Annotated in this window: 57 protein-coding genes (2 of these 57 only partly in view); 20 read left to right on the plus strand and 37 right to left on the minus strand. The window is 62.3% G+C overall.

From position 1 onward, the window contains the following. The 20 genes from METLI_RS07370 to METLI_RS07465 all read right to left on the minus strand — a co-directional run. Positions 1–919, minus strand: partial view of a DUF3344 domain-containing protein gene (locus METLI_RS07370; RefSeq protein WP_048103701.1) — the 5' end (the start) only. 1727 nt of this gene lie to the left of the window's left edge; 919 of the gene's 2646 nt are visible here — the first part of the coding sequence; it begins with the start codon at positions 917–919; the stop codon falls past the left edge of the window. A gap of 237 nt (positions 920–1156) precedes the next feature. Then, entirely contained in the window at positions 1157–4756 is a 3600-nt protein-coding gene (locus METLI_RS12440) for a DUF3344 domain-containing protein (protein WP_004039206.1), read from the minus strand. Positions 4757–4762: 6 nt separating this feature from the next. After that, the gene (locus tag METLI_RS07380; protein WP_004039207.1) at positions 4763–5977 is read right to left on the minus strand and encodes an ABC transporter permease; all 1215 of its coding nucleotides are present in this window, start codon (positions 5975–5977) and stop codon (positions 4763–4765) included. Further along, a complete protein-coding gene (locus METLI_RS07385; RefSeq protein WP_004039208.1) occupies positions 5974–6639 on the minus strand; it encodes an ABC transporter ATP-binding protein in 666 nt (221 codons plus the stop codon). Before METLI_RS07385 ends, METLI_RS07380 begins: the two co-directional genes overlap by 4 nt. Continuing rightward, positions 6636–7592, minus strand: coding sequence for a DUF3344 domain-containing protein (locus METLI_RS07390; protein ID WP_004039209.1), 957 nt, complete (start codon positions 7590–7592; stop codon positions 6636–6638). Before METLI_RS07390 ends, METLI_RS07385 begins: the two co-directional genes overlap by 4 nt. After that, on the minus strand, positions 7579–9327 hold the full coding sequence (locus tag METLI_RS07395; protein WP_004039210.1) for a DUF3344 domain-containing protein: 1749 nt from the start codon (positions 9325–9327) through the stop codon (positions 7579–7581). Before METLI_RS07395 ends, METLI_RS07390 begins: the two co-directional genes overlap by 14 nt. A gap of 149 nt (positions 9328–9476) precedes the next feature. Further along, positions 9477–10013: a hypothetical protein gene (locus METLI_RS07400; RefSeq protein ID WP_048103702.1), complete on the minus strand. Its 537-nt coding sequence runs from the start codon at positions 10011–10013 to the stop codon at positions 9477–9479. A gap of 105 nt (positions 10014–10118) precedes the next feature. Then, positions 10119–12158 (minus strand): magnesium chelatase subunit D family protein, encoded by a 2040-nt coding sequence (locus tag METLI_RS07405; protein WP_004039212.1) that lies wholly within the window; start codon positions 12156–12158, stop codon positions 10119–10121. Next, the gene (gene cobN / locus METLI_RS07410) at positions 12145–15828 is read right to left on the minus strand and encodes a cobaltochelatase subunit CobN (RefSeq protein WP_048103703.1); all 3684 of its coding nucleotides are present in this window, start codon (positions 15826–15828) and stop codon (positions 12145–12147) included. Before cobN ends, METLI_RS07405 begins: the two co-directional genes overlap by 14 nt. A 204-nt stretch (positions 15829–16032) precedes the next feature. Then, entirely contained in the window at positions 16033–17478 is a 1446-nt protein-coding gene (locus METLI_RS07415) for a PEGA domain-containing protein (protein ID WP_004039214.1), read from the minus strand. Between the two features lie 155 nt (positions 17479–17633). Next, positions 17634–18584 (minus strand): nucleoside recognition domain-containing protein, encoded by a 951-nt coding sequence (locus tag METLI_RS07420; RefSeq protein ID WP_004039215.1) that lies wholly within the window; start codon positions 18582–18584, stop codon positions 17634–17636. Between the two features lies 1 nt (position 18585). Continuing rightward, a complete protein-coding gene (locus METLI_RS07425; protein WP_004039216.1) occupies positions 18586–19908 on the minus strand; it encodes a cobyrinate a,c-diamide synthase in 1323 nt (440 codons plus the stop codon). 860 nt (positions 19909–20768) lie between these two features. Then, on the minus strand, positions 20769–21341 hold the full coding sequence (locus METLI_RS07430) for a cobalt-precorrin-7 (C(5))-methyltransferase (protein ID WP_004039218.1): 573 nt from the start codon (positions 21339–21341) through the stop codon (positions 20769–20771). After that, positions 21338–22357, minus strand: a complete 1020-nt coding sequence (locus tag METLI_RS07435; protein ID WP_004039219.1) for a cobalt-precorrin-5B (C(1))-methyltransferase — start codon at positions 22355–22357, stop codon at positions 21338–21340. The genes METLI_RS07430 and METLI_RS07435 overlap by 4 nt, the downstream gene beginning before the upstream one ends. After that, positions 22347–22973: a precorrin-8X methylmutase gene (locus METLI_RS07440; protein WP_004039220.1), complete on the minus strand. Its 627-nt coding sequence runs from the start codon at positions 22971–22973 to the stop codon at positions 22347–22349. Before METLI_RS07440 ends, METLI_RS07435 begins: the two co-directional genes overlap by 11 nt. Then, complete coding sequence (cobJ, locus tag METLI_RS07445; protein ID WP_245529343.1) at positions 22963–23739, minus strand: precorrin-3B C(17)-methyltransferase; 777 nt, start codon at positions 23737–23739, stop codon at positions 22963–22965. Before cobJ ends, METLI_RS07440 begins: the two co-directional genes overlap by 11 nt. Then, a complete protein-coding gene (gene cbiG, locus METLI_RS07450; protein WP_004039222.1) occupies positions 23714–24586 on the minus strand; it encodes a cobalt-precorrin 5A hydrolase in 873 nt (290 codons plus the stop codon). The genes cobJ and cbiG overlap by 26 nt, the downstream gene beginning before the upstream one ends. Then, entirely contained in the window at positions 24583–25299 is a 717-nt protein-coding gene (locus METLI_RS07455; RefSeq protein WP_004039223.1) for a cobalt-precorrin-4/precorrin-4 C(11)-methyltransferase, read from the minus strand. Before METLI_RS07455 ends, cbiG begins: the two co-directional genes overlap by 4 nt. Further along, positions 25296–25910 (minus strand): cobalt-factor II C(20)-methyltransferase, encoded by a 615-nt coding sequence (locus tag METLI_RS07460; RefSeq protein ID WP_004039224.1) that lies wholly within the window; start codon positions 25908–25910, stop codon positions 25296–25298. The genes METLI_RS07455 and METLI_RS07460 overlap by 4 nt, the downstream gene beginning before the upstream one ends. Beyond that, complete coding sequence (locus tag METLI_RS07465) at positions 25911–26441, minus strand: methyltransferase domain-containing protein (RefSeq protein ID WP_004039225.1); 531 nt, start codon at positions 26439–26441, stop codon at positions 25911–25913. A 92-nt stretch (positions 26442–26533) separates the two neighbouring features. Between METLI_RS07465 and METLI_RS12445 the strand changes: the two genes are divergently transcribed. Further along, a complete protein-coding gene (locus tag METLI_RS12445; protein ID WP_004039226.1) occupies positions 26534–27361 on the plus strand; it encodes a helix-turn-helix transcriptional regulator in 828 nt (275 codons plus the stop codon). Between the two features lie 27 nt (positions 27362–27388). Here METLI_RS12445 and METLI_RS07475 read toward each other — a convergent pair whose 3' ends face one another. The 5 genes from METLI_RS07475 to cobT all read right to left on the minus strand — a co-directional run bounded on the left by METLI_RS07475 (position 27389) and on the right by cobT (position 31355). After that, positions 27389–27907 carry a nitroreductase family protein gene (locus METLI_RS07475; RefSeq protein WP_004039227.1) on the minus strand — a complete coding sequence of 173 codons (519 nt, stop codon included), beginning with the start codon at positions 27905–27907 and terminating at the stop codon, positions 27389–27391. A 121-nt stretch (positions 27908–28028) separates the two neighbouring features. Then, positions 28029–29231, minus strand: coding sequence for a TraB/GumN family protein (locus tag METLI_RS07480; RefSeq protein WP_004039228.1), 1203 nt, complete (start codon positions 29229–29231; stop codon positions 28029–28031). Then, entirely contained in the window at positions 29224–29733 is a 510-nt protein-coding gene (locus METLI_RS07485; RefSeq protein ID WP_245529344.1) for a YkgJ family cysteine cluster protein, read from the minus strand. The genes METLI_RS07480 and METLI_RS07485 overlap by 8 nt, the downstream gene beginning before the upstream one ends. A gap of 20 nt (positions 29734–29753) precedes the next feature. Beyond that, positions 29754–30308, minus strand: a complete 555-nt coding sequence (locus METLI_RS07490) for a GMP synthase subunit A (RefSeq protein ID WP_004039230.1) — start codon at positions 30306–30308, stop codon at positions 29754–29756. A gap of 36 nt (positions 30309–30344) precedes the next feature. Continuing rightward, positions 30345–31355, minus strand: coding sequence for a nicotinate mononucleotide-dependent phosphoribosyltransferase CobT (cobT, locus tag METLI_RS07495; protein ID WP_004039231.1), 1011 nt, complete (start codon positions 31353–31355; stop codon positions 30345–30347). 38 nt (positions 31356–31393) lie between these two features. Between cobT and METLI_RS07500 the strand changes: the two genes are divergently transcribed. The 3 genes from METLI_RS07500 to METLI_RS07510 are packed head-to-tail and all read left to right on the plus strand — an operon-like array spanning position 31394 to position 33439. Beyond that, the gene (locus METLI_RS07500) at positions 31394–31837 is read left to right on the plus strand and encodes a phosphatidylglycerophosphatase A (RefSeq protein ID WP_004039232.1); all 444 of its coding nucleotides are present in this window, start codon (positions 31394–31396) and stop codon (positions 31835–31837) included. Next, complete coding sequence (gene cobS / locus METLI_RS07505) at positions 31819–32532, plus strand: adenosylcobinamide-GDP ribazoletransferase (protein ID WP_004039233.1); 714 nt, start codon at positions 31819–31821, stop codon at positions 32530–32532. The genes METLI_RS07500 and cobS overlap by 19 nt, the downstream gene beginning before the upstream one ends. Positions 32533–32572: 40 nt before the next feature. Further along, complete coding sequence (locus METLI_RS07510) at positions 32573–33439, plus strand: 4Fe-4S binding protein (protein ID WP_048104162.1); 867 nt, start codon at positions 32573–32575, stop codon at positions 33437–33439. Here the strand turns inward: METLI_RS07510 and METLI_RS07515 are convergent. Then, positions 33423–33725: a hypothetical protein gene (locus METLI_RS07515; protein WP_004039235.1), complete on the minus strand. Its 303-nt coding sequence runs from the start codon at positions 33723–33725 to the stop codon at positions 33423–33425. The genes METLI_RS07510 and METLI_RS07515 overlap by 17 nt on opposite strands. A gap of 176 nt (positions 33726–33901) precedes the next feature. Between METLI_RS07515 and tuf the strand changes: the two genes are divergently transcribed. The 3 genes from tuf to METLI_RS07530 are packed head-to-tail and all read left to right on the plus strand — an operon-like array spanning position 33902 to position 37111. Further along, on the plus strand, positions 33902–35179 hold the full coding sequence (gene tuf, locus METLI_RS07520; protein ID WP_004039236.1) for a translation elongation factor EF-1 subunit alpha: 1278 nt from the start codon (positions 33902–33904) through the stop codon (positions 35177–35179). A gap of 23 nt (positions 35180–35202) precedes the next feature. Further along, positions 35203–35511, plus strand: coding sequence for a 30S ribosomal protein S10 (gene rpsJ, locus METLI_RS07525; RefSeq protein WP_004039237.1), 309 nt, complete (start codon positions 35203–35205; stop codon positions 35509–35511). Positions 35512–35515: 4 nt separating this feature from the next. Beyond that, complete coding sequence (locus METLI_RS07530; RefSeq protein WP_004039238.1) at positions 35516–37111, plus strand: flippase activity-associated protein Agl23; 1596 nt, start codon at positions 35516–35518, stop codon at positions 37109–37111. 631 nt (positions 37112–37742) lie between these two features. Here METLI_RS07530 and METLI_RS07535 read toward each other — a convergent pair. Next, positions 37743–38864 carry a hypothetical protein gene (locus tag METLI_RS07535; RefSeq protein WP_004039239.1) on the minus strand — a complete coding sequence of 374 codons (1122 nt, stop codon included), beginning with the start codon at positions 38862–38864 and terminating at the stop codon, positions 37743–37745. A gap of 6 nt (positions 38865–38870) precedes the next feature. Beyond that, positions 38871–40049 (minus strand): tubulin/FtsZ family protein, encoded by a 1179-nt coding sequence (locus METLI_RS07540; RefSeq protein ID WP_004039240.1) that lies wholly within the window; start codon positions 40047–40049, stop codon positions 38871–38873. Positions 40050–40180: 131 nt separating this feature from the next. Here METLI_RS07540 and METLI_RS07545 point away from each other — a divergent pair, with 131 nt between their 5' ends. From METLI_RS07545 to METLI_RS07605, 13 genes are all read left to right on the plus strand, one after another. Beyond that, positions 40181–41413 (plus strand): NAD(P)/FAD-dependent oxidoreductase, encoded by a 1233-nt coding sequence (locus METLI_RS07545; RefSeq protein WP_004039241.1) that lies wholly within the window; start codon positions 40181–40183, stop codon positions 41411–41413. Next, positions 41410–42120, plus strand: a complete 711-nt coding sequence (locus tag METLI_RS07550) for a dolichyl-phosphate beta-glucosyltransferase (RefSeq protein WP_004039242.1) — start codon at positions 41410–41412, stop codon at positions 42118–42120. The genes METLI_RS07545 and METLI_RS07550 overlap by 4 nt, the downstream gene beginning before the upstream one ends. After that, the gene (locus METLI_RS07555) at positions 42104–43075 is read left to right on the plus strand and encodes a lysylphosphatidylglycerol synthase transmembrane domain-containing protein (protein WP_004039243.1); all 972 of its coding nucleotides are present in this window, start codon (positions 42104–42106) and stop codon (positions 43073–43075) included. Before METLI_RS07550 ends, METLI_RS07555 begins: the two co-directional genes overlap by 17 nt. After that, positions 43065–45041, plus strand: a complete 1977-nt coding sequence (locus tag METLI_RS07560) for a DUF2298 domain-containing protein (protein WP_004039244.1) — start codon at positions 43065–43067, stop codon at positions 45039–45041. The genes METLI_RS07555 and METLI_RS07560 overlap by 11 nt, the downstream gene beginning before the upstream one ends. A 96-nt stretch (positions 45042–45137) precedes the next feature. Then, the gene (rpl7ae, locus tag METLI_RS07565; RefSeq protein WP_004039245.1) at positions 45138–45506 is read left to right on the plus strand and encodes a 50S ribosomal protein L7Ae; all 369 of its coding nucleotides are present in this window, start codon (positions 45138–45140) and stop codon (positions 45504–45506) included. 13 nt (positions 45507–45519) lie between these two features. Then, complete coding sequence (locus tag METLI_RS07570) at positions 45520–45726, plus strand: 30S ribosomal protein S28e (protein WP_004039246.1); 207 nt, start codon at positions 45520–45522, stop codon at positions 45724–45726. A 5-nt stretch (positions 45727–45731) separates the two neighbouring features. Further along, positions 45732–45923 (plus strand): 50S ribosomal protein L24e, encoded by a 192-nt coding sequence (locus METLI_RS07575; RefSeq protein WP_004039247.1) that lies wholly within the window; start codon positions 45732–45734, stop codon positions 45921–45923. A gap of 5 nt (positions 45924–45928) precedes the next feature. Then, positions 45929–46378, plus strand: a complete 450-nt coding sequence (ndk, locus tag METLI_RS07580) for a nucleoside-diphosphate kinase (RefSeq protein ID WP_004039248.1) — start codon at positions 45929–45931, stop codon at positions 46376–46378. Between the two features lie 75 nt (positions 46379–46453). Further along, positions 46454–47110, plus strand: coding sequence for a MarC family protein (locus METLI_RS07585; RefSeq protein WP_004039249.1), 657 nt, complete (start codon positions 46454–46456; stop codon positions 47108–47110). Continuing rightward, entirely contained in the window at positions 47107–47853 is a 747-nt protein-coding gene (locus METLI_RS07590) for a nitrilase-related carbon-nitrogen hydrolase (RefSeq protein ID WP_004039250.1), read from the plus strand. The genes METLI_RS07585 and METLI_RS07590 overlap by 4 nt, the downstream gene beginning before the upstream one ends. Next, positions 47843–48556 (plus strand): metal-dependent hydrolase, encoded by a 714-nt coding sequence (locus tag METLI_RS07595; protein ID WP_004039251.1) that lies wholly within the window; start codon positions 47843–47845, stop codon positions 48554–48556. The genes METLI_RS07590 and METLI_RS07595 overlap by 11 nt, the downstream gene beginning before the upstream one ends. A 41-nt stretch (positions 48557–48597) precedes the next feature. Continuing rightward, on the plus strand, positions 48598–49809 hold the full coding sequence (thrC, locus tag METLI_RS07600) for a threonine synthase (RefSeq protein WP_004039252.1): 1212 nt from the start codon (positions 48598–48600) through the stop codon (positions 49807–49809). 2 nt (positions 49810–49811) lie between these two features. Next, positions 49812–50357 carry a DUF5803 family protein gene (locus tag METLI_RS07605; protein WP_004039253.1) on the plus strand — a complete coding sequence of 182 codons (546 nt, stop codon included), beginning with the start codon at positions 49812–49814 and terminating at the stop codon, positions 50355–50357. A gap of 419 nt (positions 50358–50776) precedes the next feature. Here METLI_RS07605 and porB read toward each other — a convergent pair whose 3' ends face one another. From porB to METLI_RS07650, 9 genes are all read right to left on the minus strand, one after another. Beyond that, the gene (gene porB, locus METLI_RS07610; protein ID WP_004039254.1) at positions 50777–51673 is read right to left on the minus strand and encodes a pyruvate synthase subunit PorB; all 897 of its coding nucleotides are present in this window, start codon (positions 51671–51673) and stop codon (positions 50777–50779) included. Between the two features lies 1 nt (position 51674). Further along, on the minus strand, positions 51675–52829 hold the full coding sequence (gene porA, locus METLI_RS07615; protein ID WP_004039255.1) for a pyruvate synthase subunit PorA: 1155 nt from the start codon (positions 52827–52829) through the stop codon (positions 51675–51677). A 2-nt stretch (positions 52830–52831) separates the two neighbouring features. Next, positions 52832–53092, minus strand: coding sequence for a 4Fe-4S binding protein (locus METLI_RS07620; protein WP_004039256.1), 261 nt, complete (start codon positions 53090–53092; stop codon positions 52832–52834). After that, positions 53093–53635: a pyruvate ferredoxin oxidoreductase subunit gamma gene (locus METLI_RS07625; RefSeq protein WP_004039257.1), complete on the minus strand. Its 543-nt coding sequence runs from the start codon at positions 53633–53635 to the stop codon at positions 53093–53095. It lies immediately after the preceding gene. A gap of 202 nt (positions 53636–53837) precedes the next feature. Further along, positions 53838–54170 (minus strand): hypothetical protein, encoded by a 333-nt coding sequence (locus METLI_RS07630; RefSeq protein ID WP_004039258.1) that lies wholly within the window; start codon positions 54168–54170, stop codon positions 53838–53840. Further along, positions 54167–54964, minus strand: coding sequence for a two-component system regulatory protein YycI (gene yycI / locus METLI_RS07635; RefSeq protein WP_004039259.1), 798 nt, complete (start codon positions 54962–54964; stop codon positions 54167–54169). Before yycI ends, METLI_RS07630 begins: the two co-directional genes overlap by 4 nt. Then, positions 54952–55575: a DUF6345 domain-containing protein gene (locus tag METLI_RS13150; RefSeq protein ID WP_157203244.1), complete on the minus strand. Its 624-nt coding sequence runs from the start codon at positions 55573–55575 to the stop codon at positions 54952–54954. Before METLI_RS13150 ends, yycI begins: the two co-directional genes overlap by 13 nt. A gap of 316 nt (positions 55576–55891) precedes the next feature. Further along, positions 55892–56392, minus strand: a complete 501-nt coding sequence (locus METLI_RS12450) for an ArsR/SmtB family transcription factor (protein WP_004039261.1) — start codon at positions 56390–56392, stop codon at positions 55892–55894. 31 nt (positions 56393–56423) lie between these two features. Further along, positions 56424–56590, minus strand: partial view of a methanogenesis marker 12 protein gene (locus tag METLI_RS07650; RefSeq protein ID WP_004039262.1) — the final stretch only. It continues 706 nt past the right edge of the window; 167 of the gene's 873 nt are visible here — the last part of the coding sequence; the start codon falls outside the window, past its right edge — the gene reads right to left on this strand; it ends in the stop codon at positions 56424–56426.

Here is a 56590-nt window from a genome sequence, read left to right on the forward strand (position 1 = left end):
CGGTCCCGTTGTTCTTCACCGTCGCCGCGATCGTGTTGGGCTCGTTCGCAAAGATTTCCTTTGCGTTCGGCGTGATGGCGGTGATCTCGATATCGGCCGGCTGCGCCTTCACCGAGAGGAGGGCGAGGACAGAGCGGTAGTAGGATCCGGCACCGGGCCACCCAAAGGTGTTAACGCCCGATACGAGGCTTGCGTTCACGTCAAAACTGTTGTATCCGCTGTAGATGACCTTGTCAGAATCGTAGGCGACGATTGTATCGCCGTTGAAGGTGTACTCCGTGGCCTCGGTGCTCGCCAGGTAGAGGTTGGTCAGGTCCGCGTCCGCAAAGCCCGCCGGGAGATCAGAGAGGTCGAAGTCGGTGCTGCCCTGACCGGTGAAATGGCCCGCGTTCACCCGGTAATAGACCCGGTCGGCATCGCCGTCATTGTACGCCGCCACCAGGCAGGCGGCCTTCACCCGCCCGTCAAACGAGCCGGTCGTGTTGACAAGCACCGCGGGGTTCTGTGCAGAGATTGACTCTTTCACATCGTACCAGAGGACGTAGTTGCTGCTTTCCCGCGTGATGTGCGGTTTGCCCGGAGTAACGCCGATATCGGTCGAGTTCAGGGACTCCAGGGCAAGCGTGTCGAAGGTGCCGTCCCCGTCGCCGTCGATGGAGACCTCGATGGTGGTCTGCTTTGCCTCCGAAGTGCTCCCGATATACACGGCCAGGTAGAGGCGCGCCCATTCGAGATCGTCGTATGCCGGCATGGCATACGCCTTCGTCACCTCGACGCCGCCGGTCGATGGCCACGATGTGTTCCACATGACGCCGGGATCGCTCCAGAGTCCGCCTGAGACTGTGCCCGATCCCACCGTGACCAGATCGATCCCGTCGGCGCTGACCGTCGCCGGTATCAGGGCGAGGCAGAGCAGCAAAACTGCAAAAATCTGGAGATGCCGACCGGCACCTCTCGGAGATTCGGATATTCTCCATGAATTCAAATGAAAAATAATGCTTTTCCTCAAAGAAACACCGCCCATTGTATGATCATTAGTTTGTGTTGTAACACCCAATAGGATAAAAATATTATCCGGTATTCAATGGTCCTCCAGAGACCTGCATAACTCCAGATTTTTCCCGGCAAATAAGAGATCCCGATTCCTCCACCCACTTCAAGAAAAGGTGAAGTTATAGGCCGCCTCCCTGCACGGCAGCACAACGAGGTCGTCCCGGGTTACAGAACCATCCTGTCCGGTCACCTTCACCTCGTACCTCCCGATTCGCATATGCGTGAAGGTATAGGGTGTCACCGCCCCGGTTTCCTTTCCGTACAGGTAGATCTTCCCGCCGGGCGGATCGCTGGTGATGGTCAGCGAGCCGTACGGATAACCTTCGAGCACAAAGGATATTTCGGCGTCTTTCTGGACTGTGGAATCTTCGACGAGCAGGATACGCGTTTCCCGCGGGATATATCCGGGACGGGAGACAGAAACCAGGTGGGGCCCGGGAGAGATATTCGCGATAAGATACGGCGTGGAAAACCCGGTATCGAAGCCGTCGATAAAGATCGCCGCACCAGCAGGATCCGATCTGACCAGGACGCCTGCCGTTGCCGGGGCGGGTTCGCCGAGGTTGCATTCCTCGCCATCGTCAAGAAAGTCCGAGATCATAAAGGAATAGTAGCCCGTCGCATTCCTGATAGCGGCAAACGACGAAATTCCGGGTACATCCACCCTCTTCGGGATCCTGGTGTTCAGCCTCATGCCATTCATCGAGAACTCCAGATCCTTGAAAGACTCAGAGGTAACGGTCACCGATCTCACCATTACCTGGTCCTGAACAAAAGACACCGGGGTCACGGCACCGGCCGTAACATAACACTTCATGCTGTCGATCGGGAAGTTCCCGTTGCCGTTTTTGATCTTCACCGTGTGGAGGCCGGGTTTGAGACCGCAGATCACCTGCGGCGTGGTGTACGAGAGCGTCCGGCCGTCGAGGACGATCGTGGCGCCGTCGGGTTTCGAGGTCACGTATATGCTCCCGGTCTCATCACCGGGAGTCTCGAAAAGACCGGGTGAGAGTGTGTGCGTCCCTCCAGAAAGATCGACGGAGATCGTAGTGTCCTCTCTCATGACGACCGTCGCCTCGAAGGGTGCGTGGTTCTCATGCTCAAGCCCGACCGCGTAATCTCCAGGCTGAAGAGATGAGAACACAAAGGGCGTCGTCCGTCCGGTATAGACACCATCAAGGGAGATTAGCGCACCATCCGGCTCAGAGACGACGAGGAGATCGCCCGGCTGAATAGGGGTTGGAGTCGTAACAGGGGCTCCCGGGTTCTCTTCGGAGGTGGAGAAAGCGTCGGCGATCGGGACTCCGGGATCCGCGGCCGAATGTATACCGAACAGGGAGAGGATCCAGGACCAGAGAGAGGAGAACCAACTGCCGGACGAAATAGTGTTCGCTTCTGGAGTTTCTTCTCTCACGGACTCCTGAAGGGTGGTGGTTTTAGCGGTACCGGCCTCTGCCGCCACCGTTTCTCCGGCCCGGACAGAAGAGACCGGATCGGCGTCGACAGAATGGGTGATAACCAGAATGGCAAGTCTGTTCTCGATATAATCTCCTTTTCCGCCCTCAGGGACACTGCGTATGGCGGCGGTATTGTCCCCGCCCATCAGGTAGGGAAGGACATCGAGGGCTGCCGCGCTGATCTCAGACGATCCGCCCCTGAGCACATTTCTCCACTCTCCGCCGTTGAACCCGACAGCATTCGCCTGACCCTCCTCACCGGTCGCCGCCGTGCCCATCACCGTGAAGAGGGCGCCGGAGATCCCGGCAGGGTCTGGAATGTCGGGGAAGAGAGCGGTTGTCGCCGCCTCGGATTCTTCAGCGAGCACAACGTCTGAACCCTCGGCGATCCAGTACTCCCTGGCCGGGGCGTCCGGCGCCTCGTATGCCAGCACCAGGCAAGAACCGTAAAGGGCAAAGGTGGTGCGTCCGGTTCCGGCGTTCGCCGCCGTCACCGTCAGGTTCCCCCTGCCGACACGGGATGTCACGTCATAGACAAGTGTCTCGACCGGGTAGTCATACGGTCCCTCCCCTTTCCGATCGCCGTACCTGGTGCCCGCCTGGACCTGCGTGCCGTTGACCAGGAGAGCGATCTGCGCCTCGCTGCCGATCCTCTGGCCCTCGTCATGGCCCCACGTGCTGAAGAGATAGAGCCGCGCCTCCCGCACCGTCGCCCCCGCGGGGAGACCGGGATCCATGACGGCGCGGCACGTATCCCCGGCCGCCATCAGGCCGCTATAATTGCTCACTGAAGTGATGCTCAGGTTTCCATTGATCGAAACATGCCTGACCACACTGAGAGAACCGCCGGCATAGCCGCTGCCGCCGGCGTCCTCCTTCCCGTCAGAGGAATCAGACGAGGACCCGCCCGGGGCAAGGACGGCCTGCACTTCAGCAACCGATCCCTCCTCGACCACAACCTCGGCGGAATAGGCGCCATACCCGGAGAGCGTCAGAGTGATGGTATGGCTCCCGACAGGAACATTTTCGATGACAACATCGGTGGTCTTACCGGTATTACTGCCGTCGAGCAGGATCGCCGCACCATGGGGCTCCGACGCCACGCTGATCGAACCGGTCAGGGGTGCCAGGGCAAACGAAACTTCTGTCGTGGATCCTTTTTTGGCCGCCACCGTGCGCTCGTCCTGAGTTTTGTAACCCTCTTTTTCCACGCGGACCTGATGATCCCCGACTGCAACTCCCGTGATCGTGGTGTTCGTCACACCCGACTCCTCGTCGTCGATATACACCGTTGCACCGGCGGGAGAGGACGAGACGGCGATCGATCCGGCCTCCTCCTCCGGGTACCTGACCGAGAAGACGGCGCAGAACACCTTATAGAAGGTCTCGGTATCCAGACGGTCGTAGGTGAGGGCGGCATCCTGCCCGGGCTGCAGGCTGTCGCCGACCTCCCAGGTGTTCTTTCCGAAATACGCTCCAGAAGGTTTGCTCCCGTCAAGAGAATCCCCATTGAACCGGTATTCGGCATCGGCCGATGCAAGATAAAGCACCGAGAGGCTGGCCGTCTCAAAGCCGTCCTCCAGTTCGCTCGTTGAAAACTCCGTCTCCCCGACATACGATTTCCCGGCATCGTCGGCTTCGTATGAATCGGTGTCATGCCCCGCGTTCACCCGGTAACAGACGGTGTCGCCGTCGCCGTCATCATATGCAGCGACCAGGACGATCGCCTTGATCCGGCCGTCAAACGAGGGCGATACCTTTGTAGTCCTGGCATGCACCTTCAGCGTTCCTGACGAGAGGAGGGAGGCGACGTCGTACCACATCAGGTAGTCGCTGGTCACGCGGTTGCAGTGGTCGTTCAGGGCGACCGGCCCGGTGCCCCCCTCGCCAGGAAACGAGTACGGGAGATTGAGGTTCTCGGTGTACTCCCGCTTCCCGGCGCCACCGCCATCGACCGCGACCGTCACTTTCCCATCATAGTTCTCCCGCATATTGCCGCAATAGACCACGACGTAGAGCTGCGCCCACCGCACCGTCGCCCCCGCAGGGAGCGTGAAGGTCTTTGTGGCATCGGTGGCGAAACCAGGATAGGCGTCAATGAACACCCCGCCCGATACCGTCCCGCTCTCCACCGTCGAGAGCGGGATGCCGCCGATATATTCGTCGGCAGAAACCGCAGCGGGGAGCAGGAGAAGCGCAAGCAGGACCAGCCAGATACGACCCGTATTTACATTCATTCCATGCATCAATCATCACCTCCGCGACCGGATCGCCTCCACCGGGTCCTGCCGTGCGGCAATCCGCGCCGGGTAGAGCCCGGAGAGCACAGAGAGTCCGACCGCCGCCACGACCCCGAAGACGAGGAGGAGAGGGGTCACCAGCGTGATGCCGGTCGTCGAGATACCGGCAAAACCCTCGCCCAGGGCGGCGACGATGAAGGGTTTGCCGACGGCGTCGATCAACCATGCAAAGGCGATCCCGAGGGCGTCGCCCAGGATGCCGCCGATGAGCCCGATCACCGCGCACTCCAGGAGGATCAGGGTGAGCACCTCGCGCTGCGAGGCGCCGACCGCCATGGCGATCCCGATCTCGTGCCGCCGCTCGTAGACCGAGGTGACCATCGTGGTCATGATCATCAGGGCCCCGACGACCAGGGAGACCGCCGCAAAAAAGGCGAGCACGACGACGACCATATCCATCAGGCGGTTCACCGACTCGATCTCCTCGAACGAACCGGTCGCCGAGAGGCCGAGGCTCTCGATCCGGTCGACGAGGGGGAAGACGGCGGCAGGCATCGACGCCCTGACCAGGAGGCCGTCATAGTGCCCCTCACGCTCCCGCACCGCACCGATGAACGAGATATCGCCGACGACTGCCGTGTCAAAGGCGTCGCCGCGCTCCCGCAGCACCCCGACCGGCACCAGGACGATCTTCCTGTCCTCAGGAGAACCGGTGTCGGCGTACGCCCGCACCAGCACCGTCACCGGTTCGCCGAGGCGCACCCCCTCGTAACGCCTGAGGGTGTCCCAGATATCGGCGCCCAGCACGACCTCATTCGTCCCGGGAGAGAATCCCCGCCCCTGCGCATATGAGGGCGAAAGGACGGCGGAGAAGCCCTCTGCACCGAGGCCGGTCACCGCCAGGTAGGTCTGCCTCTCTGAGGCGAAACTGTCCCTCACCAGGGGCGCGGCAGCGTCGACGCCCGGCAACCCTGCGATCGCCTGGGCGCGGGCCCCGGTGACGAGGTGCATCGCCCCGCCCCCTCCACCTGCAGAGACCTCGACGAGGGTGAGGTCTGACTGAGCCTCGATCGCCCCGATCGCCTGCGCCCTGATCCCCTCGCCGAGGGAGACGGTCCCGATGACAGCGGCGATCCCGACGGCGATCCCGATGATGGTCAGGACGGCCCGCATCCGCTTTCTGGTCACCTGTCCGGCGGCATAGGAGAGGAAGTCGAGGAGTTTCACGCCACCACCTCCCCGTCGCGCATCTCGATCGTCCGGTCGGCCTCTGCCCCGACCTCGGGGTCATGGGTGACGATGAGGAAGGTGGTGCCGCGCTCCCGGTTGATCTGGCGGAGGAGTTCGATCACCCCGGTGCTCGTCCTGGTATCCAGGTTCCCGGTCGGTTCGTCTGCCAGGATCACCGGGGGATCGGCGATGAGGGCCCGGGCGATCGCCACCCGCTGCTGTTCCCCGCCGCTCATCTCCCGCGGGTAATGGTCTGCCCGGTCGGCGAGCCCGACGTCCTCGAGGAGGGTACTGGCCCTTCTGGCCCGCTCGCCCGCGCCCTGGTAGTTGAAGAGGAGGGGGAAAGCGACGTTCTCCTCTGCGGTGAGCGAGGGGAGCAGGTTGAAGTCCTGGAAGACGAAACCGAGCGTCTGCCTCCTGAGGGCAACAAGGGCGTTCCCGTCGGCATAGTCGACCTCGACCCCGGCGATCCCGACCGTGCCCTCGTCCGGGCGGTCCAGGCCCCCGAGGATGTTGAGGAGCGTGCTCTTCCCGCTCCCGCTCCTGCCGACGAGAGCGACGAACTCCCCGCGGTCGACCGTCAGGTTCACGCCGCGCAGCGCCTCCACGGCCGGGGGATAGCGCCTCCAGACACCGTGCACCTCGATCGCCGGGATCATGATGAGTACCTCACCTCCAGGACCGCATTGGAGAGGAGCAGGTAGTCGCCGTTGTCGGTGAGTTCGGCGAGATTGCCCGCGGGGCGGAGCCATACCGTCACATCCCGGCGGTCGGTCCCCACCTGCCTCGCCTCGTCGGCGTCCAGCACATCGGTCCAGGTCTTCCCGTTGGCTGTGGGAAAGATGATATCGAGGATCGCCTGGATAAAGGACGGGAGGCCGGACTCGCCACCCCTATTGAAAGAAAGCGCGTTTTTCTCCGGGACTTCCGTGGAGGTATACCCACCCGAAGGGGCCGCGATGAAGAGTTCGGCCGAGGCGACGCGGGCCGTGTCGATGGGTCTGTCAAAGATCATTCTGCCGGTCGCCATCTCCGGGGTGATGCCATAGGCGGCATAGAGCAGATCGGCGCCCTCCAGCACCTGGAACATCGTCTCGGTCGCGCCTGCGTCCGTGTAGACGAGGAGGAGGGCGGCGCCCTGGAGCACAAAGGTGGCATTGCCGGCGGCGGTGTTCGTCGCGGTGAGCGTGAACGGCTCTGCGCCGGACACGCCGGCATCGAAGGCGTCTAAACCGGAGAAAAAGTCGTTTTTCGAGACAAAGCCCTTGGTATCGACATAGCGGGCCGCAGATTCGACGGGTGCGCCATCGATCGAGACGGCGATCGAGGGGTAAACGGCCTCTTGCCCCTGTTTGCTCCACGACCAGTAGAGATAGAGGCGGCCAAACTCGACCGCGGCGCCGTCGGGGAGGAGGGCATCGAACCTGACGGCATAGGTCTCTCCGGGTTCAAGAGTGCCTGAATAGGTGCTGTTCCCCTGGGAGTAGAGATAGCCCCCATGCAGGGTGCCCGCATAGACAGGGGTGAGAGGTCGGTCCCCCGCATAGGTGGCGGCGGCCGGCGCCGCAAGCAGGAGAAGGAGCACCAGGAGGGCCGGGCTACAGGAACGCATATTCTCCCTCCCGGATATTGTCGGCCGGGTTCTGGTCCTTCTCGCCCTGGGGGACCAATGCGACGACGCGGAGGGTGTGCGTCCCCTCCGCTGCCTGTATGGGGACGTCATGGCGCTTCACCGCTCCTGCTCCCAGTCCGCCGTCAAAGGGGATCACCGTCGCCTTCTCCCCGTCTATGAAGACAGAAACCGAGAACGGTGCGGCATCGCTGCCGCCGGTGTTGCTGACGGTCACCGGGAGGGTATAGTCGGCAAGGCTGCCTGCAGCGCATGCCGGGGCGATGGCACAGGCGGCAAGGACCAGGGCGACCATGATGAAGGCAGCAGCCGAACGTCTCGATCGACCTGCGGCAAGGGCGCCGATGCCCATCGCCACAAGGGCGGCGGTCAGGGGGAGCGGCGATGCGGTCGGGGCAGGCGTATCACCCGACCGCACCGGGGCCCCGACAGAGACGACGATGTCAGGGAGCGATCCCACGGTGACCGTCCGGCTCAGGGCATTGTCTCCGGCATTCCGGTCACCGGGCGCGTCCACCCGGACGCCGATCTCGTGGGCACCTTCGACCGCGGGCCATTCGGCGGTGGCGGTCTGCATGCCGCTCCCTGCGGGGGCGAGGCGGTCTGTCGCCACGGGCGTGCCGTCGACGGTCCAGGTGACGGTCATCGCCGACGGCCTGGTGCCGCGGTTATCGATCCGAACCGAGAGACGGGCGGTCTCGCCGGCATAGGCACCGCTCACCGTGAGATCCTGAAGGGAGATATCGGGTGCGGCGACGCTGCTTTGGGGGCGAAGCACGAGGACGGCACAGACCGGGTGGATATAATCCTCGCCCTCTGGATCGGATCCGGTCGTCGAGATCGAGCCGTCGCCGTCGGTGTCCCGGCCACGCTCGAAGGTGAGCAGGTTGTCGCCGCCCAGATACGACGTCACATCGAAGGTCTCGGCATCGGTATAGCGGGTCGGCGTGCCTGCGCCGCCGTCGGCGTTGAAAGAGCGTTCGTCGCCGATATCGTCGCCGACGCCGAGGTCGTGGCCGTTGAAGACGACATAATCGGGCTGGCCGCTCTGGGTCGCCAGAAGAAGGAGCGTGAGGAGCGCACTGTCTATGCGATCCCCGACGCTGCCGAACGCAACAGAGGCCGAATCTTTTCTGGTCTGGAGGGTGCCGGCCCATCCTTCGCCGTGGAGGTTCTCATTTCCTTCGGCGATCACGTAGCGCGTGAGGGGCCGCGTCCGGTCCTCCACCGCCGCAACCACGCCGGCGGCATAGACCCGACCGTCCAGCCTGTTCCCTTCCTCCCCCCGGGACGTCGTTATGGTGATGGTATTCTCGCCGGCAACGAGGAGATCGGCGACCTCGACGGCGACCCAGTAGACCCCGTGCCCTGATGCATAGACTTCCTCCCCCGAATCGCCTTTTCCTCCGAGGAGGATACGTTGCGGGGTATGGCCGTTCACCGAGATCTCAGCCCACCCGGTGTACATCTCATTGCCTCCCCAGACCCCGCAGAAGGCGCGCGCGTACGACGGGGAGGAGTTCAGGGGGAATGTAACCGTGACAGGAGGATTGGCGAGACCATACGAACCGTACATGAACACGTCGCCATAGATCTCTCCTTCTGCCACACTGTCCAGAGGGATTCCCTCGAAATCATAGTGGGCCGCGGCGGTCGGGACCATGACGGCGCAGAACACCATGAAGAATATGAAGGGGCGGCACCCTGCATAACACATGCGGCATAATAAGCAGCATAAGGTGTTATGCATTTCGATATTTGTAAAATAAAAAAATACGGTATTTTTTGGTTATCATACGTGTTATTTGCACAGGATATAAAGATGAGGCGATAGGTGCTCTCATTCAGATTCGAATGGACGTGCTTTCAAAGGGTCGCATACTGCTTTTTAATGAGCCACATCCCTCCTTCTTCAAGATAGTTGTCGAGCAGTACGTTCTGCACGAGTTCCCATCCTTCCAGTTCGGTATCCTCCCGTTCAGTCGGGAAATAGAGCCACATGTGGTCTTTTCCGATCCTGAACAAACAAAACCGTTTTCCTTCTTTGTAGAAGGTTACAAGGCCTTTCCCGGTTCTTGAAAGAGGCGGAGTCAGTGGATCGCAGCCGATGGTGAACGAGACGGTCTCTCCCAGCGCGAGCGTCTGGTTAAGGAACGTAGTTGCCACGTTCCTGTAGACCTTCGACTCAGGAAGAGTGAGTTCCCGTTCCAGATCTGCCGGGTCCCTGGAGTGAACGCCGGAAGCGTAGGCCTCATAAAAATCGAGCAGACGCCCGATCACATCTGAGAAGGACTCCCCTCCCATGACGATAGCCGTAAGGCGATCGTATTCCGTTTCCCTCAGGGTCAGGGCCCTCATTCCCGCATTACTCCCGGGATGGAGCATTTCGATTGTACCTGTCATGACTTCCCCCTGGCACCATACGATGCCTGATCATCCATCATCGTCAGGTAATAAAAAATTATCTATTCGTAATACAATAGCACATTAAATAGAAATAAAGTATCATCAGATCTGCAAATTGCTCGGCATAGCCGCATACCCTGTTTCCGGATCGACGGATAATCCCTGTTCCAGCCTGACAATCGCACCTATGCCCCCGGCTGTCAGGTCGGAAAGCCGATAATAACTCCCACCCGCATGCTCGGCGATCGTGCGGCCGAAGCCCAATGAAAGCGGAACAAGAGACGAGGAAGATGCTTCCGTGTCGATCACCACCGCCCTGATCCCGCACTCGCCCAGGAGCGTGGACGCCTGCACCACCTCCTCCCTGATCGATCCGCCAAGCCCCACATTGGGGCGGCAGTCGCTGATCAACACGAGCAGCGGGACGAGATCGGGATATTTCTTCCGTTCAGAAAGGAGCACCTCCATGCCCTTCAGGAGGGCGGGCACAAGCGGCGTCTTTCCGCCGGTCGGCATCCCGTCAAGACGCAGCACGGCGCTATCGACGGCATGGGTCATAGGAAGAAGAAGATCAGCGCCGCTCCCCCTGAAGGCCACCAGACCGACGCGATCCCGGCGGATGTACGACTCAGAGATCAGAGAGAGGACCGCACCCTTCGCACTCTCCATCCGCCGCTCGGCACCCATCGATCCGCTTGCGTCCACGACAAAGAGCGCACCCACCGGGGCGCTCCCGCGCCTGACCTTCTGCCGCAGATCCCCGCTCTCTACTGCAAGGGCCAGGGCCCCTTTATCTCGCCGGCGCTGGTGCGGCGCCGCCGCCCGCACCGTCCCCACAAGATCCAGGTCCGACTTTCCCGGACGGGCCGATACCGACCGGCCGCCCTTCCGGGTCAGCACGGGTTTGCGCCGGCCTGAGGCCTTCCGGATCAGACAGTCTGGCTCTGCCGGCCTGATCGCCCCGGGATCAATGGCATCTCCCGGCGAGAAGACCTGCTCTCTCCCCTTCCCGGTGCGGCCGGACTCGCCGCCTCCGTCACCTCCGCCTGAAGAGGGACCTTCGTCCGGTTCTCCGGCCTCGCCCTCCCCTTCAGGGGCTTTATCTCCACCGATAAGAGAGTCCAGCATTTCGGGTTCGAGTTTCGGCTCCTCGAAGGGGCGTTTTCGCATCCGGTGCGGGAGGGCGAGGGCCATCGCCCGCTTCACGTCCTCAGCCGAGACCTCCTCCCGCCCTTCGAGGGCGGCGATCGTTCGCGCCGTTCTGATCACCGTCAGCTCGGCCCGATGGGTCATGACGCCGAGAGAGATGCACGCCGCGACGATCTGCCTGGTCAGGTCGCGGCCGATGGTGACGGCCGGGAGGAGGGCACGCGCACGGACTATCGCCCGGCGGAGGCGCTCCTGCTCGGGCTCCCACATCTTCAGGAATCCGTCGGGATCGGCCTCGAAAGCACCGACCGCCTCGACGACCCGCAGCCTCTCCTCGAGATCGGTGATGCCGCCGACCGTCACCTGGAGGCCGAACCGGTCGAGAAGTTGCGGGCGGAGTTCTCCTTCTTCGGGGTTCATCGTCCCGATCAGGATGAAGCGCGCCGGGTGGGCGAGGGATATGCCCTCCCGCTCGACGATATTGATGCCGGTCACGGCGGCGTCGAGGAGGATGTCCACCACATGGTCGTCGAGGAGGTTCACCTCGTCGATGTACAGGATCCCCCGGTTTGCCGCGGCGAGAACCCCTGGTTCGAGGGCGCATATCCCTTCCCTGATCGCCCGCTCCACATCCACCGTCCCGACGACGCGATCCTCCGTCGAACCGAGGGGCAGAGTGACGACACGGACGCGCCGTCGCTCGCGCCCGGCGATCCCCTCGTGTTCATACTGTTCCCGGCAGCGGTCGCACTGCTGTTCGGGATCGTCGGGGCTGCAGCCGAAGGGACAGCCTGGAACGACCTCGATCTCCGGGAGCAGGTCGGCAAGCGCCCGCGCCGCCGTCGACTTTGCAGTTCCCTTCTCCCCTCTGATCAACACGCCGCCGATCGCAGGGTTCACGGCATTGAGGAGGAGAGCGAGTTTCATCTCGTCCTGCCCGATGATCGCAGAAAATGGGAGAATTTTCCGTTTTAGATGGCTATTTTCGGTCATTTTTTCTCCATTCGTCAATATCGGCAAGGGACATCGCAGGGATCGCCCCTCCCTGCACCTCGCTGCCGCTTCCCATCGAGTCCTCCATCCAGCCTTCCGCCTCCAGATATGCCTCTTTCAGCCCGTCGATCACGTCGTCGTCAGGCTTCCAGAGGCCGCGCCCGTAGGCCTCAAGAAGCCGCCGCCCGATCTCTTCGAATGCCCAGGGGTTCTCTTCCTCAAAAAACTGTTTCATACCGGGATCGAGGACAAACGTGCGCGTGATCTCGTCGAAGATCCGGTCATCGACCTCGCCGGTCGTCGCCTCCCATCCATAGACGGTGCCGACACGGCGGGCGATATCGCCGGCACCCTTGTAGCCGTGGCGTTGCATTCCCTCGATCCACTTCGGGTTGAGGAGTTTTGTCCTGGTGACCCGCCTCACCTCGTCGGCCAGGCTCCGGATCGCCACGCGATCGGCATCGCGGGTATCGCCGTAGTAGGCCGGGACGTCCCTCCCGCCGATGGCTCGGGCCGCCGCGGTCAGGCCCCCATGCGTCCCGAAGTAACAGCAGCAGCCGAGGAGATCGTATTCGTCCGTTGCGGTCTTGTTGAAGGTCATGGCGACAGAGGAGAGCTGGCTGGAGAGCCCATCCTCGGAAGAGGCGCCGTAGCGCCCCCTGCCGTAGGCATAGCCGTTCCACCGCAGGAAGACGTCTGCAATCTCGGCCTCGTCCTTCCACGCCGATGCGTAGACCGCAAGGGAGACGCCGTTGCCATAGGTTCCGGGCCTGCTCCCGAAGATCCGGTCGGTGCTCCCTGACGCACGGGTATGCTTGCGCACGTAGTTCACCTCCTCAGGTTCGTTGAGGGCGGCGACCGCACGGACGGCGTCGTCGATCAATTCGATGCAGGAGTAGAAGTTGTCCCGCAGGATCCCACTCGTCCTGATCGTCACGTCGATGCGCGGCCGGCCCAGGTCCTCGACCGGGACGATCCTGAAGGACCGCACCCTCCCCTCCAGCCAGACCGGTTCGCACCCGATCAGGGCGAGCACCTGGGCGCACTGCTCACCGTCCGCCCACATGATGTCAGAGGCCATCCAGTACATGGCGACGTTCTCGGGGTATGCCCCCTCCTCGTCGAGGTAGCGGGAGAGGAGAAGGTCGGCAAGCCTCGAACCCACCCGCCATGCCGCCGGGGTGGGAACACGGAAGGGGTCGAGGGAGTAGAAGTTCCGGCCGGTTGGCAGGACCTCAGGTTTTCCCCGCGTGACAAGACCCGAGGGTCCGGGGCTGACGAAACCGCCGTCCAGTCCGTGGAGGAGGCTCCTGATCTCGTCGGACGCATCGATCCGCGCCGAGAGATCGCAGACCGTCTCCACCACCGCATCCAGAGAAATATCAGAATCGTTCAACCGTTCGCCAAGCGCTCGATGCGCCGCCTCAAGGGGCGCGCACCCCTCGAGGAGGGCATTGACGAAGGCGTCAGCAGATGCCTCCATCTCCCGGCGAAGAGCGGCATCGGCGGTGTCTGGATCGACGCCGGCCATCCTGCAGAGCGTCTTCACGAGATCGCCGCTGTGGCGCATGATCGCGGCGATGTACGACGCCTTTTCCCTCCCTGCCGGCATCTCGCCGAAGATGTGCATCCCGTCCGGGATCCTGGTCTCATAGGTGACCGTCAGGAGGTCTTCGGCTGCGGCGACGACATCCTCAAAGGGGCGGTCTCCCATCTCCCCGCCAGAACACCCGATCTCTTCGGCCAGGCCTGAAGAGGCGATCAGGTCCCTGATCGTATGGGTGAGGGCATGGGCGCGGGCGCCGTCGCTCCCCTCAGCCCGGCGGTAATCGGCGATCTGCATCTCCAGTTCTTTCAACGGCCCGTAGAGCCCGCTCTCCACCATCGCCGCCTGGGCATGATCGACGAGGGTGGCGCAGGCCCGCCTCTTCGCGGCCGTACCTTCGGGCGGGTTATCGGCGTTGTAGATGTAGAGGTGCGGCACCCGCCCGATGGCGATGTCGGGATAGCACGAGCCCGAGGGGGCGGCACTCTTTCCAGGCAGGAACTCGAGGTTGCCATGGGTGCCGACGTGGACGATGGCGTCGGCGCCGAACTCGTCTTCGAGCCAGCGGTAGGTGGCGAGATACTGGTGGGTGGGCGGGATCTCGGGGTCGTGCAGGATGCGGCAGACCGTGCCGTCGCACCGGCTCCCGGCACAGCCGCGCTTTGGCTGGACGCAGACGACGGCGTTTCCAAAACGCACGCCGGTGACCACGATCCGCCCCTCGTAGACCATAGCGGGGGGCACGCCCTCTTTCCCGCCGGGCGGTTCGCCCCACGCATCGTTGACCGCCTGCCTGACGTCGTCCGGCAGGGTGGAAAACCAGCGCATGTACCGCTCCACCTCGATCAGGTCGAGCGCACCCCCCTTCTCCACGATCTCGCCGACGGCCGTCCACCTGAACTCGGCGATCGCCTTGCGGTCGAGGATCGTCCTGATCAGGTCTTCTCCATCGGCAGGAGGAATGACCGCATACCCGGCGGCGGCCATCACCCTGAGGAGGCGCGCCACGCTCTCCAGGGTATCGAGATGGGCGCCGGCCCCGACCCCTCCTTCGACCGATGCGCAGGGCTTGTTGTGGAGGATGAACGCCACCTTCCGTTCAGACGCCGGCGTGTTCCTGAGCCGCATCCAGGCCCTGAGGCGGTCAGCCACGCGCCTGACCCGCTCAGGGATGGAGCGGTGGACGCCCGTATCCCCGGCCACGGCAACCCCGACCGGGAGCATCTCGATCATCCCCTGGAACTCGGGGAGGGCGACGCACCACCCGATCTCGTCGCTTTCCATGCCCTCCCTGGACGAACGCCATTCTTCCTCGGTGGTGTGGTACAGCACCAGGGGGTGGACGACCGGACAGTCGAGCCGGGAGAGTTGCTCCCGGTAGGCGTCGGCATCAGAGGCATGGATGAACGATCTGGACTCGACAAGGGCATCGATGCCGTCGCCAAAATACAGGTCTATGACCGCCGCCGAGGAGAGGGCGCCGGTCTCCAGGTCGCCGGTGCCGAAGCATAAGACCGGTATGACGTCGCAGTCCCGCTCGAACTCCCGGATCAGGGCGTCGACCACGGCCATATCCCCTGTGAGCCATGCGGTTCTTGAGAAGAGGAGGCCTACCGACCGGGGATGCCGGCGCGGCCGCCAGGCGCGGTACTCGCCTGCAGACGTGAACGGGGCCGGGGCGTCCGGGTGGTAGATCCCCTCCCAGAGAGTCAGTTGTGGCAGGCAATAGGGACAGTCGATGCCGAGGAGCTCGTGCACGGCATATGCGAGCATGTTCCTGATATTCTCCCGCCCGCCGAAGAGATAGTAGGCGTTCAGGGTGGCGACGACGCCGAGCGGTGCGGTCGAGGCGTCCCAGAAGGCGTCGTTGTAGCCGAAGGTCGCCACAGGCGTCCCGGCGGCGATCCCCTCCATCACCTCGTCCCACCAGGGCTCGCTCGAAGGGTGGACGAGGACGAGGTCGGCACGGCCAAGTGCACCCCGGCATTCCTCTCTCAACGACGCATCTCCCTTGAGATCATGAACGGCCCATCCCCTCAGCTCCAGTCCGAGTTCAGCTGCTGCCTCCTGAAAGAGAGGGAGTTCGTTCCCCCATGCCATTACCGCAACCGTACTATTCGTCATAATCTGATCTCACGCAGATCCGCTGCACCAGCGACGCCGCCTGCATGGGCACAGGATCATACTAAAAATGGTTCAATATGTTAAATGTGTTACCAATTTTAAAAAAGTATTACTGGCCGGGCTTGAAAATCACACGACGAGAGGGGGGGCAACAACGCCCTCAGATCAGGTTCGAAAAAATATGAGCGGCCATGACCCGACACCTCATAGATCGAACCGGCACACCGTATCCCGGTCAGGCAGGACGGTGACGTCATCGCGAGTCTGCGAAGTACCCCCGAAGATTACTTTCAGATCATAGGTGCCGATCCGCATGTACCTGAAGGTATGCGGGGTCACCTCGCCGGTATCCTTCCCGTGCAGATAGATCATCGCACCTTCTGATTTGCTGGTGATGGTCAGGGATCCGTACGGGTAACTCTCCAGGACAAAGGAGAGGGCGGCGTCTTCGAGAGGGGTGAGATCGTCTGTGAGGAGAACCCGCTGCTCGGTGGAGATGTAACCAGGAGAGGATACGGAGATCAGATGCGGACCGTCCGAGAGGTGTTCAATCGTGTAGGGCGTCGCATACCCGGTGTCGAAACCGTCGACAGAGATCCCGGCGCCTGCGGGGCTGGATGTCACCCTGACCGAGGCGGTAGCCGGGGCCGGATCGCCGAGCACATATTCGGCCCCGCCGTCGATAAAGTCAGATACCAGGAAGGAGTAGTAACCGCCATCGTCACGGACAGAGACAAACGAGGAGACACCCGAGATCTCGACCGTCGCCGGAATCTTCTGATCGAGGCGCTTCCCATTCACCGACACCTCGGCCTTATCAAATCTTTCGGACTTCAGAGTCACCGAACGGGGATAGCACTGTTCCTGGTTGAACACGACGCCGGTCACAAGACCAGATTCGACAAGGCATTTTTTCGTCGAAACGGAAAAGTCAACCCAGCCGTTCTTCACGCTCACCGTATGGACACCGGGTTTGATGCCGGAGACGACATGGGGCGTCTTCCACTGGAGCGTCTTGCCGTCGATCACGATCGTCGCACCGTCGGGCTTTGAGTCGACGAAGATACTTCCGGTGCCGTCATAGGTCTCGATCTCAACAAGACCCTCAGAGAGCGTGTGCGATCCGGTCGAGAGATCGACCGTGAGGGTCTGTTCGCCTGAGAGGGAAAGGGGCTTATCAAAGCGGGCAGACGATCCGTCAGGAGAGAGAGAAACGGTGTGGATACCTGAAGACAGAGCGGAAAAGGTTGCGGGTGTCGTCCTCCCGGTGTATTCACCGTCGAGGGAGATCAGGGCGCCAGAGGGTTCTGAGAGAACGGCCAGATCCGCGGTTTTGGAGGATGAGTCATCTTCACCGTCTGTCTGGACAGGATCGGCCTCGGGAGACAGGGGGTCTTCAGGCGTCAGGAGCGCCTCTTCCGGTTCTGCCGGCATCTCTTCGACCTGAGCGCCGAAAATACCGAAAATTCCCGACCACAGGGATGCTATCCAGTTGTCCCCGCCAGAGGAAGCCTGTAGTTCTGGGGAGACGTTGCCCCCAATCGTCTCGCCGGATCCGGCAGCGACGCCAGGGACCAGGAGGAAGATCAGCAGAATACCTATGACCGGAAAAAAGAGGCGATCGCAGAGGCCATGTACATAGTTCATCATATCATCTCCGTGTGATGGAATGGTCTTTTTTTGCATCTTTGAAGGATGTGCCAACAGTATTATTACTAATATATAAATTATCCCATATATTTTTCCCGTGTGAACGGGCAGGGAGACCGGTGCAGAGGAATGGTGTCGGATCATGATCGCACCGCTCAGAAGACGGCGATCACGATCAGGATCGTGATCACCTTCGCCGCCATGCTCGCCAGATAGGTCTTCGCAACAATGCCGGGCCCCTCTTCGCCGAAGAGGGAGAGGTAGAGGGGCACAGAGTACTTGAGGTAGATCATCGTGATCACCACCATCGAGCCGGCGATCAGGGTGATCAGCGCCTGCTCAGTCGAAAGGACACCGGCCGCCATGAGCGATCCCACCACGGCATAGCCTGCCGAGAAATGGAGGGCCTGCGCAACGATCGCCGCAATGCTCTCACCGGGAACACCGATGAGCCCGAGGACCGGCGCAACCAGAGCGGCGACCAGATCTACCACGCCCAGGGCATAGAGAGCGAAGAACAGAAGCGTGGCGACGACGGTGATCGGGACGATGCGTTTGAGGGAGGAAACGGCCTTTAAACCCCCTGCCCTGAGGGTCCGGCGGTCGAAGTTGATCCGGGACGGTTCTCCCTCTTCTCGAAGAGCGCCTGGAGTTTTCCCCCTGAACACTTTGAGCCATATTACCGCTCCGGCAGTCTGGATGAGAGTGGAAAGAAGGTTCAGGCCCGTATAGATCCCGCCGATCACCGGACCGAGAAGAACGATTGCAGTCGGGAGCTGGACCCGGAAGAGCGATTCACCAAGGACGGCCGGAAAGGTGCCCATCAGGAGCGTCGGGACCACCTCGTCCCGCCCGACGCGGCCGTCGTGATAGAAGGCGGCGAGCATGGATTTTCCGGCGGTGGCGTCGGCGATCATGGCGACGAGGGCGAGGGACGAGCCGGAGGAGATCCCGGATACCCGGGAGATCGGATAGGAGAGGAACCGGAGCCGCGAGATGATCCCGGTCTCGGTGATGACATTTGCAAGGACGACCCCGATGGTGATCAGGCCGACCGCTCTCACAAGATAGCCTGCTGCCGCCGTTGCCGAGAGGGCGTCGGTCATCTCACCGTCCCCGCCGGTAGCGCCCCATCGCCGCCACAAAGGCGTCGGCGAAGTTACCGGTCAGATAGGCGTGGCTGTAGCCCCCGAGGACGGCGTGCTCAGATAGACCGTCCTTCCCGTCCACGATCCCCTTCCCTCGCCCGAGGTCCAGGGCGAAGCGGGCATCCGGGGCGGTCTCGACCGAGGAGTAATGGAATTCGTGCCCCCTGAAAGAGAGCCCGGCCGGAAGAAGCGGCGATGCCCCCGTGCTCCGGGCGTCCACGTAGCCGAGGGCCTGGAAACGCCCGTGCATACCGGCCTCGCCTGGCAGGACGCCGGCCATCCTGAAGTCTCCCTCCCCGCAGGAGAGGCGTTCGCAGAGGTAGAGGAGGCCGCCGCACTCGGCATAGACCGGCAGTCCGTCCGCGGCGGCCGCCCTGATCTCGCGGGTGCAGGGGGAGCGGGAGAGCGCCCCGGCATGGAGTTCGGGATAGCCCCCGCCGAGATAGAGGCCGTCGACGTCGGGGAGAGCCTCGGTGAGGGGGGAGAAGGGGACGATTTCTGCCCCGGCCTGACTGAGGAGGTCGAGGTTGTCCTGGTAATAGAAGCAGAAGGCGGCGTCGAGGGCGACGCCCAGGCGGACCGAAGGCTGCTGCCCCTGCCGCACCGGCGCGGGGGCAGCAGGCGGCGACGACGACGCCGATCCTATCAGGGCGTCGAGGTCGCAGTGCTCGGCGCACACCTCCCCGAAGGCGGCCATGCTCGCCTCGCCGGCCATCGCAAGCCCGAGGTGGCGGCTCCCGACGCTCTTTTCCCGCTCGGTCGGCACCCACCCGAGGGCAGTAATGGAGAGGTATTTTTCGATCATCTGCCGGTGCCGCGGGCTCCCGACGCGGTTGAAGATCACCCCGGCAAAGCGGACGGCGGGATCGAAGGCGGTGTAACCGCCGACGAGCGCATGGGCGCTCCTCGACATCCCCTTGATGTCGGCGACAAGGACAACCGGGGCGCCCAGGATCTTCGCCACATGCGCCGTGCTCCCGGTCTCTTCGCCCTCAAGGCCGTCGTACATTCCCATCACGCCTTCGACGACGGCGATGTCCGCACCTGCCGAGGCCGAGATGAAGGTCCTGACCACGCCGTCTGTACCCATCATGTAGGGATCGAGGTTTCTCGACGGGCGGCCGCAGATGGCGGTGTGGTGGGAGGGGTCGATGAAGTCAGGGCCGACCTTGAAGGGCTGGACGACAAGACCCCGCGCCCGCAGCGCCGCCATGACGCCGCTGGCGATGGTGGTCTTGCCGCAGCCCGAGTGGGTGCCTGCGATGACGATTGCCGGGATCATCGGTCGAGTATTGATCGGCAGGATGGATGAAGATTGGGTTTTCCCGCTCTCTTGAAGCGCTCACCTCCAACGCCGATCGAGAACACGTGACGCTGCACTGGCGAGGGTATCGTAGGTCGTCCCTTTATCGTGGAACCGGGCGATGAGATGACCTGTAAGAAACCATTCGCCCGGCAGTTTTCGGGATCACATGGGGGATCTGTGCACCGCAAAATTGCGATTGGTGCGGGGATGGACAAAATACCCCGGCACGCCCACCCATCATTTTTCATCGTTAGATGTTCCTCCCGTCCGTCCCTGCATGTCCAGGGCAATCCACCCCAACGGGGTGCAACCCCCGGCGCGAGGCGGGTGTTGTGTGCGGGTACGGGAAATCGAGCAGCCCCTTGCCGGGGGGGCCTGCTGTCCCCCGACCCCCCCCGCCGAGTGTGATTGGGGGCAGGAACCCGTAAAACCGCCCCGCCCTGGCCATCCAGAATTTTTCATCGAGAGGCGCAACGCCCGCCCGTCCTCCGCACATCCAGGGCAATCGCATGCGGGGGTCCGGGGGTGCAACCCCCGGGCGGTGTCCGCTCCACTCATCAGATCTCTTTCCACATCCTCGCGCTGAGAACATGAGGGTTCCAGAAACGAGGGTAGACACCACCCGGGGGGCTGGCTGCCCCCCTACCCCCCCGCCGAATGCGATTGGGGCAGGAACCCACAAAACCCTCCGGCACGACCATCCTGAATTTTTCATCGAAAGGCTCTCAGCCCTGCCTTTCCCCGCACATCCAGGGGCAATCGTGCGCGGGGGTCCGGGGGTGCAACCCCCGGGCAGAGGCATCCAGAAATGTGAAGGTTTTTACAGAGCCAGTTTTTCAGAGATCACCAGCCACCACGACGAAGAGCCCGCTTTCAGGAACCGGCGGCGCTCCCGCCGTCCCGAGGGCGATCCGCTCCTGCGGGTAGCCGAGGTCCTCGCAGACGGCGATCCGCACCTCGGGAGGCAGGGCCGCCGCAAGGTCGGGGACCGAGAAGGCAGGGTCGGCGATGAGAAAGACCACCCGCCCGCGGGAGACCTCCAGGGCGGCGTCGGCGATCGCCGCCGCGTGATCCTTCCCGTGGGCGGTGACGACCGCGCTCTTCACCAGCGAGATCCCCAGACGGGCGAAGGCAACCTGCATCGAGGAGATGCCCGGGATCACCTCGCCCCCGAGATAACCGAGCCCCGCGAGCATGGGGTCGCCGGTCGAGAGGACGACCGCATCGTCAGGGAGCGACCGGAGGCGTTTGTAGTCGGTGATCTCGTGCACCGCCGCCCCCTCGCGGATATAGGGGCGGGCGAGGTCGATGGCGCGATCTGATCCGTAGATGACCGCCGCCCCGGCGATCGCCGCCGCCGCTGCCGCCGTGATCATGCCGGGGCCGCAGCCCACACCGACGATCTTCACCCTGAGTCCCCCATGACGCCGCCGTCCCTGTCCACGATCACGACCCTGACGCCCGGACGGTCGGCCCTGAAACGCGTAAACGCCCGCGCCATGATCCCGGGCCACGCCGGCGTCGCCGTCAGTTCCTCGACGGTACCGCACCCGGTGCCTTCCAGGATTGCAGGGTCGATGAACTTCATCACAAGACCGGGCAGGGCGCAGATCACCGCCTCCCCCCCGACCTCGTCGAGCGCCCGCCCGAGGTTCACCCCGACGAGCACGGCCTCGTGGTCAGGGAAGAGGAGACGGGAGTAACGCAGCCCGATCCTCCCGGTGGTGAGCACCACCCGCTCTGCCCCCCTGATCCGCTCGAAGGCCGACTCGGAGAGGTGGTCGTCCCAGGGCTCGACGAGCCCGGTCGAGCCCAGGACCGAGATCCCGCCCTCGATCCCGATGCGGGGGTTGAGGGTCTTCCCGGCGATCGCCGCCCCCTCAGGGATGGAGAGGCGGACCCGCACGCCCGGAAGCCCGATCGCTGCCATCGCGTCCCTGATCCCTTCCAGGATCGACCGCATCGCCGTCTCGCTGATCGCCGCCGCACCGGCGCGAAACCGCGGTGTGTCCCTGGCGAAACGCCCGATCCCCTCGCCCGCCTCAAAAATGAGACCGGCAGGGGCACGTTCTGCGGTCGCCACAAAGAGCAGGCCGGCCGTGACGTCGGAGGGATAGTCCCCGGCGTCTTTTCTCGCCGACCCGGTGCCGTCCCTCCCCTCTGCCGGGACCGTAAATACAAGCCCGCAGGGGAGCGTGACGGCGACCGCCGAGACCGGCCCTCTCAGGGAGAGCACTGCCGCCGTTGCCGCCGCGGCGGCCGTCGTTCCGGTGGTAAAGCCGCGGCGAAGCACCGCACCCGAAGCGGTGAGCACCCCGAGCCCGGAGGCGGCGAGGTCAAGCCCATCCGGGCTTGCGCACCGCGCCGCCCACTCCTCTGGATAGACATAGCCGGTGACCGGATCGACGACCGCCTCACGCCGCACGCTGCTGCTCCACGAATATCGTGACGATCTCGTTCATCGCCGCCACCGCGGGCGGCGTCCCCCCGCGCGTTCCCTGCGTGGTGATCGAGGGGATATCGAGGCCGCGGAGTTCTTCCTTCGACTCGGCGGCGTTCACGAAGCCGACCGCCATCCCGATCACGAGCGCCGGGCGCACCCCTTCCCTGATCATCGTGCAGAGGGAGAGGAGTGAGGATGGGGCGTTGCCGATCACGACGATCGAGCCCTCCAGGCTGTCGCGCAGGGCGAGGAAACCCGCAGATGAACGGGTGATCCCGCGCTCGGCCGAGATCTCGGCCCCGAAGTCGAGGGCGCAGAGCACCTCTGAGGTGTGCTCCTTTTTCCTGATCCCCATCTGCACCATATGGATGTCGGTGACGATCGGCGCCCCCCGTTCGAGGGCCGCAAGCCCGGCGGCGACGGCGTCGCCCCTGAACCTTACCAGATCGGCCATCACGAAATCCCCGACGGCGATCGCGCACCGCTGCCTGATCCGGTCTTCGACCGTCCTATCGCCGATCACCTGCCTGGCAAGGGCGCGGCTCGTCCGCGAGATCTGATACCCCTCAGGGGTGTCGGCGCCGGGATCAATATACATATTTCCTCCTGTAACCTCTCGGCGTGAGCATTCCGCCGTTTTTCGTCGGGACCGTCTCTTTTCCTCCGACAAAGACCACCGTGTGCATATCGACGGCCGAGGTGTCGGCGGCGAGGGCGCCGAGCGTGGTGACCGACGTCGCCTCCCCCTCCCGGCAGGCATTCCGCACGAGCCCGATCGGGGTTTCGGGCGAGGCGTGGCGGAGGGCGATCGCGAGGGCGCAGGAGAGGTTCTCGGGTCTGCCGCGGCTCTTCGGGTTGTACAGCGCCACGGGCACGCCCATCGCGAAGGCGCAGTCGAGACGGTGCTCGATCTCCTCCCAGGGCGTGAGCAGGTCAGAGAGGGAGAGGGTCACATGGTCGCCGGTGAGCGGCGAACCGAGGAGTGAAGCGCCGGCACAGGCGGCGGTGACGCCGGGGACCACCTCGACCTCCACCGCAGCGTCCGATCCCTCCAGCACTTCAAGGACAATCCCGGCCATCCCGTAGACGCCGGGATCGCCGCCGCTCACCATGGCGACGCGGTGCTCACGGGCGAGGTCGATGCACCGGCGCGCACGCTCGACCTCCTTACCCATCGAGCTCCTGATCACCGTCTTCCCCTCGAGGAGGGCTTCTATCTGTTCGAGATAAAAGGCGTTTCCAATGACATACTCCGCCTCCCTGATCGCCTCGGCGGCCCGTCCGGTCATCCAGGCGGCCCCGCCAGGCCCGGTGCCAACAATATAGAGTTTCCCTGATTTATCGTCCGATTGCAACTGTAACATCCCCATAGACACGTTTTTTCAGCACCAGTTCGCGCCGCTGCGCAAGGGCGAGGACCGCGGGTTCGGCCACGCCGGAGAGCCCGATCAACCCGGCCCGCGAGGGCGAGGGCGGCGTCTCCCGGTTCAGGACGGCGTCGGGCAGGAAGACCAGCACCCCGCCGAGGTCCGCGACCGCCCGGGTCAGACCCACCTCGTCCCGTTTCTTCTCCGTCGTCGCATAGACGAGCACGTCGCCCGCCGCGATCCCGGCCTCACCGAGCGCCGACATGATCGCAGAGACGACACTGTCGGCAGAGGCGCCGCGCCGGCATCCCACACCGACGACATAGCCCCCGCCGCGGGCGAGCACCGAGACCGCCGGTCCGGCCACCACCACGGCCGGACCGCCCACGGTATAGACCGGCACGTCGGTATCGAGCATCGCGGCGTTCACCGGGAGGGTGGAGGCCGGGTTTGCAACCTGCGTCCCCGTAGCGGCGGCGATCCCCTCCACGCAGGGGCGCCCGAGCGCCTCGGTCGCCGTCGAGATCACGGCCACCGCCCCGGTGGCAGCGGCGATCTCGCGGGCGAGATCGTTTGCGCCGTGGTGGCCGCCGACAAGAGGGACGGCGAAACCGAGGCCGGGGCTCACCACGACCACCGGGGGATCGCGCCACTTGGAGGTGAGGAGGGGGGCGATGGCGCGCACGGCGATCCCGGCGGACATCAGGGCGACGATCCGGTCGTAGCCCTCGAACGCCCGTTCAAAGACGCCGGGGGCATAGGGGAGATACTCCCCGCCGACGACCGCCGCAAGCCGCTCTGCATCCCCGGCAAAACGCCGGAGAGAAATCACCGCCGTCTTCATCCGTATAAATCCGAATTGACGTAGCCCGATCTGGCGGCGTCCACCACCCCGCCGATGATGATCAGGGCCGAGCGTTCGATCCCGGCGGCACGCGCTTTTGCGGCGATATCGGCGACCGTGCCGACGACCACCTTCTGGTCGGGCCAGGTGGCATGGTAGACGACGGCGGCCGGCGTCTCGGGCGGGCACTCGGCCTTCGCCACCACCGCTTCGAGGTGCTCGGTGCCGAGGAAGACGACCATCGTGGCGCCGGAGCGGGAGAACTCGGCGATCATGTCCTTCTCCAGGGTCGCCCCGGCCGGACGGGTGACGATCACCGATTCAGATACGCCCCTGAGGGTGAACTGCGTCTTCAACGCCGCGGCGGCGCCGAACATCGAGGAGACGCCGGGCACCACCTCGACAGCGATCCCGTCGCGCTCCAGTTCGGCGATCTGCTCGACGATCGCCCCGTACAGCGAGGGGTCGCCGGAGTGGAGGCGCACCACGCGTTTTCCCGCCAGTGCGGCCTCGCGCATGAGCGCCACCATCTCAGGGAGCTTCATCCCCCAGGAATCGTACTTCTCCGGGGCCGGGGAGCGGGCGACAAGATCGGGGTTCACGAGCGACCCTGCGTAGATGAGCAGGTCGGCCCGCATCAGGAGATTGTTTCCCTTCACCGTGATCAGGTCGGGATCGCCCGGACCTGCACCGACAAAATATATCGTATTCATTCGTTTTTCCTCGCAAACAGCACGCTGAAATAACTGCTCTCCTCGGGAAGGTCGTCACCGCGGCAGATCCGCTCCCCCTCCATGTACATCCGCTCGACGAGGACGAACTCGTCGAAACCCTCCTCCCTGAGACGCTCGGCCGTCTCTTTCGGCCGTTTCACCTTCAGGAGAAGGCGCGAAGACTCGGGGGAACCGTCGCTCACCCCGACGCCGCCGGCAACAGAGACGCCGGCGGCCGAGGCGAAGGCGGTGATCGCCGATATCCCGGGCACCGTGGTGCAGGTGATGTCGGGGTGGCGATCGGTGAGCACGGCCGTCAGGCGGGAGAAGGTGCCGTAGAAGTTCGGGTCGCCGAGGATGCAGAATACAGAGAGGCCGGATCGGGCGTGCGGGGCGATCGTCTCGGCGTTCTCCTCAATGCACCTGGAAATATAGTCCTCGTCGTCGGTCATCGGAAAAGAGAGCACCTGCACGTCGGTGCGGTACGGGGCGATGATCGCCGCCGCCACCCGCCCGGGGACAAAGACCGCATCGGCCTCCTTGATCAGCCGCACCGCACGCACGGTCAGGAGTTCGGGATCGCCGGGGCCGATGCCAACGCCGACGAGCATTCAGGCCGCCTCCCCGATGACGAGCCAGACCGGGTTTGCCGGGGCCATCATCAGCCCGCTCCCGAGTGTGCGGGAACGGGCGACCTGGAGCGAGACGACCTCCCTGAAGATCCCGAGGCGCTGCATCGTCTCCACCGCACGGTGGAGGGTGCCGAGAAGGACGCAGTCGACGACGATCCGCCCGCTCACCTCGTCGGCGAGAACACCGAGCACCGCCTCGAGGTCCCGCGACCCGCCGACAAAGGCGGCATCGATCGGGCCCGCACCCCTGAGGACATCGGCCGCTTCGCCGCAGATGACCTGGATGTTCCGGGCAAGAGCCACGCTCGCGGCCTCTTTCGTGCATGCAGCCGCCTCAGGGCGGCGATCCACGGCGATCACCCGGCCGGCCGTGCATGCGGCGGCCACCGCGATCTTCCCGGTCCCGCAGCCGACGTCGGCGACGGTGCACCCGGCTCTCAGGCGGAGGTGCCAGAGCGCCACCGCCGCAACCTCGTCCTGTGTCGGGCCGCCAGAAAGTCCCTTCTCCATGTAGGTAAAGGTGACCTGCCACGGCTAATTAACTCTTGTTTTTCTAAACGCGTTTAAGAAGGTATTACTACTCACCTGCATCACCATAGTATATGCGTGACCCTGAGCTGGAGATCCTCGCCGCCCTCGACACCGCGCCCTCCCATGTGTACGGGCTGAAGTTCCGCCTCGAAGAGCGCGGTCTCCACAAAAGTCACAGCGATCTCTACAAAATGATCAATTCCCTCGAACGAAAGGGGCTTGTCTCCTATGTCAGGGAACCAAGCGGGATCGGACCGGAGAGAAAAGTCTACTCTGTCACGGATGCCGGGCGGCAGGCCCTGCTCGACGCCCGCAAAAGCGGGATCGGGCTGATCATCGAAGACTATTACCGCTTCATCGCCGCCGCCTTTCAGGATCTGATGGTGGCCGAGTTCGAGAGCGAACGCCCCCTCGAGCGGATCGCACTCCTCACCGAGCCCTTCAAAGGCGAGCAGGCGGCCCTCTTTGCGGCGGCGACCGCCGACCTGACCGGCGATATCCCGGAGCGCTGGCTCGTCAGCAGGGAAGGAACGATAAAGGAAGGGTTCCTTCCCGTTGCCGCAAGGCAGGAGCGCCTCCCCTTCAGGGATCAGACCTTCGATCTGGTCATCGCCCCGGCCCTTGCCGGGGCCGACCTTGCGGCAGTCCTGCCCGAGATCGCGCGGCTCCTCGCCCCTGGAGCGCAGCTCGTCACCTTCCTGCCGCTCACCAGGGAGATGACCGACACATCCCTCATCGGCGGGTTTCTCCTGAGAGAGATCGCCGCCTTCATCCCTGAGATGCAGATCTGGCGGCAGGTCGATTTCCTCAGGGAGCTCGACGCTCACTTCGATGTCATGAGCGTCAACTATCTGGAGTTCTCCCTGATATTCTGCCGGCCGAAAGATGCGGGCCTGTAAAAAAGGGCACGGGCGTTCGCCCCCGGCTCACGCCCCGGAATATTTCTCTGAAAAAACGATATCGTCAAGGTCTTTCTTCGCGGCCAGGGTGACCTCCTTCGGGTAGCCTGCCGGCACCAGGGAGACGAGGGTGTAGTCCTCAGGGACGCCGAGGAGGGTGCGGACGGCGTCAGCATACTCTTTCTTCTCCCCGGCAACCCAGCAGGAGCCGACGCCGTAGGCCCAGAGGCCCAGGATCAGCTGGGTCGTGGCGGCCGAACAGTCCTCAAGATAATATTTTGCGTCTCTTTTCCCGAAGACCGCAAAGCAGATCGGTGCGCCGGAGATGAACCGCCCGTGATCGGCGAGAGCGGCGATCTGGGAGAGCGTCTCCTTCTTCGTGACGACACCGAAAAGCCACGGCTGCTCGTTCCTTGCCGACGGGGCGAGGTGGGCGCAGTCGAGGGCGTTCCTGACAATCTTCTCATCGATCGGGTCCTCTTTGTAGCTCCTGATCGAGTGGCGCGTCCTGATGATGGTAAGCCCAAGATTCGGACCAATATGCATGCTCCTCTCTGGGAAGGGAAAGAGGATAATAGTTGCGAAGGGGAGGAGACGAGATCCCCCGGCCCGGACCGGACCGGGATTCCTGTGTCCATACGATGAAAAATAAGCCTGAAAAAAGAGATCAGAATGAGAACAGGCCGCCAAGCCATCCGATAAAGTTCGAGAAGCCCATTGGAATGATCACCGTCGGATCGATCCCGAGGATCGGCGAGATGAAGGCGAAGTACGCGATCGTCCCCAGGGTCGAACCCACATTCGCAAGCGCCGCCACCAGCACGACCCGAAAGATCGGCACCTTCCGCATCTGGGAGAAGTCCTCGGCGTCCATGATCCGCTGGAAGTCCGAGGCCGAGGGCTTTCTGACCTTCGCCTCCACGGCGGCCGCAAACCATCCGGCCGCCATCAGGGGGTTGAGGGAGGTGAGCCAGGCCACCGCAAAGGCCGTCGCCGCCGAGAGAGGGTGGCCGCCTGCCGCAAGGGTGAAGACCGCCGCGAGAACGCCGTTGATCAGCACCCAGTACAGGATCGCCCAGCCGAGCACCTCAAAGCCGACCCCGGAAAACGCCAGGGATATGATGAGGAACGCAAACATTGCAATGAAGGCGCCGCCGACGATCGTACCCCAGGGATAACTTTTTGGCCGGGCGACGAGGTCGGCCTCGGGCGGGAGGAGTTCGGGAGAACTGAGATAGCGTTCGACGCCCCTGACATGGCCGGCGCCGATCACCGCCATCACCCGGTCGTAGCGGCCGGAGAGGTCGAGGATACGGCGGGCAAGATAAGCATCCCGCTCGTCGATGAGTGCCCGCGCCCCGTTCGGCGAGAACTTCCTGAACTCGTCGAGGGCCGCCGAGACGACGTCCTGCCTGGTGAGGGCGTCGATGTCGATCTCATCGCCCTCGACACCGCCCACCGAGAGGGCAAGTGCATAGACCATCTTCACCTTCTCCCAGAGGCTCATCCCCTCCCAGAAACGGGCAAGGGTGATCCTGATGTCCCGGTCGATCAGGGCCAGGGGCAGACCGCGCCCCTCGACCTCCTCGATCGCCGCCACCATCTCGGCGCCGGGTTCGACGCCGACGTCCATGCCGATCTTTCGCTGGAGATAGGCAAGGGTCCACTGAAACAGAAGCTGCGAAAAGTTGCCGGCCTTCAGGACGTCTTCGACCTTCGGCGGGGCCTGTTCATGCCTGAGGGCGTTGTAGCGTCCGGGATCGAGTTCGACACCGACGATGCCGGGCTGGAACTCCTCGATTGCGGCTCTGACCTCGGCAACGCTCTTCTCCGAGACGTGCGCCGTCCCCACAAGTCTGATCTCACCCATGGACCGGCCAGACCCCCTCGGAATCGACAACGGCACAGGTCTCAACCGGCACGGCCGTCGACGCCAGCACCGATCGTATCCCCTCTTCTTCGGCCTCTTCGGCCTCCTGCCGCCCGATGAGGAGGGCGGCGAGCAGGCGGGCCTCTTCCCGGCTCATCTCCGCACCGAGCCCGGGGCACTCGGAGACGGCCAGACGGTCGCCGTCGAGCATGAAGGGATAGGTGCGGCAGATCCAGGGGCGCGCCCCGTAGACGGTGCACCGCCCCTCTTCGAGAAAGAGGCAGCGACCGTCTTCCCGCCTGAGAGACCAGTCGAAGGTGTACCTGGCCCCGTCTTCCCCCTCGATAAAATCGGGATAGGGTTCGGCAACGCCGTCGAAGGTACGCCCGGCCGCATCGGCCACAGCCCTGGCCTCGGCCGGGGTGACCATGACGAGATTCGAGCCTGGCGATACCTCCCTGCAACAGGCGCCGCACCCGGTGCAACGAAAACCGGTCGCCATGATCTCATCGGCGAGAGCGTCTAGAGTCCGCATATCCTCTCGAAGTTGCGGAAGACGAGGTCGCCGTTCTCGGTATGGCTCACCTCAGGATGCCACTGCACCCCGTACAGCCGCTCTTCCGGGCGCCCCATCGCCTCGACCGGGCAGATATCGGAAGCGGCATAGACCGAGAAGCCGGCCGGCACCGCCTTCACCTCGTCGGCATGCGAAGCCCAGACCCGGATCTGTTCCGGGTAACCGGCAAGGATCTCGCTCTCCTGTGCGATCCGGACACAGACTCCACCGTAACCCCCGTGAGATCCCGGCCCGACAGAACCGCCCCGCGCCGTAGCGATGATATGGAGACCAAGGCAGATGCCGAGCACCGGCAGCCCGAGGTCAAGGTATTCGGCGCAGTTGCCGGCGCGCTCAAGGGATGGCCCGCCCCCCAGGATGATCCCGCGGCACCCGCTCGCCACCTCGGACGGAGGGGTGGTGTTCGGGACCATCTTCACCTCGATCTCCATATCCCGGAGTTTGCGGTGGATAAGGTGGTTGAATTGCCCATGGTTGTTCACGACAAAAATGGGAAGCATTAAAAAAGTATGGTAGTATCAGGGTAATAGCCTTTGTCAGCGGAATGAGAGCACCGTCGAGAGGATCGCCGACCTGATCTCCTCGTCGGTGCGGCCCATGAGGCGGGCAAGGAACATGGCCCCGCCCGCACCCATCCCTTCCTTCACCTCGCCCTCGCAGTAGCGCGCAAGCCCGGCATCGCCGATGGTGTCGAAGCCCGGGTCCACATAATAGGCCCTTGCCCCGACAGCCGCCGCCACCGCCTCGAAGTTCGCCGAGGGGTCGGCGCGCACGTAGGCCGTGGTGACGAGCGGGGCCATCTCTTTTCCCAGCCCCTTTAAGATTGCATCGACGGCGAGCATCTGCGTGCCGCCCGCCAGCACCACCGCTCCGGAAAAGGCGCTTACAATCCCGGCGGCGACCGGCATCATCGGATCGCCGCCGATACGCACCACGTCGAGGGGATCGGTGATCCCGGCATCATCCACGCGGCCCTGCACCGCCCGGCAGACCTCTTCCTTCAGCGCAACCGGGTTGTTCACAAAGCTGCTCGAGACCCGGGCGTCGTAGCCGAGGGCGCGCAGGACGCAGAGGGCCGTCGTCGTCCCGCCGGGGACGCACTCCGCGAGCACCAGGAGGTCGGCGCACCGCGAGAGGTGGCGGCCGACCCCTTCGCCGGCGGCAAAGAGCGCCCGCGCCTTCGGCACCGCATCAGTCTCGCGGGGGTCGGCGCCGGGTTCGCCGTAGACGTCCAGGCAGGGGACAGTCGGGCGGTTGTACATCCCGGCGTTGATGAAGACCGGATCGATCCCGCAGAGGGTCGTCATCGAGCGGGTGATCACCGCCGGCGTCGGGCAGTTCGTCGGGGTGTTGGGCTTGTAGCCCATCGAGTGGATCGCCCCCTTCGTGATCAGTTCGGCGTCCAGGATCGGGGTGAAGACGGTCCGCGCAGGCGTGGACCCGGCCCCTGAGATGCCCGGGACCATCGAGAGGGCGGTGTTTCCGAGAACGGCCGCAAAGAGCGGCCGCGTGAACTCGAACGAGGGATTGTCGGAGAGAAATGCCATATCAATGTATATAGAGGATAGACCCAAAAAATTTCCTTATGTTTGAGATCGAGGAGCGGCTCGAAAAAAAAGGGATCACGACCGACGCCATCGTCGAAGCCGGGATGGCCCTGTACGTGCCCCACGGCATGAGCCCTGAAGCGGCGCGGGAACGGCTGTGGGAGCGGATCGCCGCCTCGTACCTGGACCCGAACATCTCGTCACTCCTCCTCGGCGCCGTTCTCCTCGAAGAAGAACTCTATGACCGCAGGAAGAACTCGGAGATCGCCGACGACCCGGTCTTTCTCCTCTCAGACGAGATCATCGGAATGGCGATCGCCGAGATTATCGGCGGGATCTACGCCCGTTTCGAGTTCACCAGGTACGACCAGAAAAAGCCCGGCATCCTGGGCGAACTCGGACCCTTCCTGGACGACGCCGTCGCCGGACTGATCGCAGGGAATACATCGAGGCTGTACTCAGAATGTTTCTCGAACCTGTAAGAGCGCTGCTGCAGTTCTGCACCGTCCTCCCCCTCGGACGGCCGGCAGATTTCGACGCCTTCGCCAGGCACACCTGGCTCTACCCGCTGGCCGGCTGGGTCACCGGCGGCGTCGCGGCAGCCATCGCCCTCCTCCTTTCCGGCCACCCCGGCATTGCTGCCGCTGCCGCCGTCGCCGCCGCCATTATCATCTCGGGAGGAAACCACTTCGACGGCCTCCTCGACCTCGGGGACGGGCTGATGGCCCATGGGAGCCGGGAAAAGCGGATCGCCGCACTGACTGACCGCCAGATCGGTGCCGGCGGCGTCGCCTGCGGCATCCTCATAACGATGCTTGCAGTCGTCGGCCTCGGGGAGGCGTGGAGCGTCGGCCTCGCCGTCCTGACCGCAGAGGTCTGCGCAAAACTGGCCATGGCATGGATCACCGCGCTTGGCGCGCCGTTCCACGACGGGATCCACGCATATCTCCACGGTTTTTCCCGGCCGCACTTTATCCTGCTCGCACTGCTGCCCGTCCTTCCGCTCCTTCTGCTCATATCCCCGTTCGATCTGGGAAAAGCGATTGCTGCCACCGGCGTCGTCGTCCTGATCCTGCTGGGAACCGCCCGCCATCTCTTCGGCGGGGTGAACGGGGACGTGGCCGGGGCGTCAAACGAGATCGTCAGGGCCGCCGTCATCATCGCCCTCGTCCTCTAGGCGCATACACCTTTTTATCATCCGGCCATAGTGTATGGTGATGATGCAGGGAAGGTCCATTCATACGCGCGGCGGTGTGATCACCGAGATCGATCCGGATTTCTGTGCCATTCGTCTCCGCCTGCCGGCAGGGATTCTCCCGGTCGAAAAGATGACCGGAATTGTGGAGATAGCAAAAAAATACGGCTGCAAGGAGGTGCATCTTACCACCCGCCAGACGATGGAGATTCCGCACGTCGATCCATCCAGACTTGAAGAGATCGTGAAGGATCTCGAAGCGAACGGCACCCCTCTCGGTTCGGAACACGAGGAAGTTGTCAATATCATCGCCTGCCCCGGAACGGCGCAGTGCAAGTACGCCAATATCGAGACCTTCGGTCTGGCAAAAAAGATCGACGAGCGGGTCTTCGGCAAGGAAACCCCCATACGGGTGAGGATCTCGATCTCAGGCTGCCCGAACGCATGCACAAGCCCGGTGCTCAACGAGATCGGGGTCGTCGGCCGCATTCGCCCGGTACGGGTCGCGGGCATGTGCACCGGCTGCGGCACCTGTGCCGAGTACTGCAGGGAGAAGGCGATCACCATCAAGAACGGGATCTCAGAACTGATCCCCGAACGCTGCGTCCAGTGCGGCATCTGCGTCCAGTCCTGTCCCTTCGACCTACTGAAGTCCGAGTACCGCCACTACCTGATCACCGTCGGGGGGAGGCGGGGGCGCCATCCGGCGCAGGGACGGGAACTCGTGTGCGTCGAACGGGAAGAAGACGTGGTGGAAGTCATCGACCGGATCGTCTACTGGATCTACAGAACCGCATGGAGCGGGCGGCACCTCGCCGACCAGCTCGACGATATCGACTTCGAAGCCTTCAGAAAAAAGATCAGGGAAGAGTTCAGCGCCGGTACATAGAGGCAAAACCGGCGCCCGCATCGTCCGAGCACTCGATCGAATCCCCGTCCCGCACAAGGGAGTTGAACATCATGGCGGCGTTGAGGAGGCTCTCGTCAATCCCGGCCCCGCCGCGTGCGCCTTTCATTGCCTGCTGCTGGGGAGAGGGGAGCACCCTTTTTCCCACCCGCACGCCGGCACAGTGCTTGCAATAGGCGCAGTGGCTGTGCACCGAGACCTCCCCCTGTGCGCAGGCGACGGTGACCCGGTCTTTCTCAGTATTGCGGTGAAATTCCAGTGTTTTCATAGGTCACTGAGTGTTTGTACGATCAGACATTTGAGCATGTCGATACTCTTCGATAAACCCTCCATTGCACAGAGAAGAGGCGTATCGAAATGATTTATATAGATCGATGCCCAATATATGATACTCGCTTCAATCCGACTGTGTATGCAGTCTCATATTTGAGTGGAGGACTATCAATGGCAACCGAAAAACCACACCTGAACCTTGCTGTCATCGGGCACATCGACCATGGGAAGTCGACCACCGTCGGCCGCCTGATGTTCGAGACAGGAGCTGTACCGCCCCATATCATTGAGAACTACAGGAAGGAGGCCGAGTCCAAGGGCAAGGGTTCCTTCGAGTTTGCATGGGTCATGGACAGCCTGAAAGAGGAGCGCGAGCGCGGTATCACCATCGATATCGCTCACAAGCGGTTCGACACGGCAAAGTACTACTTTACCGTCGTAGACTGCCCGGGTCACCGTGACTTCGTCAAGAACATGATCACCGGTGCCTCCCAGGCAGATGCAGCACTCCTCATTGTCGCCGCTCCCGACGGCGTCATGGAACAGACGAAGGAGCACGTCTTCCTCTCCAGGACCCTCGGCATCACGCAGCTGATCGTCGGCATCAACAAGATGGACGCCGCCGACTACTCCGAGAAGCGCTACAACGAGGTCAAGGAGCAGCTCTCGCAGCTTCTGAAGATGGTCGGCTTCAAGCCCTCCGAAGTCCCGTTCATCCCGATGTCCTCGTTCGCGGGCGTCAACATCTCGAAGAAGTCCCCGGAGACCCCGTGGTACACCGGCCCGACCGTCCTCGAGGCGCTCGACCTCCTGAAGGAGCCCGAGAAGCCGACGACCCTGCCGTTCCGTCTCCCGATCCAGGACGTCTACTCGATCTCCGGCGTCGGCACCGTGCCCGTCGGCCGTATCGAGACCGGCGTCATGAAGAAGGGTATGAAGGTCGCCTTCATGCCGGCAAACGTCAACGGCGAAGTCAAGTCGATTGAGATGCACCACGAGGAAGTCCCCGAGGCGCTGCCCGGCGACAACGTCGGCTTCAACGTCCGTGGCGTCGGCAAGAACGATATCCGCCGCGGCGACGTCTGTGGTCCGGTTGAGCTTCCGCCGACCGTTGCCGAGGAGTTCACCGCACAGATCGTCGTGCTCCACCACCCGAGCGCGATCACCGTCGGCTACACCCCGGTCTTCCACTGCCACACGTCCCAGATCGCCTGCACCTTCACCGAACTCGTGAAGAAGCTCGATCCGCGCACCGGTCAGGTCAAGGAAGAGAACCCGACCTTCCTCAAGACCGGCGATGCGGCGATCGTCAAGATCCGCCCGACCCGCCCGATGGTCATTGAGAAGATCAAGGAGATCCCGCAGCTCGGCCGCTTCGCGATCCGTGATATGGGCGCAACCATTGCAGCCGGCATGTGCATCGACATCCAGGCAAAGCAGATGAGATAAGTTTGTTGTTGAGGTGAAGGTCTATGCAAAAAGCCAGAATACGCCTTTCGGGGACAGATTACGACAAAGTCGAGATGGTCTGTGACAGGATACGGGAGATTGCAGAGCGGACAGGCGTCAATCTGGCAGGGCCTATCCCCCTCCCGACAAAGAGGCTTGTTGTCCCGGTCAGAAAAAGCCCTGACGGCGAGGGGACGGCAACCTGGGATCGCTGGCAGATGCGCGTGCACAAGCGGCTCATTGACATCGACGCTGACGAGCGTGCTCTCAGACAGCTGATGCGTATTCAGGTGCCGAAAGATATCGGCATCGAGATCGTGCTGGAGAGTTGATGCTGTGAGCGGCAGTTCAGCCGCCGGATTTGCCATTCGAATCCAAAAATCTCTCTCAACAGAGAGATTTTTTTTTTGTATCCTGATCCTCGCGGCGGTCCTGCGGTTCGCATTCCTGGATTTAAAACTCTTTCACCATGACGAGGCGATCCACGCCTGGTTCTCGTACAAACTCCTGACCACCGGCGTCTATGTGTACGATCCCTCCTTCCACGGCCCGCTGCTCTACTATGTAACGGCCGGGATGTTTGCCCTCCTGGGCGACGCCGACCTTGTCGGCCGGATCGTTCCCGCATTCCTCGGCACTCTCATCGTCGCCCTCGTCTATCCTCTCTACCGCCTCGGCTACCTCGATAGCAGGCAGACCCTGGTCGCCGCATTCTTCCTTGCGATCTCGCCGAACATGGTCTATTTCTCGCGGTTTCTCAGAAACGACATCTTTATTCTGTTTCTGACGTTTGTCCTCCTCCTCGCCCTGATCCTGTACCTGGAGAGAGGACAGGCCAGATATGCCATGATCACAGCGGCGGCGGCGGGGCTCGGTCTTTCGTGCAAGGAAAACATGCCGATCGTTCTCGGGATCTTCGGGGTCTATCTCCTCTATCTTCTCTGGGCAGGAAAAGTCAAACTCCCCGCCCGCTGGAAGCGTGACCTCGCCCTGGGCGTCCTGGTCGCCGCCGGGATCATCGTCGTCTTCTACTCATCCTTCGGCGTCCACCCCGACCGGGTGCTCACCTTCATCCCGGACGCCATCGGCCACTGGTGGGAGATGCACGAGCAGCAGCGGCTTGGCGGGCCGTTTTACTTCTACGTTCTCCTCCTCCTCCTCTACGAGCTCCCGATCCTCGTCCTCGCCATCGCCGGAACAGTCCAGTTCCTCATCGCGGGAAGAAAGGCGGCGAGCGCCGCCGTCCGCAGCATGCACGAGATCGTCGCGATCTCGCTGCAGCAGATCCGGAGCGTTCTGCCGGCGCCGCCATCCTTCGATAAGAAGGAGGAGTTTTTCCGTTTCTGTATCGTCTGGATGGCCCTCTCGATCGCGGCATATGCCTATATCGGCGAGAAGGTGCCGTGGCTCCTGATCCACCAGCTCCTGCCCCTGGTCTTTGTCGCTGCGTATGCGATGACAGAGAAGAAGACTGTCATCGCCGTCGTCTCGAGCGTCTTTCTGGTCCTTGCCCTCTGGCACGTCGCCTATGTGCCTGCCGATGTGAACGAGCCGATCATGCAGGTCCAGAACTCCGAAGACATGCGGGAGGTGATGGCGCTGATCGACGGTTCGAACGCCGTTGCCATCGCATCCGACCGTTACTGGCCGCTGCCGTGGTACTACCGCGGCGACCGATCGGCGAACCTGAGTTATTTCGGCAAGAAGATCGATGAGGGAAGCATCGCGGCAGGAAACTACGATCTGGTCATCGCCTCGGACGAGGACAGCTATCCCGCCCTCCCCGGTTACGAGAAGCGGACCTATAACCTCAACTACTGGTTCTCGTGGTACGACAACAAGGACCGCGTCCTTCAATATTACTTCCTCAGGGACGGGAAGATGGGCAATATGAAGATCGACGTCTTCGTGCCAGAACGGACCTCTGCCTGAAGGTCCCTCCTGGATCTTTTTTTCGGTTTTGATTTACCCCTCCGGAGTGGAGATGCGGGTCTGGGGGCGGCAGGTGTTGCGGGGGATGTCTGCTCGGATTTCTGGAGCCCTTACGTTCTCAGTGTGAAGATGTGGAAAATCGCTCTGAAGGTGGAGCGGATACCTCTCGGGGGCTCTTACCCCCCCGGACCCCTGCATGCGACTGCCCCTGGATGTGCGGGGGAAGGCAGGGCTGAGAATCCGTCGATGAAATATTCTGGATGGTCAGGCCGGGGCGCATTTGTGGGTTCCTGCCCCAATCGTATCCGGCGGGGGGTGGGTCGGGGGGCAGCCAGCCCCCCGGCAGGTGTCTGCACAGGCGTTCAGGAACCTTCACGCTCTCAGCACGAGGATGTGGAAAGAGATCTGATGGGTGAAGTGGACACCGCCCGGGGTTGCACCCCCTGACCCCCGTGAGCGAACTGTCCCTGACATGAGGGGACGGGCCGAGCGGTGTAGTTGCTGATGATGATTCTTGATGGACGTGCCGGAGCATTTTGTGGGTTCCTCCCCCAATCATACATCTGGAAAAAAACACCTGAAAAAAAAGAGATTGCGGATTGAACCGCCGGAATGCCGACCGGATGGGGGGTTATCCCAGTTCGTCCCACTGCTTTTTCTTTCTGATATAGATGATGCCGCCGATGATCAGCACGATCACGATACCCGCACCGATATAGAGCGGGAGCGAACCGAGATTCAGGGAGAAGCCTTCGCCGATCTCCTCGCGGACCTGGGTGGCAAGGGTCAGCGTGGACTGCGCCTTCTGGTTCGCATCGACCCCCTTGATCCTGGCCGCATCATAGTTCTTCGCGTTCATCTGGTCATTGGCCAGGGAGAGGGACTGGGCGGCAAGGTCACGCTGGGTCTTGAGGTTCATCACCCGCTGGTCGGTCCCCATGCTCCTGTTAACCTCGAAATAGGTGATGATCCCGTCGATCTGGTTGATCGCCGACTGGGCGTCGTTGATCTCTTTCTGCGCCTCTGCCTGTACAAGGGCAGTCTCGGCAGCGCTCATTGCATTCTGGGCGGTGGTCAGATCGGCCTTCGCCGCCGCAAAGTCCGATGTGGACGAGGCCCGGTTGATCGCCGCCTTCGCCTCGTCGTACTTCGCCTGCGCCGCCGTCGTGTCGATGCCTGCCGCAAGTTTCTCGTCGATGCTCGTCTTCAGGGCGGTGAGGCGGGTCTGGGCGGTGGCGATGTTCGCCTGGACGTCCTGCGGGTTCACGATCGTCCGCTTAATCACGTACTCGCTGTCGTCAACGACATCTTTCTCTTCATCCACCTGACGGACACGGATCAGGATCTTCTCCTGTGTCGCCGTCACCGTAGGGGCTGTGCCCTCAACGGCGACCATTAATCTGACGTCGGTATCGGCCGAATAACTGAGATCAAAGCCGTTGATGGGGAGGTTGCGCGCCGATATCGTGCGCGGCGGGTCGCTACGACCCGCTAGCTCGATGTAATAATTCCAGACGGGATTGTCGAGGTCGGTGTACAGAGCAAGACTATGATCCGCAGGGAAAGAATAGGAGCCATAGTCCTGGAGTGTCAGAACAACACTGACCTTTACGGCCTGTCCAGGGGAGAGGTCGCCGGATGATGGGTTCACATCAGGCGTGCCTGTAATCTTGTAGTTCACCGCTGCTGATGCCGCCTGGACCAGACAGAAGATGACGAGCAGTCCAATAAGTACCTTGATTGCTGATCTCATATGCCCTCACTCAAATAACGGATCGATATCCTGGTCGTCAAACATCGAAGCACGCTTCTCCTTCGACCTGATGACATCTTCTTTTGTTTCTTTCGCAATTTCAAAGAGTTCGCGCACCCTCGGCGCCTCACCGATCGTCGCAAGCACGACCACGGCTGCAATATAGTTGCTGTCCACCGGATAATCGCCGCCGCGGACCTCAACCCCTGCGATGTTCTCTTCGACCCAGCTCTTCGCCTTCTCAACGCCTTTCCGGTCCATCTCGTTCGGGTTGCCGGCGACGAGGACGAGCGCACGCTCTGCAGTCGAGTAGTCGCAGGGAAGGGTAAGACGGCCGAGCATGGCGCGGCGAACGAGGGCGATCACCTTTGCAGACTTGTCCTCGCCCATCAGCACCTCTTCCGCCTTCTCTTTCTTTGAAAAGGATTCCTTAAGGCCACCGAAAAAGCCGCGTTTTTGCTTCGTCCGATCGCTCACGACCTCGGTGACCGCATAGCCGACGCTCGATATGCCACCGCCGCGGAGGGTATTGATGATCTCCGAGGAATCGACGACCATCTCGCCGACGCCGGCCTTGCTGACCTCGCCTGCCCTGAAAAGGACACCGAAACGCCTGACGATCTCGTCGTTCAGCCGGGAGTAGGCGGTCTTGACACTCTCGCCCTCGTTCTTCCAGGCCGAATTGTCGAAGACAAATACGTTGTCGGCCTCATTGACAAGAGTGGACAGGCTACGGGCGGCGTTGTAGGTGTACAGCCGTCCCTCCTCGGGGGCGGGAAGGAGGCCGAGCACATAGACCGGCTCGCGGTAAATTCTCTTCAGGTGGCGTGCAAGCACCGGGGAACCGCCGGAGCCCGTCCCGCCACCGAGACCTGCCACAATCACAAAGGCATCCACGTCATGGGTACCGCGGGTATCGATCGAATTGATGATCGAATCGATCTCGTCCGCGGCGATCCGGGCGCCGGTGACGTTGTCGGTCCCCACCCCATGACCTTTGACCACAGTCTGGCCGATAAGTATACGGTCTTTGAGTTCGATGTTTTTGAGCCCCATAAGGTCGGTGCGGGCGGTATTGACAACGATCCCCCTGAAACTGTTCATCCCGGACTTTTTGTCCTGCTCGATGAACATGTCGACAACCTTACCGCCAGCCTGACCGAATCCTATGAAAAATACTCTCATTCAGTTACACCATCCAGTCGGCTACCATAAATGCAAGAACGCTCGTAGCTGGTATCTAGCTAATAGTAGAGTTCTCATAAGAGTTCAAAAACTTTCTTATGCGCTTTGGATGATACACACTATTGCAGATTATGGATATTTGTATCATAGGGGGTGGCCTCACCGGCCTTGCCGCCGCTCTCCCCCTCACAGAAACCGCCGGGGTCACAATATTCGAGAGCAGACCCCTTCTTGGCGGGTGTCTCGCCTCCTACAAGCGGGATGACTACTGGATTGAACATTACTACCACCACTGCTTCGCCGGCGACGAGCGCCTCTTTTCCCTCCTCCGGGACCTTGGCCTCTCGGACCGCCTCGAATGGCTCAGCGGCTCGACCGGTTACTATGTGGACGGGACGATCCACCCGCTGACCAGCCCGATCGAGATCCTCCGCTACCCTCACCTCTCCCTCGCCGACAAGGTGCGCCTCGGGCTGCTCACGCTAAGGGCAAAACGGCTGGACCTTGCAGCGCTGGACGCGGTGCCGGCATCGGAGTACATCAGGAAGAACCTGGGCGAGAGCGTGTACGCCTCGTTTTTCGAACCGCTGCTGCGGAGCAAGTTCGGCGACCGGCGCGACGAGGTCTCGGCCGCCTGGCTCATCTCCAGGATCGCCATCCGCTCAGACCGCGGGGTCGAGGGCGAACGACTCGGGTATATGAGGGGCGGGTGGCACGAACTCGTCGACGGCATGGCAGAGGAGGCGCAGAAGAAGGGCGCCGTCATCGAGACCGGCACCCCGGTCACCTCGATCAGGCGCACCGGGGATGCGTGGGAGGTGAACGGCCGGCGGTTTGACACCGTCCTCGCCACCATCCCGCCGCAGGAGATCGGCCGGCTCAGCGGCATGGAGGGGTTCGCGGAGATCCCGTACCAGGGTGCGGCCTGCATGACGATCGGGCTCGACCGGGACGTCACCAACGGCATATACTGGCTGAACATGAAAGATACGGCCCCTTACGGCGCCGTTGTCACCCACACCAATTTTGCGCCGCGCGAGCGCTATGGTGGTGAGGAGGTGGTCTACCTCGCCTCCTACTTCGGGGATAGACCGGCGCCCAACCTGAAAGAGATGATGCTCTCTGATTTCTGCAGGCGCTTCTCCGTCCCGAAGACCGCCGTCCACTGGAGCGAACTCGCCGTGGAGCGGTTCGCCGGGCCGGTCTATACGACCGGTTTCGCCGACCTCATCCCGGCCTACGAGGAGCACGGCCTGTACCTTGCCGGAATGTTCTCCCGTCCAAATTACCCGGAGCGCTCGATGGAAGGATCGATCGCCGCCGGGCAGGAGGTGGCGGCACGGATCAGGGGAGCGGTGCAATGAACGGCGTCTCGGTGATCCTCCCGGTCTACAACGACCGCACCGCCCTCGAAGAGGCGATCCCTGCATCTATCGCCGCCCTCTCGGCGATCACGGAGACCTTTGAGGTGATCGTCGCCGAGGACGGGAGCACCGACGGGAGCGCCGAATACGTGCAGGAGTGGCACGAAAAAGACCCCCGCGTCGTTCTCCTCCACGCCGACGAGAGGCTCGGGCGGGGCCGGGCCCTCAACCGGGCGATCGCCGCGGCGAGGTATGGGATCGTCTGCTATTACGACGTCGATCTCGCAACCGATCTCGTCCACCTCCCCGAACTCGTCGGGGCGATCAGGGACGGCGCCGATATCGCCACGGGATCGCGGCTGATGCCCGACTCCAACATCGTCCGGAGCGGCGGGCGGGAGATCGCCAGCCGCGGCTACAACTTCCTGGTGCGCACGATCCTGGGGAGCAGGCTCTATGACCACCAGTGCGGCTTCAAGGCGTTCAGGAGAGATCGGATCCTCGAGTTGATCCCGGAGATCCAGGCCCCGCACTGGTTCTGGGACACCGAGTCGCTGGTGCGCGGGCAGCGGAAGGGTTACCGGATCGCCGAGTTCCCGGTGGTCTGGCGGCAGGGGCCGGGCACGACCGTGCGGTTCAAGGACGTTTTCTCAATGGGCTCGCAGATCCTGGGGCTCTGGTGGCAGATCCATGTGGCGAAGAGTTAGCGCCGTCGTCATCCCGACCCTGATCGCCTGCGGGATCCTGGCGTACATGCTCTGGCGGGTCTGGGACGACCTGGTGGTCACCCTCGTCCACGCCGATCCCCTGTACCTCGCTATCGCCGTCCTGGTCTGCGCCATCGCCTGGGTCATGCGGGGCTGGCGGTACCGGTCGATCCTGGGCGGGCTTGCCGTCAGGATCGGCCTCGTCTTCTCCACGGCCTGTATCCTCCTCTCGCAGACGGCGAACCTGATCGTCCCGGCCCGCCTCGGCGACCTGGTCAGGATCTTCATCCTCAAGCACGAGAACCTGGCGACCTACTCGCAGGGCGTCTCCTCTCTCGTCGTCGAGCGGATCTTCGACGTGGTGACGATCGCCCTTCTCGGCCTCCTGGCCCTCCCGTTCGTCATCGGGACCCCCGAATGGTTCCTGCCCCTCATCGCCGTCCCGATCGTCGGCGGGGCGGTCTTCGCCGCTTTCCTCCTCCTGATGGGCGACCGCCATTCCGAGAACAGATATCTCGGGATCGTCTACCGCATGCTCGCCGAGATCAGGGAGGCCTCCTTGAACGCGAGGGCCCTGCTCGTGCTCGGGGCCTCCTCGATCGCGATCTGGCTCGCGGATATCCTGGTCTGCGCCGTCGTGGTCCTGATGTTCGGCGAGAGCATCCCCTTCATGGTCGTCGTGCTCGCCATCGTCATCGGCAACCTGGTCAAGGCCGTCCCGATCACCCCGGGCGGCGTCGGCACCTACGAGTTCGCCCTCGCCGTCACCTTCGAGCTCGCCGGCACGGCCCCGGCGACGGCCACCGTCATCGCCGTCGTCGACCACCTGATCAAGAACCTGGTCACCCTCGTCGGCGGGATCGGGTCCCTCTACTACTTCGGCGACTGGTCGGTGCACCTGATGAAGCGCTCGTTCCACGAGGGGCTCTCCAGGGAGGAACTGCGTGAGCCCTGAGGCGCAGGTCCTCATGGTCGTCTCCTGGATCGTCCTGATCAAGGCGATCCAGTGCGCCCTCTGGCCGCGCCTCACCCCCGCGCTCGGGGAGTTTGCTTACCCTGCGGCATACCCGCTCTCCATCCTCCTCTTCGGGGCCGCATCCTGGTACCTCGCCCTCGTCCACCTCCCGGTGCAGGCCGCCCTCCTGCCCTTTGCCGCCCTGGCGGCATACGCACTCTGGCGGCGTGAATACACCGTCGAGGAGTTCAAACGATTCGCACACTGGGACGCCGTCTTCCTCGTCTTTTTCACCTCGATGCTCCTCTTCCGCTTCGTCAACCCGACGGTCTCGTTTGCCGAGAAGTTCATGGACCACGCCTTCCTCGCCTCTATCATGCGCGAACCGGTCGTCCCGCCCCTCGACCCCTGGTTTGCCGGGGGCACGCTCGACATCTATTATTATCTGGGCTACTGGACGCTTGGAGCGCTCGGGATCACGACCGGGGTGCCGTCCGGGGTCGTCTTCAACCTCGGCCTCCCCACCGTGCTCGGGGCGGCGGCCGTCATGGCCTATGCGACCGGGCGCCTGCTCGTCCCGAAGGCCGCATGGATCCCCCTCCTCATCTTTCCCCTGGTAAACCCGGCCTTCCTGTGGGAGACGCTCTCCGGTACGCCGGTACAGACGCTCCTCTGGAACAGCACGCGGGTGATCGAGGGGACGATCAACGAGTACACCATGTTCTCCTTCCTCTGGGGCGACCTGCACCCCCACGTGCTCGGGATCTTCGGCCAGTTCCTCCTCATCTTCCTCCTCTGCTACGCCCTGGCGAGATGGGAAGGCCTCAGCCGAAACGCCCGTATCGGGGTCATCGCCTGCACCGTCGTCAGCCTGGGCTCGATACCGCCGATCAACTCGTGGGACATCCTCCTCTACGCCCCCCTTGTCGTTGTTGCAGGGCTCCTGATCTGGCGGCGGCACGGCGATCCGCTCTTCCTCGTCGCCGTCCCGCCCCTTTCGATCGCCCTGTACGCCCCCTATTACCTCCAGTTCGCCGGCGCGGGGGTCGAAGGAGCAGGAATTGTGACCGCACCCACCGATCCCGTCCAGTTCCTCCTCGTCCACGGCTTTTTCCTCGCCGTGCTCTATGCCGCCTCTGCCCGCGACGTCCTCTCCCGTCCCTGGCTCCTTGCGGCGCCAGCGATCCTTGGCCTGGCCGGATACCTCGCCGCCGGGATCGCCGCCCTGCCGCTCGCGGCGATCCTCTCGCGCCGCCGCCTCTCGCCGATCGACCTCCTCTGCGCTGCCGGCCTCGTGATCATCATCATCTGCGAGTTCTTCTACCTGAAGGACAACATGGGAGGCGCGTATTACCGGCTGAACTCTGTCTTCAAGTGCTACTCGGTCGCCTGGATCCTCCTCGGGACCGGCGTGCTGCTGATGCTCGGCGAGCGGATCGCCGGGACCGGTCTGGCAGACCGGATCGCAGGGAAAAGGAAACAGGCCCTTGCGGCCGTCGCCGCCCTCGCCCTGATCATCGCCCCCCTTACGATCGACCTCGACTTCGGCTACGCCTCGCGCTCCCTGGACGGTCTTGCCTGGCTTGATACCCAGCACCCCGGCGACGCCGCCGCCATTGCGTGGCTCCAGGCAGAGGAGGGGAGCCTCATTCTCGTCGAGGCGGTCGGCGGCGACTACACCTATGCCGGCCGCGTCTCGGCCTTCACCGGCATCCCGACAGTCCTCGGCCAGCCATTCCACGAACAGATGTGGCGGAGCGATTGGGACGCGATATCCAAACGTAAAGCTGACGTGCAGGCGATATACGAGAACCCGGCAGAGTGCCTCGCCCTCATGGACAGATACGGCGCCGACCTGATCTATGTCGGCGACCTCGAAGAGGAGACCTACCTGATCGACCTCCCGGCGGACGGGCTCGTGACGGTGTACAATGCCGCCGGCGTAACGGTCTACAGGCGCACCTGAGGAAGGTTTATCAGTTTTCCTGTAGATTTCATATGGCTACTCAATCACAACTGATGATTGATGAAGGAGAGGCTACGCTCCTGAATGAGGTGAATCATGGCAAAGGTATACGTAACATTTGAAGTTCCGGAAGAGATCCAGAACAAAGCGCTTGAATCGCTCGAAATCGCCCGCGACACCGGCAAGATCAAGAAGGGTTCCAACGAGGCCACCAAGTGCATCGAGCGCGGCACCGCCCAGCTCGTCCTGATCGGCGCCGATGTCCAGCCTGAAGAGATTGTGATGCACCTTGCACCCCTGTGCGAGGAGAAGAAAATCCCGTACATCTTCATCAGCAAGCAGAACGAGATCGGCGCGGCAAGCGGCCTGAACGTGGGATCCGCTGCAGCAGCCATCGTCAAGCCCGGCAAGGCAAAGGAACTCGTCGAAGAGGTTGCCAAGCAGGTCGGCGAACTGAGGGCCTGAGGGGGTATTCCAGATGGCAGACGGAACACCCGCAGAGGTCATTGAGGTCATCGGCAGCACCGGGATGCACGGCGAAGCCATGCAGGTGAAGTGCCGGGTCCTTGAAGGGAACAACAAGGGCCGGATCATCACCCGCAACACCGTCGGCCCCATCCGCGAGGGCGACATCCTGATGCTCCTCGAGACCGAGCGCGAAGCGAAGAAACTTTCGAGGCGGTAAAGAGAATGGTTGAGACCTACAAGTGCAGCTTCTGCGGCGAGATGATCGAGCCCGGTACAGGGAAGCTCTTCGTCCGCAAGGACGGCGCGCTCTTCTACTTCTGCTCGACGAAGTGCCAGAAGAACTACAAGCTCAAGCGTGTCCCCCGCCGGGTCACCTGGACCGAAGCCGGCCGCAAGGCACTCGGGAAGGAGTGAGCCTGATGGACCGGACCTTTGTGATGATCAAGCCCGACGGTGTCCAGCGCGGCATCATCGGGGCTGTCATCTCCCGCCTTGAGGCAAAAGGCCTCAAGCTCGTGGCGGCAAACCTCACCATGATCTCCGAGGAGAAGGTGATGGAACACTATGCCGAGCATGTTGCAAAGCCGTTCTTCCCCTCGCTCAAGGAGTATATCATGTCCGGCCCGGTGGTCGCCATGGTCTGGGAAGGCAAGGGCTCGGTCGCCATCGTGCGGAAACTCGTGGGCGCCACGAACCCCGCCGACGCCGCTCCAGGAACGATCAGGGGCGACATGGCGATGGAAACCGGCAAGAACGTGATCCACGCCTCGGACTCAGACGAGAGTGCGGCGCGCGAGATCGCCATCCACTTTGCAAACGCCGAATTCGTCGCCTATGCACGGCTCGACGAACCGGCTCTGTACGAGTGAATCGTCGGGGATAACCCCGGACTTTTTTTTCCTGCCTCGAAAGGCATTAACCAGAAGAAGACCTAAAAAGTCTGCATGAATGGCGAACTGCTGAGTTTCGTCCTGCTGAGCATCACCTCCATCCTCATCATCACCAACCCGCTCGCAGCGACGCTGCTCTTCGTCTCCCTGACCGAGACGATGGAGCACGTCCAGCGCATGGCAGTCGCCGCGATCGCCTGCAAATACGCCCTGGTCATCCTGCTCACCTTCGCGATCGCCGGGGGCGTGATCCTCCAGCTCTTCGGGATCACCCTCGAGGCCTTCAGGATTGCCGGCGGTCTCCTGCTCTTCGGGATCGGCATGGAGATGGTCTATGCAAAGACCTCCAGGACGAAAATCTCGGCGACCGAGAAGTACGAGAGCCAGGATACCGACGAGGTGGCGGTGATGCCCCTCGCCGTCCCGATGATCGCCGGGCCCGGTGCGATCACGACGGTGATCGTCCTCACCAACGAGGCGACCGCCATTCACCCGGTGGCGATCGCCGTCGTCATCGCCGCCATCGCCCTTGCGATCGGGGTCACGTACCTGATGTTCTCCCGCTCGGAGATGATCGTAGGGCGGATCGGTCACCGCGAGTACCGCGCCGTGAACAGGCTGATGGGTATGATGCTCATCGCCATCGCCGTCCAGTTCATCATCGTCGGGGTCAAAACGGCTTTCCCGATGCTGGCAGGAGCAGGATTGTGAAGGTCTGCTGCTGCGGGATGGCGCCGCCCCCCTCGGTCGAGAGTGGGCTGAGAGAGGCAGAAGAGGCCGCGGCTGCTGCGGCGGCGGAGGGCGCCGACCTCATCCTCTTCCCCGAGCAGTTTGCCACCGGCTGGAAACCGGACGAACCCCGCCCGGATCCTGCCATTCTCCCGGCACTTTGTCGCATCGCCGCCGAGTACGGGATCTGGGTCGTGGGCTCCTGCTGGAGGGGCGCACCGCGTCCTCTGAACCTGACCTCTGCCGCCGGCCCGGACGGAAGAGTGCAGGCGACCTATGCGAAGATCCATCTCTTTTCTCCCGGCGGCGAGGACCTGACCTGCACCCCGGGCACAGAACCGGCGGTCTTCGACGCCGGCGGGATCAGATTCGCCCTCGCCGTCTGCTACGACCTTCGTTTCCCGGAACTCTTCGTCCATTATGCGGCGTGCGGCGCCGAGTGCGTCCTCGTCCCGGCAGCGTGGCCCGCAGAGCGCCTCGACCAGTGGGAACTGCTGCTCCGCGGGCGCGCCCTGGACGCCGAGTGCTATATTGCCGGGGCGAACGCATGGGGGCGCTCATGCATCGCCGGGCCTGACGGCAGCCTCCGGGAAAAAACAGATCAGGGCCATATCATCGGCGAGATCCGCAAAGAAGAGGTGCAGAGAATGCGCGCCGCCCTCCCGGTCATGCAGGACCGACTGCCCGACCTCTATGCACGATGGAGAGACGCCTGTGAACGGTGACGAGCACCTTTCCATCAGCCTTGCAACCGCCGCCGTCGTGCTGGTGCCGTGGGTCTCCGTCCTCCCGCCCGAATGGCTGGTCGCCGCCCTTTTCGGGGTGTTTATCGGGGCGCTCGCCCCGGACGCCGACGCCAACGACTCGGCGATCTTTCATACCCGTATTCCCGGCGGGAAGGGGAAACGACTCATTGTGCTGCCGCTCTTCGGCTACGCCATCCGCTATCTTGTCTACTACCCGATCTCCCTCCCCTTCATCGCCCTGCTCGGTGAACGCGGGATGCCCCGCCATCGCGGCGTCCTCCACTCGGCGATCGGGGTCGTCCTGATGACCCTCCTCCTCGGCGCCTATGCATGGGCGATCGGGACGATCGGCCTTCGTATTCCCTGGGACATAGGCTATACCGTCTTCCTGCTCGGTTTCCTGGGGGGGGCGGTCGGCCACCTCCTCGAGGACTCGTGCACGCGCAGCGGCGTGGCATGGCTCTTCCCCCTCTCAGGACACCGGACGCGCGGGGCGATCACCACCGGCAGCGGCGACCCCAGACCGACGATCTACGCCGCCGTGATGGCCGTCGCCGCCGGCGGGCTCTTTGCCGCCGGTAAAGTTGAGGCCGTTCCCGCCGCTCTCTTTCCCTATGCCGGCATCGCCGTTGCCGCCGCCCTATGGGTCATCTTCCTCCTCGCCGCCCGCCCCCGGCGGTAGGTTCACGAATTTTCATCTACCACAAGGACCAATATCACCCTATGTACCATCTCGCGTGCATCCACTGCGGTGCCGAATACGCGCCCGGCGAGATCATCTATACCTGCCCGAAGTGCGGGCACCTGCTCACCGTCGACTATGATCTGGACGCAATCAACGTCTCGAGAGAGGCATGGAACCGTCGCCCGATCTCGGTCTGGCGCTATCGTGAAATCCTGCCGGTCACCATACCTCCGGTCACCCTCCAGGAGGGCGGCACACCACTCTACCACCTCGAACGCCTCGGGGCAGAGATGGGGCTGCCGCACCTCTATGCAAAGCATGAGGGGATGAACCCGACCGGTTCGTTCAAGGACCGCGGGATGACCGTCGGCGTCTCGATGGCCGTCCAGCTCGGGATGAAGAGCGTGGCCTGCGCCAGCACCGGCAACACCTCGGCAAGCCTTGCCGCCTACGCCGCGAAGGGTGGGATCCCCGCGGTCGTCCTCCTCCCGGCCGGCAAGGTCGCCCTCGGCAAGGTCGCCCAGGCCCTGATGCACGGCGCAAAGGTGATCGCCGTCAGGGGCAACTTCGACCGCTCCCTCGAGATGGTCAGGGATCTCTGCCTGAAGCACGGGATCTATCTCCTGAACTCGGTGAACCCGTACCGGCTCGAAGGCCAGAAGACGATCGGGTTCGAGGCGGTCGACCAGCTCGGCGACGTCCCCGACCGCCTGGTGCTGCCGGTGGGCAACGCGGGCAACATCTCGGCCGTGTACAAAGGGCTGCGGGAACTCGAAACCCTGGGATTCATCGACCGCCTCCCGATGATGACCGGGATCCAGGCGGCCGGATCGCAGCCGCTCGTGCAGGCGATCCAGGGGAGCCTCCCCGCGGTCGTGCCCGAGGCAAACCCGGAGACGGTGGCGACCGCCATCCGCATCGGCGCGCCGGTCAACGGCGAGAAGGCGCTGATCGCCATCAGGGAGACCGGCGGCACGGCGGCCTCGGTGACCGACGAGGAGATCCTGGCGATGCAGCGCGACCTTGCACAGAAGGAAGGGATCGGTGTCGAGCCCGCATCGGCCGCATCGGTTGCCGGCATCAAGAAACTGGTTGAAGAAGGGCGGATCGACCGGGACGAGCGGATCGTCTGCGTGGTGACCGGCCACCTTCTCAAAGACCCGGAAACAGTGATCAGACAATGTCCACCTCCGATCGAGATCGACGCTACCGAGCAGGCATTGCTCTCTGTGCTGCACTTGTCCTCCTGACGGTGCAGGCAGCAGCCTATAACGCAACGGTGACCGTACTGCCGGATGGGGAGACCTATATCGGCGAGGTCACCCTCACCGGCGCAGAGGAGTACACCTTCTGGGAGGCCGGGATGCTCGGCGAGAAGTTGCCCCTCACGGTGAAAAACATCACCGTCTCAGGCGAATGCGGCGATAACTGCAGTTATACCCAGAAGGACCGGAACACCATCGCCTTTGAGAGGGGGAACGTCACGGTCAGTTACGAGGCCGAGATCGCTTTGAAAAATCTTCAGGTCCTCCTCCAAGAACCATCGGCGATCGCCGTCACCCTCCCTGAGGGGCTCAACGTGCACAACCCCCTGCTCGGCCGGGTAAGCGAGGGGGGGACGATCTCACAGGAGGGCAACGCCACCGTGATCCGCTGGGACGGGACCAGGTTTGTGGAGGTCCGCTTCTATGATTCAGGCCAGGAGCGCCTCCTCCTGATCTTCGGTGCCGTCTGGTTCACCGTGGCGGCGGTGCTGCTCGTCCCGTTCCTGCTGATGCGGCGGCGACCGGGGCAGTAACCCCTGTCACTCCTTTTTTCCACACCCGTTGGCAGCAGGTTGCCCCGGCAGAGGCTGCTCGATTACCCGTACACGCACACAACGCCCACCCCGCACCGGGGGTTGCACCCCCGGACCCCTGCACACGATTGCCCTGGCCATGCGAGGAAGGCCCAGGCGGCGCACTGGTCGATGAAAAATTGATGGATGGGCGTGCCGGCGTGGTTGTCCATCCCTGCCCCAATCGCAATCGGCGGGGAACCGGGGGGCAGCCAGCCCCCCAGCAGGTGTCTGCCCTGGTTTTCTGGAACCCTCACGTGCTCAGCGCGAGGATGTGGATATCGCTCTGATGGGTGGAGCGGATACCGCCCGTACCTTCAGGCGTTCTCGGGGGGGGGAGAAGCGTCTGGCGGAAAAAAAGTGTATCCGGGTGAGCGCCCTTATTTCTTCAGCACAACATCGATCCCGAACTTTTTGGCGTTGCGGTCGGCGATCGCCTGGATCTTGGCGATCTCCTCCTCGTTCCGACCGGGCCTGAAAAGGTGGCGGAAACGCTTCTGGGCCTTGAGGTACTCCTCGACCGGTTTCCTGTTCACGATCTTCTTTGCCTTCTCCAGTTCGCCGTCCACAATCTCGTAGTTCACCCAGAGCCCGGTCTCGATGGCAAGCCTGCCGAGCGCCATCGTATCGGCCCCGTCAAAGCCCCAGCCGGTGCAGCACGGGGTGTGGACCTGGATATAGCACGGCCCCTCGGTGTTCACCGCCCGCTCGACCTTCTTCACGAGATCGTTCGGGTAGGCAATCGAGGCGGTGGCGACATAGGGCGAGCCGTGAGCCACCAGGATCGCCGGGAGGTCCTTCTTCGGCCGGGCATTCCCGGTCGAGCACTTTCCGGCCGGGCTCGTCGTGGTGTCGGCGTCGTAGGGCGTCGCACCCGAGCGCTGGATGCCGGTGTTCATGTAGGCCTCGTTGTCGTAGCAGATGTAGGTGATATTGTGCCCGCGCTCGAAGGCGCCCGAGATGCAGAGCATCCCGATATCGAAGGTGGCGCCGTCGCCGCAGATGCAGATGACGTGCTCGTTTCTGCCCTGCTTCTTGAGGGACGCCTCGATCCCCGATGCCACCGCGGCGGCGTTCTCGAAGAGGGAGTGAATCCAGGGCACTTTCCAGGCGGTCTCCGGGTAGGGCGTGGAGAAGACCTCCATGCACCCGGTGGATGCAACAACGATCGTGTTCTCGCCAGAGCCCTTCATGATCAGCCGCGCCGCGAGCGCCGGGCCGCATCCGCCGCAGGCGCGGTGGCCTGCATCAAAGAGTTCAGGGGAATTTTCGGCCATTTCAGAGCACCTCCGTTCTCAGCCCGTAAAACATATCGCCAGTCCCCTTTTCGGCGAGATCGACGATTTTTGCGATGTCCTTCTTCCTGATGTCGCGCCCGCCGAGCGCAACGATATAGTCGAGCACCGTGATGCCGCTGCCGTAGAGGGCGTCCTTCACCTCGAGGGCGACGGCGCCCTTTGCGCCGAGCGAGATGTTCTTGTCGAGGACCGCGACGGTGCTCGCCCCCTTCAGGGCGGCGGCGACCTCGTCTGCCGGGAATGGGCGGTACGAACGGATCTTCAGGAGGCCGACACGCTTTCCTTCGGCCCGCATCTCGTCGATCGCGTCCTTCACCGTGCCGCAGATCGAGCCCATGGCAACGAGAGCGGTGTCTGCGTCTTCGAGCCGGTAGCCCTCTATAAGCCCCGAGTAGTCGCGGCCGAACTGCTCGGCAAACTCCTTTCCGGCGTTGGCAAAGGCCTGTTTCGCCCGCTTCATCGCCTCGTCGATCTCGTAACGGAACTCCATATAGTAGTCCGGCGTGGCGTACATCCCAAGAGACATCGGTTTCTTTGCATCAAGGGTGTTGTAAGGCTTGAACGGTGGGAGGAAGGCGTCGATCCCCTCCTGCGACGGCATGTCCACCGGTTCGTAGGTGTGGGTGAGAATGAAACCATCGAAGCAGACCATGGCTGGAAGCAGCACATTGTGATCTTCGGCCACCTTGTAGGTGATGAAATGCAGGTCGGTCGCCTCCTGGTTGTCCTCGGCATAGAACTGCATCCATCCTGCGTCCCGGAGGGAAATCGAGTCCTGCTGGTCGTTCCAGATGTTCAATGGGGCGCCCATGGCCCGGTTTGCAATCGTCATCACGATGGGCAGGCGCATGCCGGCGGCGTTGAAGCAGACCTCGAACATCAGGGCAAGGCCCTGGGAGGTGGTCGCAGAGTAGGTCCTCGACCCGGCGGCGCTCGCGCCGACACACCCGGAAAGGGCGGAAAATTCGCTCTCCACACAGATGTATTCGGCATCCAGTTCGCAGTCGGCGACCATGCTGGCGAGGGCCTCGACGATATGGGTCTGGGGGGTGATCGGGTATGCGGAGATCACCTGCGGGCGGCAGAGTTTCACCGCTTCAGCGACAGCGTGAGACCCTTCGACAATTTTCATCATAGTTATTTCTCCTCCTGCACCATCTCGATGTCATCTGCCGGGCACTCTTTCGCACAGAGGCCGCAGCCCTTGCAGTAGTCCAGGTCTGGTGTGAAAAAGCCGTCTTTATCTTCTTTCACACACCCTTCGGGACATATGGTCTCGCAGAGTCCGCATTTCGTGCAGGTTTCGTGCTTGAAGACCGGCTTGAAGACCCGCCACGATCCGGTCCTGTTGTCCCGCGCCCGTCCAGGGGCAGCAGCGCATCCCACGTTGAGCGCCATTCAGGCCTCACCCCTGACCAGGTTGTAGGCGTGCACGGCCGCTTTTACGTTCTTCTCCCCGAGCGATCCCGGGAAACGGGCTCTCAGGGCTTTTTCCAGTGCAGGCAACTCGATCTCCCCGGTTGCGGCCGCAAAAGCACCCATCAGCGTCGTATTCGTGATCGGGACGCCAAGGATCTCGAGGGCGATCCTGGTGGCGTCGAGGGCGATCAGTTTCACGCCTTCGGGAACGGTGGCAGCGATGGACTTTTCAGTGTTGACGATGGCGATGCCGCCCTCCTTCATCCCCCTGAACACATCGACGTCCCTGATTAAGGTGCTGTCCTGGACGATGATGTAATCGGGTTCGTACACCTGGCTCCGCAGGCGTATCTTCTCGTCGCTGAACCGGACGAACGCCTGCACGGGGGCACCGCGTCGTTCGACTCCAAATGCAGGAAAAGCCTGCGAATAGACGCCGCCCTCAAACGCAGCAACGGCGATCAGTTCGGCAGCAGTGACAGAGCCCTGTCCGCCCCTGCCATGGATGCGTAACTCTCTCAATCAGAATACCCCACATAAATTATCATGATGAATCGTTAAGAACATTGTGCCGGAGACCAAACCCAAAAACTGTCCGGGAATGCAACAGGGAGCATCAGGCATCAAGGATCTGACAATAATTTGATTCCAAAGGCCCGGCAGCTACCATGCAGGGTGACGGTGCATATGGTGAACCGCCGCCCCCCCATGATCAGGAACCGGATCAGTCGACGCCTTTCGTCAACGCCAGCCTGAAGAGATCCATCAGGTAACCGACGCCACCGAGGATCGCCGCCCCGATGAACGGCAGTGCGATCCACCCGTACTGGATGAACCCCCAACCCAGATCTTCACTGAAGATACTAATAACTCCCTTTATGACGGACAAAACAGATATCAGAGGGTAACTTCCCCAATACCCGATTAAACCCGGAGGAGAGGAGGGAGAAAATGAAAAGATGAGGAGATCGCCAACAATACCCCACATCAGTCCGACGAATATCCCCAGTTCCCATGTTTTCAGGTGCATTTTCCCGTGCTCCGAAGTGCTGTTCATGCGTCTGCTCGCGCATCGACGATGAAATTGCAGGGCATGTTCCCGTTTTCAATCCCCGAGAAGATCCATACAGGCGTGTACTCCTCCTGGAGCGAGGATATATCTTTTGCATAATACCCGAGTTGGATCTCCCTGATCTCTACGCCCTCCATGGGGGATTGCGGTCTATTCAGGATGTTTCCATCGTTGAGCGCCAGTATTGCCTCTTCAACAGGAATGATTTTTGTCTCGCGGGCATATGAAATGTTCCTCCATGCCTTCGATACTTCAAGCACCTCGCCCCCGTCGCCGAGACTGACCATGATCTCCGCACCCGGGCCTACGACCGGCCTCCCGTCGATCTGCTGCGTGTAGATCACCTGTACGCACTGCGGACGTTCTGATATGATCGCCCCATCTGTTGTATTCACTTCTTTGAGACACATAACCCCCATGTCGTGCAGGACGGCGTCGGCAGGGAGACCCCCGTAGGCAGTCAGCGCTTTTTCTGCAATAACCGGCGCTTCATCCAGAGAAGGAACGCCCTCATGAATGTTCATGACTTCAGGTGTCCCCTCGAAAAAATCCTGCGTCCCTGTAACTCGATATACCGGTGCAGTATCAACTGCGGCCGGGAATGAAGCGTTTAGAGCAATCGTTCCAATCGAAGACTGCAATACCGGAGAATAACCGGGACCGCTATTTTGCTGATCGAACCAGAGCGCCCCGCCCCCTACGACGAGACACGCCATCACCACTACACCAAAGATATAATTCATCACAATCACACTCCATTCTTTTTTTAGCATTGCCATGTCGAAACATAGACACAATCGTCATCCGGGTATTCATTCGGTGATACGTACCCCTGTCCAGACAGATGATCATCGTCCAGCTGTCCCTGGGTATCAAAAATGACTGCCCCAACACAATTAGAATCATAACATGACTGGGAAGCGAGTTTCCAGGCATAAGCAATCGTATAATCGTAGTCAATAACATAAAGGAAGAAACGATCAGGAAGCTCCGTACTTGTCATTTTCGAGGAGGCAAATCCCAGAATCCCATGAGAATACTTTAATGCTCCACCCCACTGTTCATCTTCAAGAACATGACAGGCATCAACGATAACCCACTTGTTTGTACTATCCCACTTTTTGTACACCTCATCACGAACAACGGCTTCGTGCTGTAATAGTTGCCAATGGGCAAGTTGTATTTCTGTACCAACACCCGCATTACAACCATGGCCGAAGTGATAATGGAGATATGCTCCGTCCAGGCCCTGATAGCCGGAGTTCTGGCTCCCAAAGTCTGTTTCATCAACATTACCATCAGCAGCGCAGAAACTCTGGGACCAGCCAGCACCGTTTAACCGGCTTTGAACTACATCTCTCACAGCGGTTCCCCAACCGATCATGTCCATCTGCTGAAGGTCATAATCCTCAACATAGGAAATCGAATAACTATACGCTAACGAGGGAGCAGGCACTACCAGGGCGAATATTAAGATTACAAATATTGCCAGATAGATTCTGCAACTCTGGCTCTGCAATAACATCATTTCCGATTTTCACCTCAAACAAGCCCATTCGATCAAAGAGAAGCACTTGATCGCCCGGACAAAAGAGCATCAGCACATGGAGATTAATATTCAAATAAAATCTTAGAAAAATTACTAAAATAATAGAAATCAATAAATATTATTTCGATACGAAAAACTAGAGTCGCAGATCATCTAGTCATACTAATTCAACCTCTGCAAGCGTCCTTCTCCACCCCACCATCGCAAAAAACCATAGAACAATCGAGAGCAACAACAGCACCAGACTGATCACGCAGAGGTCAGGTGACCACTGACCGTCCTGGAACGGCACCCCGCCATCACTCCCGGGCAGGATAAAATAGAGACACCCTGCGCAGATCCCGGCAACCATCGCCGCGGCCCCGGCAAAGGAAAGCAGAATAACGACCTTCAGATCAGGGGAGGCCCGCATCACCGCCAGCCCGGGATCGGTCAGTTCATAATATTTCCATCGATGGCCGTCTTCTTTCAATGCAACCAGTCCGGCAGCTGTCAGGTGTTCGAGATGCTTCAACACCGTCGGGGGTGCAAGATCAAGCATGCCGGACAGCTCGGACAGGGTCATCCTGCGCCGATCAAGACATTTCAGGATCTCGATCCTTCTCTCAGATGCAAGGGCCTTGAGGATCTGGAGATCGAGAGAGAGGACCGTCATCATTCAATCGATTGACTTCGATCGCACAAATAGGTTAGCGGTCCACGGGGAGCCCCAGGATCGGCCCGCCGACCGTGAATACATCCCGCGCGATCCTGGCCAGCCCCCGCGCCGCACACCACTCGTCGTACACCGCGACCTTCCGCCGAAGCAGCCCTTCCACCTCGCCGGCGACGACCGGCGCCTTCGATCCGGCGAGGG

The organism is Methanofollis liminatans DSM 4140, from assembly GCF_000275865.1.
Taxonomy (GTDB): domain Archaea; phylum Halobacteriota; class Methanomicrobia; order Methanomicrobiales; family Methanofollaceae; genus Methanofollis; species Methanofollis liminatans.

Excerpts from the sequence above, each read along its gene's own strand:
- METLI_RS12440 (WP_004039206.1), bottom strand. The coding sequence starts at position 4,756 with ATGCATGGAATGAATGTAAATACGGGTCGTATCTGGCTGGTCCTGCTT.
- METLI_RS07385 (WP_004039208.1), bottom strand. The coding sequence starts at position 6,639 with ATGATCCCGGCGATCGAGGTGCACGGTGTCTGGAGGCGCTATCCCCCG.
- METLI_RS07390 (WP_004039209.1), bottom strand. The coding sequence starts at position 7,592 with ATGCGTTCCTGTAGCCCGGCCCTCCTGGTGCTCCTTCTCCTGCTTGCG.
- METLI_RS07395 (WP_004039210.1), bottom strand. The coding sequence starts at position 9,327 with ATGTGTTATGCAGGGTGCCGCCCCTTCATATTCTTCATGGTGTTCTGC.
- METLI_RS07400 (WP_048103702.1), bottom strand. The coding sequence starts at position 10,013 with ATGACAGGTACAATCGAAATGCTCCATCCCGGGAGTAATGCGGGAATG.
- METLI_RS07405 (WP_004039212.1), bottom strand. The coding sequence starts at position 12,158 with ATGACCGAAAATAGCCATCTAAAACGGAAAATTCTCCCATTTTCTGCG.
- cobN (WP_048103703.1), bottom strand. The coding sequence starts at position 15,828 with ATGACGAATAGTACGGTTGCGGTAATGGCATGGGGGAACGAACTCCCT.
- METLI_RS07415 (WP_004039214.1), bottom strand. The coding sequence starts at position 17,478 with ATGATGAACTATGTACATGGCCTCTGCGATCGCCTCTTTTTTCCGGTC.
- METLI_RS07420 (WP_004039215.1), bottom strand. The coding sequence starts at position 18,584 with ATGACCGACGCCCTCTCGGCAACGGCGGCAGCAGGCTATCTTGTGAGA.
- METLI_RS07425 (WP_004039216.1), bottom strand. The coding sequence starts at position 19,908 with ATGATCCCGGCAATCGTCATCGCAGGCACCCACTCGGGCTGCGGCAAG.
- METLI_RS07440 (WP_004039220.1), bottom strand. The coding sequence starts at position 22,973 with ATGTATATTGATCCCGGCGCCGACACCCCTGAGGGGTATCAGATCTCG.
- cobJ (WP_245529343.1), bottom strand. The coding sequence starts at position 23,739 with ATGTTACAGTTGCAATCGGACGATAAATCAGGGAAACTCTATATTGTT.
- cbiG (WP_004039222.1), bottom strand. The coding sequence starts at position 24,586 with ATGAAGACGGCGGTGATTTCTCTCCGGCGTTTTGCCGGGGATGCAGAG.
- METLI_RS07455 (WP_004039223.1), bottom strand. The coding sequence starts at position 25,299 with ATGAATACGATATATTTTGTCGGTGCAGGTCCGGGCGATCCCGACCTG.
- METLI_RS07460 (WP_004039224.1), bottom strand. The coding sequence starts at position 25,910 with ATGCTCGTCGGCGTTGGCATCGGCCCCGGCGATCCCGAACTCCTGACC.
- METLI_RS07465 (WP_004039225.1), bottom strand. The coding sequence starts at position 26,441 with ATGGAGAAGGGACTTTCTGGCGGCCCGACACAGGACGAGGTTGCGGCG.
- METLI_RS12445 (WP_004039226.1), top strand. The coding sequence starts at position 26,534 with ATGCGTGACCCTGAGCTGGAGATCCTCGCCGCCCTCGACACCGCGCCC.
- METLI_RS07475 (WP_004039227.1), bottom strand. The coding sequence starts at position 27,907 with ATGCATATTGGTCCGAATCTTGGGCTTACCATCATCAGGACGCGCCAC.
- METLI_RS07480 (WP_004039228.1), bottom strand. The coding sequence starts at position 29,231 with ATGGGTGAGATCAGACTTGTGGGGACGGCGCACGTCTCGGAGAAGAGC.
- METLI_RS07485 (WP_245529344.1), bottom strand. The coding sequence starts at position 29,733 with ATGGCGACCGGTTTTCGTTGCACCGGGTGCGGCGCCTGTTGCAGGGAG.
- METLI_RS07490 (WP_004039230.1), bottom strand. The coding sequence starts at position 30,308 with ATGCTTCCCATTTTTGTCGTGAACAACCATGGGCAATTCAACCACCTT.
- cobT (WP_004039231.1), bottom strand. The coding sequence starts at position 31,355 with ATGGCATTTCTCTCCGACAATCCCTCGTTCGAGTTCACGCGGCCGCTC.
- METLI_RS07500 (WP_004039232.1), top strand. The coding sequence starts at position 31,394 with ATGTTTGAGATCGAGGAGCGGCTCGAAAAAAAAGGGATCACGACCGAC.
- cobS (WP_004039233.1), top strand. The coding sequence starts at position 31,819 with ATGTTTCTCGAACCTGTAAGAGCGCTGCTGCAGTTCTGCACCGTCCTC.
- METLI_RS07510 (WP_048104162.1), top strand. The coding sequence starts at position 32,573 with ATGATGCAGGGAAGGTCCATTCATACGCGCGGCGGTGTGATCACCGAG.
- METLI_RS07515 (WP_004039235.1), bottom strand. The coding sequence starts at position 33,725 with ATGAAAACACTGGAATTTCACCGCAATACTGAGAAAGACCGGGTCACC.
- tuf (WP_004039236.1), top strand. The coding sequence starts at position 33,902 with ATGGCAACCGAAAAACCACACCTGAACCTTGCTGTCATCGGGCACATC.
- rpsJ (WP_004039237.1), top strand. The coding sequence starts at position 35,203 with ATGCAAAAAGCCAGAATACGCCTTTCGGGGACAGATTACGACAAAGTC.
- METLI_RS07535 (WP_004039239.1), bottom strand. The coding sequence starts at position 38,864 with ATGAGATCAGCAATCAAGGTACTTATTGGACTGCTCGTCATCTTCTGT.
- METLI_RS07540 (WP_004039240.1), bottom strand. The coding sequence starts at position 40,049 with ATGAGAGTATTTTTCATAGGATTCGGTCAGGCTGGCGGTAAGGTTGTC.
- METLI_RS07545 (WP_004039241.1), top strand. The coding sequence starts at position 40,181 with ATGGATATTTGTATCATAGGGGGTGGCCTCACCGGCCTTGCCGCCGCT.
- METLI_RS07550 (WP_004039242.1), top strand. The coding sequence starts at position 41,410 with ATGAACGGCGTCTCGGTGATCCTCCCGGTCTACAACGACCGCACCGCC.
- METLI_RS07555 (WP_004039243.1), top strand. The coding sequence starts at position 42,104 with ATGTGGCGAAGAGTTAGCGCCGTCGTCATCCCGACCCTGATCGCCTGC.
- rpl7ae (WP_004039245.1), top strand. The coding sequence starts at position 45,138 with ATGGCAAAGGTATACGTAACATTTGAAGTTCCGGAAGAGATCCAGAAC.
- METLI_RS07570 (WP_004039246.1), top strand. The coding sequence starts at position 45,520 with ATGGCAGACGGAACACCCGCAGAGGTCATTGAGGTCATCGGCAGCACC.
- METLI_RS07575 (WP_004039247.1), top strand. The coding sequence starts at position 45,732 with ATGGTTGAGACCTACAAGTGCAGCTTCTGCGGCGAGATGATCGAGCCC.
- ndk (WP_004039248.1), top strand. The coding sequence starts at position 45,929 with ATGGACCGGACCTTTGTGATGATCAAGCCCGACGGTGTCCAGCGCGGC.
- METLI_RS07585 (WP_004039249.1), top strand. The coding sequence starts at position 46,454 with ATGAATGGCGAACTGCTGAGTTTCGTCCTGCTGAGCATCACCTCCATC.
- thrC (WP_004039252.1), top strand. The coding sequence starts at position 48,598 with ATGTACCATCTCGCGTGCATCCACTGCGGTGCCGAATACGCGCCCGGC.
- porB (WP_004039254.1), bottom strand. The coding sequence starts at position 51,673 with ATGGCCGAAAATTCCCCTGAACTCTTTGATGCAGGCCACCGCGCCTGC.
- porA (WP_004039255.1), bottom strand. The coding sequence starts at position 52,829 with ATGATGAAAATTGTCGAAGGGTCTCACGCTGTCGCTGAAGCGGTGAAA.
- METLI_RS07620 (WP_004039256.1), bottom strand. The coding sequence starts at position 53,092 with ATGGCGCTCAACGTGGGATGCGCTGCTGCCCCTGGACGGGCGCGGGAC.
- METLI_RS07630 (WP_004039258.1), bottom strand. The coding sequence starts at position 54,170 with ATGAACAGCACTTCGGAGCACGGGAAAATGCACCTGAAAACATGGGAA.
- yycI (WP_004039259.1), bottom strand. The coding sequence starts at position 54,964 with ATGGCAATGCTAAAAAAAGAATGGAGTGTGATTGTGATGAATTATATC.
- METLI_RS13150 (WP_157203244.1), bottom strand. The coding sequence starts at position 55,575 with ATGGACATGATCGGTTGGGGAACCGCTGTGAGAGATGTAGTTCAAAGC.
- METLI_RS12450 (WP_004039261.1), bottom strand. The coding sequence starts at position 56,392 with ATGATGACGGTCCTCTCTCTCGATCTCCAGATCCTCAAGGCCCTTGCA.